At 45.5% G+C, this 57671-nt stretch carries 53 protein-coding genes (2 of these 53 cut by a window edge); 21 read left to right on the forward strand and 32 right to left on the reverse strand.

Translation table 11 applies throughout. From position 1 onward, the window contains the following. Positions 1-1786: the 5' portion of a fatty acid oxidation complex subunit alpha FadB gene (fadB, locus tag Nant_RS08070; protein WP_054341134.1), read on the reverse strand. Its footprint begins 371 nt before the window's first position; the window shows 1786 of its 2157 coding nt (coding positions 1-1786); the start codon lies at positions 1784-1786; its stop codon lies beyond the left edge, outside the window. Positions 1787-2217: 431 nt separating this feature from the next. Here fadB and Nant_RS08075 point away from each other — a divergent pair, with 431 nt between their 5' ends. Next, positions 2218-2805, forward strand: coding sequence for a DUF502 domain-containing protein (locus Nant_RS08075; RefSeq protein ID WP_054341135.1), 588 nt, complete (start codon positions 2218-2220; stop codon positions 2803-2805). A gap of 97 nt (positions 2806-2902) precedes the next feature. Here the strand turns inward: Nant_RS08075 and Nant_RS08080 are convergent, their stop codons facing one another. The 8 genes from Nant_RS08080 to Nant_RS08115 form a co-directional block, all read right to left on the reverse strand. Next, the gene (locus tag Nant_RS08080; protein WP_054341136.1) at positions 2903-3832 is read right to left on the reverse strand and encodes an electron transfer flavoprotein subunit alpha/FixB family protein; all 930 of its coding nucleotides are present in this window, start codon (positions 3830-3832) and stop codon (positions 2903-2905) included. Next, positions 3829-4581, reverse strand: a complete 753-nt coding sequence (locus Nant_RS08085; RefSeq protein ID WP_054341137.1) for an electron transfer flavoprotein subunit beta/FixA family protein — start codon at positions 4579-4581, stop codon at positions 3829-3831. The genes Nant_RS08080 and Nant_RS08085 overlap by 4 nt, the downstream gene beginning before the upstream one ends. Before the next feature lie 295 nt (positions 4582-4876). Next, on the reverse strand, positions 4877-5641 hold the full coding sequence (locus tag Nant_RS08090; protein ID WP_054341138.1) for an enoyl-CoA hydratase: 765 nt from the start codon (positions 5639-5641) through the stop codon (positions 4877-4879). Between the two features lie 2 nt (positions 5642-5643). Then, complete coding sequence (locus Nant_RS08095) at positions 5644-6681, reverse strand: NAD(P)H-dependent flavin oxidoreductase (RefSeq protein WP_054341139.1); 1038 nt, start codon at positions 6679-6681, stop codon at positions 5644-5646. 4 nt (positions 6682-6685) lie between these two features. Beyond that, positions 6686-7312: a DUF2889 domain-containing protein gene (locus Nant_RS08100; RefSeq protein WP_076496077.1), complete on the reverse strand. Its 627-nt coding sequence runs from the start codon at positions 7310-7312 to the stop codon at positions 6686-6688. A 24-nt stretch (positions 7313-7336) separates the two neighbouring features. Next, positions 7337-8986: an AMP-binding protein gene (locus Nant_RS08105; protein ID WP_054341140.1), complete on the reverse strand. Its 1650-nt coding sequence runs from the start codon at positions 8984-8986 to the stop codon at positions 7337-7339. A 192-nt stretch (positions 8987-9178) separates the two neighbouring features. Next, complete coding sequence (locus tag Nant_RS08110) at positions 9179-9496, reverse strand: SCP2 sterol-binding domain-containing protein (protein ID WP_054341240.1); 318 nt, start codon at positions 9494-9496, stop codon at positions 9179-9181. Positions 9497-9676: 180 nt separating this feature from the next. Further along, the gene (locus Nant_RS08115) at positions 9677-11470 is read right to left on the reverse strand and encodes an acyl-CoA dehydrogenase C-terminal domain-containing protein (protein ID WP_054341141.1); all 1794 of its coding nucleotides are present in this window, start codon (positions 11468-11470) and stop codon (positions 9677-9679) included. 327 nt (positions 11471-11797) lie between these two features. Here Nant_RS08115 and Nant_RS08120 point away from each other — a divergent pair, with 327 nt between their 5' ends. After that, on the forward strand, positions 11798-13081 hold the full coding sequence (locus Nant_RS08120) for a glycosyltransferase (protein WP_054341142.1): 1284 nt from the start codon (positions 11798-11800) through the stop codon (positions 13079-13081). Positions 13082-13110: 29 nt separating this feature from the next. Here the strand turns inward: Nant_RS08120 and Nant_RS08125 are convergent, their stop codons facing one another. After that, a complete protein-coding gene (locus Nant_RS08125; protein ID WP_076496076.1) occupies positions 13111-13602 on the reverse strand; it encodes a hypothetical protein in 492 nt (163 codons plus the stop codon). A 138-nt stretch (positions 13603-13740) separates the two neighbouring features. Between Nant_RS08125 and Nant_RS08130 the strand changes: the two genes are divergently transcribed. Further along, positions 13741-15048, forward strand: coding sequence for a mechanosensitive ion channel family protein (locus Nant_RS08130; protein ID WP_054341143.1), 1308 nt, complete (start codon positions 13741-13743; stop codon positions 15046-15048). 27 nt (positions 15049-15075) lie between these two features. Here Nant_RS08130 and Nant_RS08135 read toward each other — a convergent pair whose 3' ends face one another. From Nant_RS08135 to Nant_RS08145, 3 genes are all read right to left on the reverse strand, one after another. Beyond that, complete coding sequence (locus tag Nant_RS08135) at positions 15076-16233, reverse strand: response regulator (RefSeq protein ID WP_054341144.1); 1158 nt, start codon at positions 16231-16233, stop codon at positions 15076-15078. Between the two features lie 189 nt (positions 16234-16422). Next, complete coding sequence (locus tag Nant_RS08140) at positions 16423-17205, reverse strand: M90 family metallopeptidase (RefSeq protein ID WP_054341145.1); 783 nt, start codon at positions 17203-17205, stop codon at positions 16423-16425. Positions 17206-17318: 113 nt separating this feature from the next. Continuing rightward, complete coding sequence (locus Nant_RS08145) at positions 17319-18407, reverse strand: endonuclease/exonuclease/phosphatase family protein (protein WP_054341146.1); 1089 nt, start codon at positions 18405-18407, stop codon at positions 17319-17321. 274 nt (positions 18408-18681) lie between these two features. On the opposite strand from Nant_RS08145, the gene Nant_RS08150 reads away from it, so the two are divergent. Beyond that, complete coding sequence (locus Nant_RS08150; protein ID WP_054341147.1) at positions 18682-21174, forward strand: fatty acid cis/trans isomerase; 2493 nt, start codon at positions 18682-18684, stop codon at positions 21172-21174. Between the two features lie 65 nt (positions 21175-21239). Here Nant_RS08150 and Nant_RS08155 read toward each other — a convergent pair whose 3' ends face one another. The 3 genes from Nant_RS08155 to Nant_RS08165 all read right to left on the reverse strand — a co-directional run bounded on the left by Nant_RS08155 (position 21240) and on the right by Nant_RS08165 (position 23867). After that, positions 21240-21932: an ABC transporter ATP-binding protein gene (locus Nant_RS08155; protein ID WP_054341148.1), complete on the reverse strand. Its 693-nt coding sequence runs from the start codon at positions 21930-21932 to the stop codon at positions 21240-21242. 77 nt (positions 21933-22009) lie between these two features. Continuing rightward, positions 22010-22843, reverse strand: a complete 834-nt coding sequence (locus Nant_RS08160) for an ABC transporter permease (RefSeq protein WP_238377096.1) — start codon at positions 22841-22843, stop codon at positions 22010-22012. Beyond that, positions 22818-23867, reverse strand: a complete 1050-nt coding sequence (locus tag Nant_RS08165) for an ABC transporter substrate-binding protein (RefSeq protein ID WP_082400147.1) — start codon at positions 23865-23867, stop codon at positions 22818-22820. The genes Nant_RS08160 and Nant_RS08165 overlap by 26 nt, the downstream gene beginning before the upstream one ends. Positions 23868-24381: 514 nt before the next feature. Here Nant_RS08165 and Nant_RS08170 point away from each other — a divergent pair. Beyond that, entirely contained in the window at positions 24382-25026 is a 645-nt protein-coding gene (locus Nant_RS08170; protein ID WP_054341150.1) for a GntR family transcriptional regulator, read from the forward strand. Positions 25027-25177: 151 nt separating this feature from the next. On the opposite strand, the gene Nant_RS08175 is transcribed toward Nant_RS08170, so the two are convergent. The 3 genes from Nant_RS08175 to dctP form a co-directional block, all read right to left on the reverse strand. Continuing rightward, on the reverse strand, positions 25178-26497 hold the full coding sequence (locus Nant_RS08175) for a TRAP transporter large permease (RefSeq protein ID WP_054341151.1): 1320 nt from the start codon (positions 26495-26497) through the stop codon (positions 25178-25180). After that, positions 26494-27018: a TRAP transporter small permease gene (locus tag Nant_RS08180; protein ID WP_054341152.1), complete on the reverse strand. Its 525-nt coding sequence runs from the start codon at positions 27016-27018 to the stop codon at positions 26494-26496. The genes Nant_RS08175 and Nant_RS08180 overlap by 4 nt, the downstream gene beginning before the upstream one ends. 70 nt (positions 27019-27088) lie before the next feature. Then, entirely contained in the window at positions 27089-28084 is a 996-nt protein-coding gene (dctP, locus tag Nant_RS08185) for a TRAP transporter substrate-binding protein DctP (protein ID WP_054341153.1), read from the reverse strand. A gap of 183 nt (positions 28085-28267) precedes the next feature. Here dctP and Nant_RS08190 point away from each other — a divergent pair, with 183 nt between their 5' ends. The 4 genes from Nant_RS08190 to Nant_RS08205 are packed head-to-tail and all read left to right on the forward strand — an operon-like array spanning position 28268 to position 32333. After that, positions 28268-28924, forward strand: a complete 657-nt coding sequence (locus Nant_RS08190; protein WP_054341154.1) for a GntR family transcriptional regulator — start codon at positions 28268-28270, stop codon at positions 28922-28924. Positions 28925-28984: 60 nt separating this feature from the next. After that, complete coding sequence (locus tag Nant_RS08195) at positions 28985-30502, forward strand: malonate--CoA ligase (RefSeq protein ID WP_054341155.1); 1518 nt, start codon at positions 28985-28987, stop codon at positions 30500-30502. Further along, the gene (locus Nant_RS08200; RefSeq protein WP_143773577.1) at positions 30483-30956 is read left to right on the forward strand and encodes a YiiD C-terminal domain-containing protein; all 474 of its coding nucleotides are present in this window, start codon (positions 30483-30485) and stop codon (positions 30954-30956) included. The genes Nant_RS08195 and Nant_RS08200 overlap by 20 nt, the downstream gene beginning before the upstream one ends. Positions 30957-31016: 60 nt before the next feature. Further along, positions 31017-32333 carry a malonyl-CoA decarboxylase gene (locus tag Nant_RS08205; protein ID WP_054341157.1) on the forward strand — a complete coding sequence of 439 codons (1317 nt, stop codon included), beginning with the start codon at positions 31017-31019 and terminating at the stop codon, positions 32331-32333. Between the two features lie 297 nt (positions 32334-32630). Here the strand turns inward: Nant_RS08205 and Nant_RS08210 are convergent, their stop codons facing one another. From Nant_RS08210 to Nant_RS08255, 10 genes are all read right to left on the reverse strand, one after another. After that, positions 32631-32894, reverse strand: a complete 264-nt coding sequence (locus Nant_RS08210) for a Txe/YoeB family addiction module toxin (protein ID WP_054341158.1) — start codon at positions 32892-32894, stop codon at positions 32631-32633. Continuing rightward, on the reverse strand, positions 32887-33141 hold the full coding sequence (locus tag Nant_RS08215) for a type II toxin-antitoxin system Phd/YefM family antitoxin (RefSeq protein WP_054341159.1): 255 nt from the start codon (positions 33139-33141) through the stop codon (positions 32887-32889). The genes Nant_RS08210 and Nant_RS08215 overlap by 8 nt, the downstream gene beginning before the upstream one ends. A gap of 146 nt (positions 33142-33287) precedes the next feature. After that, on the reverse strand, positions 33288-33746 hold the full coding sequence (locus Nant_RS08220; RefSeq protein WP_054341160.1) for a DUF2846 domain-containing protein: 459 nt from the start codon (positions 33744-33746) through the stop codon (positions 33288-33290). A gap of 291 nt (positions 33747-34037) precedes the next feature. Then, entirely contained in the window at positions 34038-35528 is a 1491-nt protein-coding gene (gene tnpC, locus Nant_RS08225) for an IS66 family transposase (RefSeq protein ID WP_054341161.1), read from the reverse strand. Between the two features lie 23 nt (positions 35529-35551). Beyond that, on the reverse strand, positions 35552-35908 hold the full coding sequence (tnpB, locus tag Nant_RS08230; RefSeq protein WP_054341162.1) for an IS66 family insertion sequence element accessory protein TnpB: 357 nt from the start codon (positions 35906-35908) through the stop codon (positions 35552-35554). Beyond that, positions 35905-36213 (reverse strand): IS66 family insertion sequence element accessory protein TnpA, encoded by a 309-nt coding sequence (gene tnpA / locus Nant_RS08235; protein WP_054341163.1) that lies wholly within the window; start codon positions 36211-36213, stop codon positions 35905-35907. Before tnpA ends, tnpB begins: the two co-directional genes overlap by 4 nt. 794 nt (positions 36214-37007) lie before the next feature. After that, on the reverse strand, positions 37008-37691 hold the full coding sequence (locus tag Nant_RS08240; protein WP_054341164.1) for a hypothetical protein: 684 nt from the start codon (positions 37689-37691) through the stop codon (positions 37008-37010). 488 nt (positions 37692-38179) lie between these two features. Further along, a complete protein-coding gene (locus Nant_RS08245) occupies positions 38180-39022 on the reverse strand; it encodes a universal stress protein (protein WP_054341165.1) in 843 nt (280 codons plus the stop codon). Further along, a complete protein-coding gene (locus Nant_RS08250) occupies positions 39012-41414 on the reverse strand; it encodes an efflux RND transporter permease subunit (RefSeq protein ID WP_082400149.1) in 2403 nt (800 codons plus the stop codon). The genes Nant_RS08245 and Nant_RS08250 overlap by 11 nt, the downstream gene beginning before the upstream one ends. Further along, positions 41407-42534 carry a WD40/YVTN/BNR-like repeat-containing protein gene (locus tag Nant_RS08255; protein ID WP_054341166.1) on the reverse strand — a complete coding sequence of 376 codons (1128 nt, stop codon included), beginning with the start codon at positions 42532-42534 and terminating at the stop codon, positions 41407-41409. The genes Nant_RS08250 and Nant_RS08255 overlap by 8 nt, the downstream gene beginning before the upstream one ends. A gap of 314 nt (positions 42535-42848) precedes the next feature. Here Nant_RS08255 and Nant_RS08260 point away from each other — a divergent pair, with 314 nt between their 5' ends. From Nant_RS08260 to Nant_RS08295, 8 genes are all read left to right on the forward strand, one after another. Continuing rightward, positions 42849-43961 (forward strand): branched-chain amino acid ABC transporter substrate-binding protein, encoded by a 1113-nt coding sequence (locus tag Nant_RS08260; protein WP_054341167.1) that lies wholly within the window; start codon positions 42849-42851, stop codon positions 43959-43961. 111 nt (positions 43962-44072) lie between these two features. Next, positions 44073-44999: a high-affinity branched-chain amino acid ABC transporter permease LivH gene (gene livH, locus Nant_RS08265; RefSeq protein ID WP_054341168.1), complete on the forward strand. Its 927-nt coding sequence runs from the start codon at positions 44073-44075 to the stop codon at positions 44997-44999. Further along, positions 44999-46246, forward strand: a complete 1248-nt coding sequence (locus Nant_RS08270) for a high-affinity branched-chain amino acid ABC transporter permease LivM (RefSeq protein ID WP_054341169.1) — start codon at positions 44999-45001, stop codon at positions 46244-46246. Before livH ends, Nant_RS08270 begins: the two co-directional genes overlap by 1 nt. Beyond that, positions 46246-47013 (forward strand): high-affinity branched-chain amino acid ABC transporter ATP-binding protein LivG, encoded by a 768-nt coding sequence (gene livG / locus Nant_RS08275; RefSeq protein WP_054341170.1) that lies wholly within the window; start codon positions 46246-46248, stop codon positions 47011-47013. The genes Nant_RS08270 and livG overlap by 1 nt, the downstream gene beginning before the upstream one ends. A 1-nt stretch (position 47014) precedes the next feature. After that, positions 47015-47716, forward strand: a complete 702-nt coding sequence (locus tag Nant_RS08280; RefSeq protein WP_054341171.1) for an ABC transporter ATP-binding protein — start codon at positions 47015-47017, stop codon at positions 47714-47716. A 142-nt stretch (positions 47717-47858) separates the two neighbouring features. Further along, on the forward strand, positions 47859-48785 hold the full coding sequence (locus Nant_RS08285) for a hypothetical protein (RefSeq protein WP_054341172.1): 927 nt from the start codon (positions 47859-47861) through the stop codon (positions 48783-48785). 13 nt (positions 48786-48798) lie between these two features. Then, positions 48799-49965, forward strand: a complete 1167-nt coding sequence (locus Nant_RS08290; protein WP_179078943.1) for a PilT/PilU family type 4a pilus ATPase — start codon at positions 48799-48801, stop codon at positions 49963-49965. A 72-nt stretch (positions 49966-50037) separates the two neighbouring features. Further along, positions 50038-50442 (forward strand): SMI1/KNR4 family protein, encoded by a 405-nt coding sequence (locus Nant_RS08295; protein WP_054341174.1) that lies wholly within the window; start codon positions 50038-50040, stop codon positions 50440-50442. Between the two features lie 206 nt (positions 50443-50648). Here Nant_RS08295 and Nant_RS08300 read toward each other — a convergent pair whose 3' ends face one another. Both Nant_RS08300 and Nant_RS08305 read right to left on the reverse strand, forming a co-directional pair. Beyond that, on the reverse strand, positions 50649-51605 hold the full coding sequence (locus Nant_RS08300) for a sensor domain-containing diguanylate cyclase (RefSeq protein ID WP_054341175.1): 957 nt from the start codon (positions 51603-51605) through the stop codon (positions 50649-50651). Positions 51606-51758: 153 nt separating this feature from the next. Then, entirely contained in the window at positions 51759-52661 is a 903-nt protein-coding gene (locus Nant_RS08305; RefSeq protein WP_054341176.1) for a hypothetical protein, read from the reverse strand. A gap of 162 nt (positions 52662-52823) precedes the next feature. Here Nant_RS08305 and Nant_RS08310 point away from each other — a divergent pair, with 162 nt between their 5' ends. The 3 genes from Nant_RS08310 (at position 52824) to Nant_RS08320 (ending at position 56665) form a co-directional block, all read left to right on the forward strand. Further along, positions 52824-54251, forward strand: coding sequence for a sigma-54 interaction domain-containing protein (locus tag Nant_RS08310; RefSeq protein WP_238377097.1), 1428 nt, complete (start codon positions 52824-52826; stop codon positions 54249-54251). A 151-nt stretch (positions 54252-54402) separates the two neighbouring features. After that, complete coding sequence (locus tag Nant_RS08315; RefSeq protein ID WP_054341177.1) at positions 54403-56034, forward strand: acyl CoA:acetate/3-ketoacid CoA transferase; 1632 nt, start codon at positions 54403-54405, stop codon at positions 56032-56034. A gap of 136 nt (positions 56035-56170) precedes the next feature. After that, positions 56171-56665 (forward strand): SixA phosphatase family protein, encoded by a 495-nt coding sequence (locus Nant_RS08320; RefSeq protein WP_054341178.1) that lies wholly within the window; start codon positions 56171-56173, stop codon positions 56663-56665. A gap of 57 nt (positions 56666-56722) precedes the next feature. Here the strand turns inward: Nant_RS08320 and Nant_RS08325 are convergent, their stop codons facing one another. Continuing rightward, complete coding sequence (locus tag Nant_RS08325) at positions 56723-56920, reverse strand: hypothetical protein (protein WP_054341179.1); 198 nt, start codon at positions 56918-56920, stop codon at positions 56723-56725. 271 nt (positions 56921-57191) lie between these two features. On the opposite strand from Nant_RS08325, the gene Nant_RS08330 reads away from it, so the two are divergent. Continuing rightward, positions 57192-57671 carry the 5' portion of an AEC family transporter gene (locus tag Nant_RS08330; RefSeq protein WP_054341180.1) on the forward strand. The gene runs 477 nt beyond the window's last position, so only the first 480 of its 957 coding nucleotides appear in the window; it begins with the start codon at positions 57192-57194; the stop codon falls past the right edge of the window.

Raw genomic sequence — 57671 nt, forward strand, 5'->3', positions numbered from 1 at the left:
GATCCATTTCGTATTGATAGAAACCTTTATTGTTCTTCTGTCCAAAACGTTCCAGCGCAAACATACGATCAATTGCGTTCTCGCCATCATGCTGCATACGATCCGGGAAGCCTTCTGCCATCACCGCATCAGCATGGTATGCCGTATCAATACCCACCACATCCAGCAAGTAAGCAGGACCCATAGGCCAGCCGAAACCTTCCATCACTTTATCGATCTGGCGGAAATCAGCACCATCCGTCAATAAAGCAGAGAAACCGCCAAAATAAGGAAACAGAATACGGTTAATCAGGAAGCCAGGGCAGTCATTAACAACAATCGGTGTTTTACCCATCGCTTTAGCATAAGACACTGTGCGGGCAATGGCCGCTTCGCTGCTTTTTTCACCGCGAATAACTTCGACTAATGGCATTAACGCAACGGGGTTGAAAAAGTGCATACCGCAGAAGTTTTCCGGGCGTTTTAGCGATTTGGCAAGTTCAGTAATCGAGATAGTCGAGGTGTTCGATGTAAGAATCGCATCGTCAGGCATGTGCGCTTCTACTTCTGCCAGCACTGCTTTTTTAACATTAATATTTTCGACAACCGCCTCAACTACCAAGTCCACACGGTTGAAATCACCGTAGCTCAAGGTAGGTGTAATACGGTTAATTGTCTTCGCCATTTTAGCTGCATCTAAGCGACCACGCTGTAACTGCTTACCCAGCAACTTATTCGCTTCATCAAGTCCCAGTTGTAACGCACCTACATTGATATCTTTCATGAAAATGGGCGTACCTTTCACTGCTGACTGATAAGCAACACCGCCACCCATAATACCAGCACCCAGAACCGCTGCCTGTGTTACCGGCGAGCCCTGAGCTTCATATTTTTTACTGACTTTTTTAACATACTGATCTTTCAGAAACAGACCTACTAACGCGCGGGCTACCTCGTTTTTTGCCAGCTTAACGAAATTTTTCGCTTCAACTTCCATCGCCTGTTCGCGATTCATGTTGCACGATTTCTGGATTGTTTTGAGGACCTGCATAGGCGCAGGATAATGCGGCCCGGCTTTTGCTCCGATCAGACCCTTAGCCGTTTCAAAAGCCATCATCTGTTCAATAGCATTCAACTTAACCGGTGTTTTTTTCTCGTCACGGCGCGCCTGATAATCAAACTTACCGGCAATACACTGTTTTACTAAATCAATCGCGGCACTGCGCACCTGAGCCGTAGCAACCACGGCATCCACTGCACCATCTTTAAGCGCATCAGCAGGGCGTTTTTCCGCACCGGCACAGATCCACTCGTTTGCATTATCTATACCGATCAGGCGAGGTAAACGTACCGTACCACCCCAGCCAGGATAGATGCCCAGTTTCACTTCAGGCAAACCCACTTTCGCGGTATCGCCCATCACACGGTAATCAGTCGCCAGTGACAGTTCAAAACCACCTCCCAGCGCAATACCATTGATCGCAGTAACTGTTGGAAATGGCAGATCTTCAATCTCGCTGAACAAGCCTTGCAGACGAGTTAAATTCGCCACAATGGTCTCTTCATCATGATCGAACATCTGACTAAATTCGGTAATATCAGCCCCAACAATAAAACTATCTTTGGCACTGCTAAAAATAACGCCGGTAACGCCGACGGTTGCCTGTAATTTACTAACTGCTTCACGCAGTTCTTGCATAGCTAGTTGGCTGAGTGTGTTGACGGCCTCATTTTTGAGATCGAACACTACCTCATAGATACCCTCTTCAACTGCCAGCACGCGGATTGCTTGACCTTCCATTAACATCGGATGACTCCATACGCCAGGTTATACACTGTTATTTTGTGACTTATGTCGCTAAGTTCTATCAGTCTATCCTGAAGCGGTATTGATACAATGACAGTTTCAATCAGCATCGCTAACGATACACTTCATTAAGCAATATACCCCCGTCACACGGGCAGCACCATGACTCTGATAAGTAACAATTTGATTCAACTCTGTCTGCATCTGTCTACTATTGAGCGTATAAGGCCGCCGTCGCACTGAAAACGCTTCTTGTTAAGAGTTACCCCCAAAGCCTGTGGATAACTAATCTGATAAGCATGGGGTAAGCACCACAGAGCCTGCTATACCGCACTGCAGCGAAATACGTACAAAGATCAACCAATGCAGATAACATACACACCTAAGCGTATTACAATATACGGGTGCACACCTACTGGGAAACATGACAGATGAACCGGATTTTTACATTTATTTGGCAGGGCCTTATTGCTGTTCTGCCGCTAGGACTGACTGTTTATTTTATCTATTGGCTTTTTTCATTTATGGAGGCACTCGCCAAACCATTGTTGCTTTCGCTTATTTCCCTGCGTTTTTATTTCCCGGGTCTGGGTATTCTTGCCAGTATCCTCGCCTTAGTATTAGTCGGCATACTGGTGAATCTGTACGGTATTCGCTACCTGGTAAAATTAGTCGATCATCTGCTCGAAAGAATCCCGGTGGTAAAATCGGTTTACAGCACGATTCAAGACATAGTGACGGTCTTTAATATCACGGATAAAAAGGATGACTTACGCAGTGCCGTATTAATCGACATGGGTAACGATATCAATCTGATAGGGTTCGTGACAGGAGCCGCCGCAGGACGGCAACTATTCAAAGAAGGCAATAAAGTGGGTGTCTATTTACCCATGAGTTATCAGATAGGCGGATTTACCGTCTATGTGGAACAGGATCGCTTAACTCCACTAGATGTCAGCGTTGAAGCAGCCATGAGGATGGCAATTACCGCCGGCGTAAAAGCCAAGAAAAAATCATAATCGCGGCCCCTTACACTCACACGAAAAAGGGCTGCATAGAGCAGCCCTTTTATTATCACTGAATAGCGTCATCAAACACGCTAGCGAAACAAAATCTTTACAGCGCCGCTTCCAATTCAGGAACCACGTCGAACAGATCAGCAACCAGACCATAATCAGCCACCTGGAAAATCGGTGCTTCTTCGTCTTTGTTAATCGCAACAATGATTTTAGAATCTTTCATACCGGCCAGATGCTGAATCGCACCAGAAATACCAACAGCAATATACAGATCAGGCGCAACCACTTTACCGGTCTGGCCTACCTGCATATCATTCGCTACAAAACCTGCATCGACTGCTGCCCGCGATGCGCCCACAGCCGCACCCAGCTTATCAGCCAACGTATAAAGCAGCCCGAAGTTCTCACCGTTACCCATACCACGGCCACCCGATACAACGATCGAGGCGGCAGTCAGCTCAGGACGGTCAGACTTCACCAGTTCAGCGCTTACGAAGCGTGAGTTATCTGATGCAATTACTTCTGCGATAGCATCAATGCTTGCATTGCCACCCTCAGCTGCCACAGGATCGAACGCCGTACCACGCACAGTCGCTACTTTGAAAGCATCAGCAGACTTCACCGTCGCAATCGCATTACCTGCATAAATAAGACGTTGGAAAGTATCTGCACTGATAACAGCAGAGATATCTGACAACTGGTTAACATCTAATAAGGCAGCAACACGTGGCAGAATATTTTTACCATCCGACGTTGATGAGGCAAAAATGTGTGTATAACCTTCAGCGATAGAGACCATCAGCTTGCTGGTGTTTTCTGCCAGATGATGTTCGTAAACTGCATTGTCAGCCACACGTACACTGCGCACACCGGCGACTTTGGCCGCTTGTTCAGCGACTGCCTGACAACCGCTACCGACCACTAGAATATCGATATCACCACCGACTTGTGCAGCAGCAGCAACAGTATTTAATGTGGCCGGTTTTAATACCTGATTATCATGTTCTGCGAGAACTAAAATACTCATGACAGTACCTTCGCTTCATTCTTCAGTTTATCGACCAGCTCAGCAACAGAGCTCACTTTAATACCGGCCTTACGATCTGCAGGTGGTTCAACGCTAACCAATGTAATGTTGTTACTCAAAACGACACCCAGCTCTTCTGGCGTTTTTACATCCAGCGGCTTTCTCTTGGCTTTCATAATATTGGGTAAAGAAGCGTAACGCGGCTCATTTAAGCGCAGATCCGCGGTAATAATCGCTGGAAGATCCACTTCAATCGTTTGTAAACCGCCATCGATTTCACGCTTAACACTAACCTTATCAGCGGCAACTACCACTTCTGAAGCAAACGTCGCCTGTGGACGATCCAACAATGCAGCAAGCATTTGGCCGGTCTGATTGTTATCAGAATCGATCGCCTGCTTACCCAGGATAACCAGACCTGGCTGTTCTTCTGCAACCACTTTCGCCAGCAGTTTTGCAACGCTCAGAGAATCCGGTGTGCCTTCCGTTTCGATATGAATCCCACGGTCTGCACCTAACGCTAACGCCGTACGAATCTGTTCCTGACACTGTTTAGCGCCAATCGAAATAACGATGATTTCACTCGCAACACCTTTCTCTTTCAGGCGGACGGCTTCTTCTACTGCAATTTCACAGAACGGGTTCATGGCCATTTTTACATTAGCCAAATCCACATTCGTTTTATCCGCTTTAACACGTACTTTGACGTTGTAGTCAATAACGCGTTTTACAGCGACAAGTATCTTCATACAAGCCTCGCTTTTGTTGTTCTTTTGATGGTCTGAACGTCAGACCTTACGTATGGGTCAATAATAGCTTTTAACCGCCAAGCTACAATAACAAGAAACATCTGTTTTATTAACGATTAAATCCATTCTCGCAAAACACCCCGTAAATACAAGAGGGTAGATAACGTAGATTATCAGCAGGCACTAATTTTACCTTAACGTAAACGTCAATAAAACCTGTGTATTGCTTCTTAGCGATGACTTTAGTTGCAGAAAAGCCAGATAAATTCTGTGAAGCTTCGCAAACAACCCGTCGTTAGTTAAACACCGGCGGGCGCTTTTCCAAAAATGCAGTGAAGGCTTCCTTCGCCTCTGCCGAACTTAAACGCTCTTTAAACTGTGCAACCTCATCCAGCAACACCGTTTGTAATAGCGCCTGCTGATGACTCTTCATCATTTTTTTACTCAGCTTTACAGCCTGCGGTGGCATGCTGGAAAGTTGCTGGGCGGCTTTTTTTGCATCCCCCAGAGGATCGTCCGATGCACTATTAACTAAACCTAGTTCTGCTGCACGCACGCCATCAATTCGATTACCCATGACTAATAATTCAAACGCCAAACGATGCCCTAACTGTTGCGGCAGAAGCAAGCTGGTGCCACCTTCCGGCACTAAACCCAAGCGGGCAAAAGGTAGTTGAAAGCGGGCATCATGCTTACAAAAAACCAGATCACAATGCAGCAGCATCGACGTACCAATACCCACGGCGTCCCCCGCTACCACAGCAATCACAGGTTTACTAAACGTCGATATTGTCTGTAGAAACTTCAATGGTAACGCGGCTTTATCAGGCTGAGACGCGGCGGCCATAAAATCCTGAATATCATTACCTGAGGTAAAGCAATCGGCATGGCCAGAGAGCAATACAACACGGATAGTGTCATCCTGTTCTGCCAGGGTCAGACCATCAATCAGTGCCTGATACATATCCAGCGTTAATGCATTTTTCTTTTCAGGGCGATTAATCGTGAGCAGCAAGATTGCTCCATCCTGCTGCTGAAGCACATGTTTTGTCTGGTTCATGTTTAAAATCCACCTTGTATTTTCAATGCGTATTCGCGGCTCAGTTGAGCGTATTCAATAGTGGCACTCACATACTCTTCGTGGAGCGTTGCCACCAGCGCAGCAACGCTCGGCACATCATGAACAGATCCAACACCCTGCCCTGCCGACCAGATGCTTTTCCAGGCGGAGGCGCCGTCTTTTGGTGCCGTGAGTTCTTCACCCAAATTCAATTCTTTGCTGCCTGATTTTTGAGAATCAGCCACCTCTTCGGTTATCGCTTTACCGGTATTAGGATCAAGCCCGGCCACCGCTAAGCTCTTCTTCAAAAAGTTAGCAGGAATACCTGAGATCTCCGGCGTATAGGTAATATCTGATGCACTGCTATCCACAATCATTTGCTGATAGTCTGCAACCGCTTTACTCTCCTGCGTATTAATAAAGCGCGTGCCCATATAGGCTAAATCAGCCCCTAGCATCTGCGCTGTAGCTATATCCCGTCCGGTTGATAAACACCCCGACAAGATAACGGTTCCATGGTAGAACTGGCGAATTTCACTAACTAACGCAAAGGGGCTAAGAATACCGGCATGCCCACCCGCACCCGCACACACGGCAATCAGACCATCAACGCCCGCTTCTGCTGCTTTTTGCGCATGGCGAACCGTGGCCACATCATGAAAGACCAGTCCACCGTAGCCATGTACTGTTTCGACGACATCAGGCACCGCGCCTAATGAGGTAATAATCAGAGGCACCTGATGACGCTTACAAATTTCCAGATCTGCCTGCAAACGCGGATTGGTTTTATGTACAATCAAGTTCACGCCAAACGGCGCGGCTTGCTTCCCTGTGTCTGCTTCAAACGTTTGCAGTGCCTGTTTTATCTGCACCAGCCATGCTTCGAATGCTTCACTGCTACGCTGATTCAATGCAGGAAAAGTACCAACAATACCCGCCTTGCAGGCCTCGATAACCAAATCAGGACCGGATACCAGAAACATGGGAGCAGAAATCAAGGGCAAGGTTAAACGTCCTTGTAGTAAAGCAGGCAGACTCATAGGGTTACTCCTGAAAAGATAGGGGGGATGAAGGCTCAGACTTAGAGAGTTCAAGACAAGAAGAATCAAGGTTAGGCGATTCGTGATTAGATGACTCTTTATACAACTCAGGCAGATAGCGCTTAATAACATCGCTATCCTGCGCCCAGGTACGGCACGTATTCAACATCACTTTAGCACCAGCATCCATTACGTCCTCGTCCATACTAGGCCATAAACTCTGAATGGCAGTCGTCGCCAATACGGGTAGCAACTCATGCAGATGCGTGCAGCCCTGCGCTCCACCGACTAATTCTTTGGCTTTACGTTGCCAGCCGGGCCCTATTCGCGTGCCTTCCAACCGCTTAAATACATGTACCGCACCGGGGCACATGTTAAATGGAGACTCCTCAATGGCCGCTTCAACATGATGAATTAAGAACGTATTATCCAGTGTAAAACGCAGCTTCATATCATGATAAACCTCCCCGGCCGCCACGTAACCACCGCGTTCAAGATTATCTACGCTATCCGCTTTGACGTCGGTCATCTGCGCTTCTATATCCCACAAACCATCTTCACGCTCATAGCCGTTACAAATAACCGTACGGCGGTGTGCATGTTTACGCCGCACAGGTTTAGACAATGACATTACTGATTCTCCATTCAGATGATGCTACTCACCATCGTTTTTAAGCATACGACGTAATACTTTACCCACATTGGACTTAGGTAGATCATCAACGAAGATGACCGATTTAGGAATTTTGTAATTGGTCAGGTTTTCTTTGCACCACTTGATCACTGTCTTTTCTGTTAATAAAGGATCTTTACGTACCACAAACAACTTGGGTACTTCACCGCTTCGTTCATCTTTCACGCCGATGGCTGCACACTCAATCACATCGGGATGGGACGTCACCACATCCTCAATTTCATTCGGGTATACATTAAAACCCGAGACAATAATCAAGTCTTTAGCGCGATCGACAATACGTAAACGCCCATCTTCGTCGCGAACCGCTATATCCCCGGTGATCAGATAGCCATCGTCGGTAAAGCTGGCTTTAGTCTCACGTTCACGCTGCCAGTAGCCCTGCATAACCTGCGGGCCTTTTACGCATAGTTCACCTACCACGCCAGCAGGCGCTGCCGCCCCGTAAGTATCAATTATACGCACATCAGTTGCCTTTAATGGCCAGCCAATGGTGCCAATACAGACATTTCCCGGTGGATTAATCGCGACGGCCGGCGACGTTTCTGTTAATCCATAACCTTCCATAATCTCGCAACCAGTGACTGTTTTCCACTGATCAGCCGCCGCATTCGTAAGCGCCATACCGCCGGAAATCGTCACTTTTAACTGACCGAAATCCAACGTTTTAAAGTCATCGTTATTGCACAAGGCGACGAACAAAGTGTTGAGCCCCATAAAGCTAGTCATATTCCAACGCTTCATCTCTTTAACAAAACCCGGGATGTCGCGAGGATTAGCGATCAGTACACTGTGTCCGCCGGTTTCCATAACAACCTGAGACAGGGTAAAAGCATAAATATGATAAAGCGGCAGCGGTGATATGGCGGTATCAGCCCAATGACTATCGCCCCGGCTAATCAACTCACGACCCTGCAGCATATTTGATACAAGATTACCGTGGGTCAAAATCGCACCCTTGGAGACACCCGTTGTTCCTCCGGTGTACTGCAGCACAGCTACATCTTTTGTTTGCACAGGAACAGGCGTCGGCTTTCTACCTACACGGCTGAGTAACGCCGCCCGTAAAGCAATCTCCATGGGCAAGTTATAATCGGGTTCCATTTTTTTAATATATTTAATGGCAGTATTCAGCAGCGTCCGCTTAATAAAACCATGCAGATCTCCTACCTGAGTGACGAAGATATGCTTAATCTGGGTTTTATCGATAATTTTTTCAGCGTTGTGCGCCATACTGGCGTGAATCACCAGCGCTTTCGCACCTGAGTCATTAAACTGATGTTCGAGTTCACGCGGTGTATAAAGTGGATTGGTATTCACTACCACGAGTCCGGCACGTAAAGCACCAAACAGTACAATCGGGTATTGAATTAAATTGGGTAACTGAATGGCGAGCCTGTCACCGGGCTGCAAGTCTGTTTCTTCTTGAATATACACCGCAAACGCATCGGACAAACGATCCAACTCGCCATACGTTAGTGTTCGGCCAAAACTGGTAAAGGCAGGCCGCTCGGCATAACGCTGGCAGACACTGGCGACCACATCAAGTATTGTTTTGTAGCCTTCTGGATTCAACTCTTCCGGGATCCATGTCCCACGTGCATCACTCATAAACTGCCACCTGTATTTTATTGTTATGGGTAGGCGGAGTAGCGTCCGATCACCACTGTATTTTCACAAATAGAGCTTATTTGTTGTAAGCCTTAGTCTTTAAAAAAGACCAGCACAGCTATGTAACTAATGTATATAACTCACCTATACATAGCCGGCTCGTCTATCTATATAGCACGACAGTAGGAAATCTTAGGCAACAGGGAAAAGCGCTGTCAGACGTGTCGCCAGCATAATGTCGCCATCGGCACGAATACGTCCGGTCATAAATGCCTGCATACCATCGGTTTCACCGGATACCACTTCCTTTAATGTTTCGCTATCCATCGACAAGGTAACTGAAGGCTCATCATGCTCGCCCTGACCTACTTCACAGCTGCCTTCTGTTACGGTCACATGGTACGGCTCACCATCATCAATCTGATACTGAAACACAACATCCAGACCCGCTGCCGCTGCACTGTTAAAACGCGTTTTCATCTCTTCAAAAATTTTACTCAGATCTGACATAGTATTTCCCTCTGCTGGATAACGCTTATTTGATTCAAGCGACGCGTGATGGTTTCTTTTCAGGCTACTTGTTGCCTGATAACGCTTAGCTTTATACTTTAAAAACTGTTGAGCAAGCCAACGGCCTGCCCGGTACTTTAAAATTGACTCTGCTAGCATCCGCACAATAACAACGCTCTCTTAAAAGATGAAATTTTCCGGATCCAGTTCCATTAAGTTAGCGGCACCTGATTGCATAATTTCTGCATGCGCACGCGTCCGTGGCAATAGACGTGCAAAGTAAAATCGTGCGGTGCTCAGTTTAGCTTTGTAGAAGGCTTCTTCCGCACTTCCCTCATCAAGAGCAATCTGTGCCTGCTGCGCCATACGCGCCCAAAAGTAAGCCAGCGTGACATAACCAGAGTACATCAGATAATCGACCGCCGCCGCACCGACTTCTTCACGATCCTGCATCGCTTTCATGCCGAGTGTCATAGTCAACTCGCCCCACTCTTTATTAAGTCCAATCAATGGCTTAACAAAAGGCTTCATGGCATCATTATCTGCGTTTTCTTTGCAAAACTTATGCACTATTTTTGTAAAGCCTTTTAATGACTCACCTTGTGACATCAAGACTTTACGACCTAACAAATCTAACGCCTGAATCTGAGTAGTGCCTTCATAGAGGGTTGAGATACGCGCATCACGTACATTTTGCTCCATACCCCATTCCGCGATAAATCCGTGACCACCATAAACCTGTACACCGTGATTCGCTGATTCCAAACCAGTCTCAGTTAAAAATGCTTTAGCAATCGGTGTTAAAAATGCCAGCAATGCATCCGCTTCTGTTTTCTCTTCAGCACTGGCGAGTTTTACTTTGTCGGCCAGCTGCGCACAGAAATAAATCAGTGCACGTCCACCTTCTGAAAATGCTTTCTGCGTGAGCAACATGTTACGTACGGCCGGATGAACAATAATCGGGTCGGCCGGGCCTTCAGCGTTTTTAGCGCCAGTTAACGAACGCATCTGCAGACGATCTTTTGCATAAGGCAATGAATTCTGGAAAGCCCATTCAGCATGCGCTAAACCCTGTAATGCCGTGCCCAAACGTGCGGTGTTCATAAAGGTAAACATGCAGTTCAAACCTTTATTTGGCGGGCCTATCAAATAACCGCTGGCAGCATCAAAATTCATGACGCAGGTAGCATTACCGTGGATACCCATTTTATGTTCAATGGAGCCACACGCCACGCCATTACGCGCGCCAACACCCTCACCTTCAGGCATAAACTTAGGCACGATAAACAATGAAATACCTTTCGTACCGGCAGGTGCATCCGGCAGACGTGCCAGGACGATATGAATGATGTTATCTGCCATATCATGCTCACCGGCAGAGATGAAAATTTTGGTGCCGGAAATTTTATAGCTACCATCGGTCTGCGGTTCAGCTTTCGTGCGCAACAAACCCAGATCCGTACCACAATGAGATTCGGTCAGGCACATAGTACCGGTCCATTCACCACTCACCAGTTTAGTCAGGTACGTTTCTTTCTGTTCATCTGTACCGTGCTCACTGAGTGTGTTCATAGCGCCATGACTCAACCCCGGATACATACTCCAGGACCAGTTGGCAGTACCCACCATTTCGCTGATGATAGTGCCGATTGACTCAGGTAAGCCCTGTCCTCCATGCGCGGGGTCATGAGACAGTGAGGGCCATCCGCCATCAACGTATTGCTGGTATGCTTCTTTAAAACCAGTCGGTGTTTTGACCTCGCCCTCATTAAACAGGCACCCTTCCTGATCACCTATCTGATTCAGTGGTGCCAGTACACGCTCTGCAAACTTAGCGCCTTCTTCGATAATTGCACTGATCATATCAGGCGTTGCATCTTCGCAACCCGGTAGGCTGGCGTAGTGTTTTTCAGACTCTAGCACTTCATTCATTACGAACTGTATTTCACGTAAAGGCGCTTTGTATTCTGGCATGGTCAATTCCTTAGTTCTTATCTTTATACGCCCGAAAAACACAATACTGCGGGCAAGCATCGGTTGCAGATTTTCAATAAGAATGGACGAAAACCTTCCCTGCACCAATAACAAAAGATGCCAATATCACTAACAAATAATGCCATTATGTTAAAAACAAGCATTAACGCTAGTATTGTGCACCGCAGTAATATGACAAAATAATTCACTCATCTCTTTAAATCTGACTGACAGTCATTAATTTAGTTTAAAGTAGGCTCACTTCAGCTTCACAATACATTTTTAATAATAAAGCCCCGGCTCAACTATTTTGTTAAACGATACCCTATGAAAAAATTACTGATTATCGGTTATGTCTGGCCCGAACCCCACTCTTCGGCGGCGGGATACCACATGCTCTCTTTCATCAAACTATTTCTCGCTCAGCACTGGCATGTCACTTTTGCCAGCCCTGCCGCTTTAAGCGAACATCGGGCAGATCTTTGCGCGTTGGGCGTAGATGAAGTAGAAATTGAGCTAAACTCATCAAGTTTCGATAACTGGATCAGTCAATTACAGCCAGATATCGTTTTATTTGATCGCTTTATGATGGAGGAGCAGTTTGGCTGGCGGGTTGAGCAATGCTGCCCGAATGCAGTACGCCTGCTAGACACAGAAGATTTACATAGCCTGCGAGAAGCACGACATCAGCTGATCAAGCAGCAATTGCGTGACGAACAATTAAACATCGCAGCACTATCATCGTTACCGACGCTTTACCACCGCATGGCCGATACGGACCTGGCTCAGCGAGAAATTGCATCTATCTATCGATGTGATCTGACGTTGATGATTTCCGATCTTGAAATACAGCTATTAACTGAGCATTTTAACGTCCCTGTTAGTCAGCTGACTCACTGCCCCTTTATGCTGCCAGACGAAGAGACCGCGACACCCTCATTTGAAGACCGCCAACACTTTATCAGCATCGGCAATTTTCGCCATGCGCCTAACTGGGATGCGGTACTCTGGTTAAAGCAACAGCTTTGGCCGCTAATAAAGCAGCAATTACCGAAGGCAGAGCTGCATATTTACGGCGCTTACCCGCCACCCAAGGCCACGGCATTGCACAATGCTAAAGAAGGATTTTTAGTCAAAGGCTGGGTGGATGATGCTCATCAGGTTCTGCAGAATTCACGACTATTACTGGCTCCCCTGCGCTTTGGTGCCGGGATAAAAGGCAAGCTTGTTGATGCCATGAGAAATGGCACGCCGTCAGTCACAACATCCATTGGCATCGAGGGAATGACAGCTAATCAACAGGACTGGGGAGGTGCATGGTCTGACAATCCACAAGGCTTCGCCGATGCTGCCACTGTGTTATATGAAAACAAATCCGTCTGGCAAACTGCACAAGTAACGGGCCATCAACTGTTACAAAAGCGGTTTAATCAGCACGATATTCAAGCGTCTCTTCTGGAGAAAATACTGCCCTTACTCAGCCAATCGCAACGAGACGCGCATCGCAGGGCAAACTTCACTGGCCAGATGCTGCGCCACCATCATCATAAAAGTACAAAATATATGGCACAGTGGATAGAAGCCAAAAACAAACACATCACCAGTATTTGAAATATCAGGGAGAAGAAGTAAAGATTTGCCTATTCTGCCCTGGCATCACTACCATGCTCAGATAACTGTGCGCCGAACCAGCGATGAATGGCTGTAAGCAAACGAGGATCCGATGTATCGAAATTGATCTCGGCCCCTATCGCTAACGCCGTATACGATACCTTTATATTCGAGGATCCGGCCCCAAGCTCTTTAAGCCCTGGCATATCTGCACCATGTAACATAGCAGGATCAGAGTAATCACCCCGCTGAAAACGCTCTACCTCATGTTTAAGGTGTTGCTGAATCATGGCTACCTGATCAGTGGCACCCTCCTGTTTAGCAATCACCCGCTGCACGCCTCCCCTCTCTGTCATCTTGAAAATGTGCAGTGTGCTTTCCATATCAAACGGCATGACATAATGCGACATATGATGCACGCGCTCCTGCGGAGTTTCTGCATATACGGTAAAACTATTCCCTAGCAAAAGAAAAACGAACACTTTCATAAAGCAACATGTGCCGCGTATGTACTGAGTCATATCATCTCCTGATGTCATCATTTAACGGTGAATATATCATTTTAATTTTCGATCATCTGCGCAAATCAATCCAGTTGCTTTCTGGCCGGTTTATACCAATAATCGACATATGACTACTGTAATACAGAGAAATAACGTATGTCTCCTAAATATCTTCAAGACCTAATTACAGACTATAGTCAGCAAATAATTGGCGTTCTGACCAAGCCTGAAACTTATATCCAGCTGGGTATTATTTTAACTGTTTACGCCGCAGCGTATTTTATAGCTAACAGGTTCCGCCGATATTTTTCTGTTTTAGGTGAAACACCTGATCCAATAAACGCCCTGCCACACCGAGTTCTCTTATTCAAGTTTGGGAATACACTCTTCCCTTTATTGGCTATTTTACTACTCCGAATGTCGGTTGATTTAGGCCAAACAGCGTTAAAAGAAGGTTGGCTATTAGAAACAGCGCTAACGGTGGCGCTCTTGTTATTGTTTAATTCGGTTATAACCGATTTTATTAAGAATAAAACGGCAGGGCGTTTTCTCAAAATCATAGGGTTACCGATATTATTTCTGCATCTGACCGGTCTTCTGGATCATGTTATTCTTGTACTTGAATCAATCTCGATTACATTAGGGAATATTAACGTTACCGCCTTTGGTGTTTTACGCGTGGCCTTATTTGGCACCCTACTCTTTTGGATGGGACGGGCATCTAACAACACAGGAAAAGAGATCATCCGCCGTCAGGCAAATTTAGATTTTCGTACCAAAGAGCTAGCAGCAAAGATCTTTGAAGTGGCCGTCTATGTCATTGTGTTCCTGCTTTTATTACAAGTAATGGACATTAACCTAACAGCCTTAGCCGTTTTTGGCGGCGCTCTGGGTGTAGGTTTAGGCTTCGGGTTACAGTCCATAGCCTCCAATTTTATTTCAGGTGTCATCATTCTGCTTGACCGCTCGCTATCACTGGGCGACTACGTCGAAATGGAAGACGGAAAAAGCGGCATCGTACGTGAACTCAACTTACGCTCAACCACATTAGAAACCTTTGATGGCAAAGACATCATGGTACCTAATGAGAAGTTTATTGCGTCTACGTTTACCAACTGGACACATAAGAATAAAAAGCAACGCTACCGTGTTGATTTTTCGGTTGCCTACCACACTGATATCCGTAATTTGGTGGAGATCATTAAGGAAACAGTTTCCATTCATCCTCAAGTAATCAGCGGTAATCACATTCCGATAGAAGAGCGTCCTGACTGTGAAATAGCCAGCTTTGGGGACTCAGGCGTCAACATGTTTGTAGAATTTTGGATGGAAGGTATTGATGATGGCCAAAACCGAGTCGGTGGTGACCTTTTATTAGCGATCTTTGAAGCCATGCGAGACAACGGCTTCGAAATCCCATTCCCACAACGCGAAGTGCGTATTCTTCAGGACGGGGGAGATTGAGAAAAAAGCTCTGTTTTTAACGGAGTTTTAATGCTGTCCGGCATCGGCTATCGCTTTAATATTATATTTGATTTTATAGATCAACATATCGCGATCAAGGGGTTTACGCATGATCTCATTCACCCCCATTTTCATAGATTCTTGCGCATTATCTTTATCACCTGCTTTCGCCAGTACTATAATACGAGTATGGCTCATGTCAGGGTCATTTTTAATACTACTGATAACAAACAACGGGCTCATATCCGGTAGTGTCAGATCTATCAGAACAATATCTGGCTTCCATGTTTGCATCATTTTTATGGCATGCATTGCACTACCGGATGTCTGAGCGTGATAACCCGCTGACTCTAAATTTAATTTAATATCATCTCGACTGGTTATGTCATCTTCCAGAATCAGAATATTACTATTATTGTCTATAGACGAGGTTTCAGGGTGCTGCAGGCGCTCTTTTTTCAGCACCGCAATATCGGCAATATCTTTTACAACGTCGTGAGCCGACGCATTTGAAGTACTTTGATGCTCTGACACTTGTTTGATTAGGTGTTTTTCAGTGTGAGTATCAATCAAACTGCCTATTTCTTGCTTATGGTTATCGGTGAGCGTGCGATTTTGTACGATCTGATTCTTCATCTGTTTCATTGAGGAAGACACAATACCCAGAAGCTTTTCAAAGCTTTCTTTGTTCAGGTCATCCAATGAGTCCTGGCAATTAGCTACCTGATCAAAGTAGTTGCTCAAATCATTGATGGAAAGATTGCTCATCGGATTAGGTGCTTGATTATCGCGGACTTGGCGAATAAAACGTAGACGGATCAGAATATGGAAAGGGTCATAGAGCGGGCGAATAACAAAATAGTCGTCAAAAACATCTTTATTACAAATTTTAAAAGCTTCACGCAATTCATCACGACTACATAATACTATCTTGCGGTAGATGATTTTTTCAATATGTTTTTTCGTACTAAGAAGGTGCAAATAAAACACCTCGTTCTCTTGTAACGAATTCAAACCCATTAACAGGACATCAATATTTTTCTCAAGAATCATCTTGAGGGCATCTTCTTCTGTTTTCACAATGAAGAAAAACGGGAATTGACGCTTAATCATATTGCTTACAGACTTGATTTCTTCAGCATTATCAGTCACTAGCAAAACTGAAAAGCGGTGCGGACTCCCCATCAGTTACCTCAGCCTCTCAGAGCATTCTGTTGGCTGGAAAAAATATTCTTCCATAAGTTAATCACCTCTTATTCATGACCATACCGAGGTTAAAATTTTTACTTTAACTCACTGAAACCCGGATACAATATAACAGCTTAGTTGAGATAATTTTAAATGCTATCAGGCAAAGCATAATAATCAAGAAAATTAGACACTGCGCGGTTTATCGGGCTGCTGACGATAAAACTGGCACAGCAATCGATAGACCTCTGGCATCCTTTCTTTCATACTTTCTGGCGCCTCGAAAAAAGTCTCACTGCACACCGCAAAGAACTCTGCCGGACTGGTCAGTGCATAGTCATCGAGCGGCAACGGCCGGTGATGTTTCCAGTCTTTCTGCAACTGCTGCCACGTCACCGTAAAAATATCGTGCCATTCGCCCGCTCGCATATCCGGGTGCATCGGCGGCGCACCGTTGGCACCATCACGCAACATATCAAGCTTGTGCGCCAACTCGTGAATCACCACATTACTGGCCTTACCGTGACGCATATGCGCGCCGGTTGCGCAAACCGATTGCCACGATAAAATCACCGGCCCCCGAAGCCACGCTTCACCACTCAAACCAGGACCTTTTGAATGAACGACACCATCATCACTGTGATAGGGGCGGCTGGGAACAAAATCACCTTCGTAGATAATCAAGGTAGACCAGTGATCATACCAGTCCAAGCCAAGATGGAGGACGGGAACGCAGGCCATGGTGGCGAGTTTCAGGCACATTGCATCTGTAAATTTAAATTCACCGCCGGAAGTGAAATTTTTACGCACGAGAAAACGAAAAGCCATAGCGCGAAGTGCGTCGCGTTCAGCCCCCTGATAGCGATTCATTACTGGCCAGTCGGCAATAGCAGATTCCCATTGTGCAGCGCTAAGGCCCATTTTTTTAACGTGCCGGCTTTCCAACCAGTCACTAAGCTGCTTAAACATTTTTAGTCCAGAGCACATTTAACATCACAAGAAACACCTCTGATACTTAACACGTAATACGGAGGCGGAGCTACCGAAACAGAGCGAAGCGGCGTGTAAAAAGCATTGGAGGTTTATGATGTCTCGCCTGGCGTTGGTACATCATTTTTACTCACCTTCTGTTTTTCAGATATCTCGTTTGCCCACTCATATTCATGAGCACTCGCCTCTATACCTTTTTGGTTAGCCGCTTGATACGGTGTAAACGAGAGCCTGGTCAGTAGAGGAAAGTGATCCGACCCAATCGAAGATAAACGTTGAATATCCTGTAACGTAAAATGCTGACTGTGGAACAAATGATCTAAAGGCCAACGCACAAGCGAATAATCTACGTGGAAGGTATTAAAGACTCCCCGCCCCACACGCGGGTCTAGCAAGCCACTGATTTTACGAAATAATCGAGTAGTCGCAGACCATGCGACATCATTAAGGTCGCCGGTTACTATCACAGGCTGGTCACTTTCGGCCACACTTCGGGCCACTATCACTAGCTCCGCGTCCCGTTCTGCTGATTCAGCGTTTTCTGTTGGACTTGGCGGGGCTGGATGCAGAAAATGCGCTCGCACTTTATCGCCTGTTCGCAACGCTACTGTTGCATGAATCGATGGAACACCTTTTTCAACAAAATAGCAGATCTCCTGCTCGCCTAAAGGTAATCGTGAAAAAACATGCATACCATAAAGGTTGTCGAGGGGGCATTTTATGCTGTATGGCATGTCATCTTCTAACACCTTGAGTTTATCTTCCCACCATTGATCGGATTCAAGTGTGACTAAAATATCCGGTTGATGCTTTTTAACTAACTCAATTAATGCATCAGCATTACGGTTGGGTGTAAGTACATTAGATGTGAGAATGCTGAGTTGTTTATCAGCATGATTATCACTGGAAGCTTCAACCTCCCTGGGCCATAAAAAAGTATAAGGTAATATCCACCACACCTGCCAAAGTAAACATAAAAACGTAGCGAAGATCAGCGCCCGAGAGATAACCATTTGAGTATCAAGAAAAAGAAAATGAGCTATCAACAAAACGGCTGAAAAGATGGCGAACTGCAAACGGGGAAAATCCATCCCCCTGATAATCCAATGCGAATGTCGCGATAAAGGCAGCAAGGTAACCAATAGCGTCAACAGTGTGAAAAATTCGAGTATTGGTAACATACCGGACCTGATGTTGTAGGGTTAATATTACATTATTAACCCAATTCACGGAGGCTGATCTTATCGCCTAACGTCGAAACCAGCGTACATAGGACTCAAGTATAAATTATGACGTCACATGATATAAGGCGTCTGCGAATTCTAATCATCATGACCTGGCTATTATATCCTTATCCCATTCTGTTTCAGCTGAATAATAAAAGTGTTCTTATTCGCTCATAAGTGCATCGATTTGTTACTCTAGGCTTTTGATTACCTTGATATAAAATAACGTATGAACAAAGCAAAAAAAAGCGGAGCTATCGTAAGCGTTTTTATTGTCATCGGCATGGCATTTTTACTTCTGGGTAATCAGCAGCCACCAGAAGAGTTGATAGAAAACCACGTCACCGCAACAGAGCAGTCCTACAGTTTTTCAAAAAGCATCAAGCCCATCATGGATAACAAATGTCTGGCGTGCCATGCCTGTTACGATGCACCTTGCCAGCTCAAGCTGGAATCCTCACAAGGACTAGCGCGCGGCGCATCAAAAAAGCCCGTTTATGATGGAGAAAGATTTCAGGACACTCCGCCAACACGGCTCTATGTTGATGCACAAACGCCACAAGAATGGCGTAACAAGGGATTTTATTCGGTGCTCTCTGCCTACACCCAGAGCAAGCATGAAACGAGCCCTCCGCTCATGCTGCAAATGCTAACGCTGGCGAAGAACAATCCACTGCCGATCAATAAAAAGGTGCCTGAAGAGATCCAGCTCGGGTTTGATCGAGTCAATTATTGTCCCGCACCCACTGAGTTTGCTGATTATGCCGAAGAATATCCCCATGGAGGCATGCCGCTGGCCGTTTCTGGCTTAGATCAAAATGAATATCAGATTTTATCCACCTGGCTGAAACAAGGTTCAAAAATCGATTCAGCACCTGTCACTATCAGCAAGCAAGAACAGTTACTGATGAAGCAATGGGAAACGTGGCTAAATCAACCGGACAAAAAATCAACACTGCTATCACGTTACCTGTACGAGCATTTATTTCTCGGGCATCTTTATTTAAGCGACGCCAATGTAAACAGCCATGAGTTAAACCAAAGCGATTTACACCACCGTGGTGTAAATCGCACTGATATAAATAGCACTGATATAAATAACACGCGCGCTAAAGCAACGCAGTTTTACCAGCTCATACGTTCCTACACGCCAACCGGTGAACCCCCGGTTATAGTGGCCACGGTACGCCCCAATGATGACCCTAAGAAGCCATTTTTCTATCGCCTGATACCCATTATCGATACCATCGTGCATAAAACACACATCACCTATCGCTTTGATTCAGACAGGCTCAGCCACTACCAACAATTATTTTATACATCAGACTGGAGTGTTGAAAACCTCCCCGGCTACGGCTACAAAGACAGATCCAATCCATTCCTCACATTTGCAGCGATTCCAGCAAAACAGCGTTATCAATTTTTACTGGATGATGCCGAGTTTTTCGTCAGAAACTTTATTCGAGGTCCGGTATGCCGAGGACAAATTGCAACGAATGTGATTCGCGACCAATTCTGGATAATGTTTGAAGATCCTAACGTTGAACACTACACCAACAACGCTAACTATCAGTTATCGGTCAATCAACATTTAGGATTACCCGGCGAAGAAACATCACTACTGAATTTTGGTAGCCAGTGGCTGCGTTATAACGAAGACCGCAATCAATACCTGGACCTGCGCCAGAAAGCCTACCAACAACAGTTCCCAAAAGGCCCGGAACTGAACCATATATGGGACGGCGACAAGACGAACAACAATGCATTTTTAACAGTATTTCGGCATCATAACAGCGCCTCAGTAACCGAAGGATGGCAAGGCGAGATTCCATTAACAGCATGGCTTATGGGCTACCCCTTACTGGAACGTACCTATTATGAGCTTGTCGCTAACTTCGATGTGTTTGGTAGTATTTCCCATCAAACACAAACACGTTTATATTTTGATTTGATCAGAAATGGTGCAGAAACTAATTTTTTACGCTTTATACCAGCCGCTTCCCGACAGGCTCTCTACGACAGTTGGTACCAATCAAGCGCCATCATAAAAACTGAAATCGCTTACCATGAGCTGGATGTAAAAACACCCAGCAATATTCCGTATTCTCGCAACCAGCCAAAACATGAACTACTGGAAACCTTACTTGATAAATACCCCGCGCTCAACGGTGGTGACGATCCCATCAACCGTTGCAATGACGGGTGTGCTACACAGATTGAAGACTCACTTCATGCGCAAGTAGCACACGCCATGAGCAAAATTGCGGCCATACCCGCTTCACAATTAGCAGGAATAAAATGGTTACCCGAAGTGAGTTTTGTCAGAATTAATCTGGATCAAAACCCGACTCACACAAAGGCTAATGAAAACTTCCTCGTCTACACCCTCATACGCAATCGTCGCCATAGCAGTGTCGCCTACTTACTCGGTGAATCATTACGCTATCAAGAAGAACTCGACAGTTTGACCATTATGCCCGCCCCTATAGGAAGTTACCCTAATCTGATCTTGCAAATGAACTTAGCAGAGCTAGATGATTTTGTGACGTCATTCAGTGCTATAGATTCCGCAAAATCCTTCGAACAATTTATTCAACGCTGGAGCTTAGGTCGCATGAATCCACAATTCTGGAATGTGTTTCATAGTTTCAAAGATTATCTACAAGCCACCAGGCCACTAGAAGCCGGTATATATGACATGAACCGTTATGGAAATTGGTAACAAACTGCGGGGATTTCTAAGCTTAATAGGCGGGGAAGAAATACATAAGGGTAAGTTTTTTACCCTTAACTCGATTCAAACTCCCGGTAGGCACCTTTTAATGTTCGCACCATGACAGCCGCACCCTCTTCATTTCCGGTCAGTTCACCGGGCCGATGTTCACTCAGTACTCGGGTAGGTCTATCACCCAGCATCAGGATACGATCGGCAAAAAACACGGCTTCCTGAAGGTCATGGGTCACCAGTACGATTGAGGTTTGTGGTCGTCGTTGCCGGACACTTTTAATCAATGCATGTAACTCCTCTGCCGTATGCGGATCCAGAGAAACAAAGGGCTCATCCATCAGTATCAGATCCGGCTCTACGATCAGACTGCGGGCCAGTGCAACCCGACGGGCCATCCCCAACGACAACGTTTTGGGGTAAAGATCCATCCATGCTTCCAGCCCAAGTTCTGCCAACAGCGGTTTGATTTTAAAATAATCTTTGGGATCAAGGACCAGTTCCAGATTCTGGCGCACCGTGCGCCAGGGCAACAGGCACGGCTCCTGAAACATATAACTGATACATAACTCTTGCGTGATCAGCGACCCTTCATAGTCACGATCCAGACCCGCAATGATGTTCAGCAACGTGGTTTTTCCGCAGCCGGAGGGTCCTAGCAGACACAGCAACTCACCCCTTTCCAGCTGCAACTGGAAACGTTCAAACAGCACATGAGAAGCAAAATATTTACTCTGGATCTGCAGGTCGATCATCTCTCTCCCCTGTTGTTTTCAAGAATGTTTTTCAAGCATGCTTTTAAGAGTGCTTTTTAACACTGTTTTTCAAGCGGTTAGCGCCAGCGACTCTGGTACTTTTCCCAGGGCTGCAGCAGCAGCCACTCAATCGCCTGCACGATCAGAATAAAGGCCAGGCTGTAGGCCAGTATCATCGTCACATCGAACATCTGAAACGCCAGATGCAGTTGAAAACCAACCCCTTCGCTACGCCCCAACAGCTCCACCACCAGCACGATTTTCCAGATCAACGCCACACCGGAACGGGTAGACACCAACAGGTACGGCGCCAACTGTGGCAGGATGACCTCTTTCATCTGGCGGAACCGGCTGATGCGATACACCTGAGTCAACGCCCGGTATCGGGTATCGAGGCTCCAGGTACCCTGACGAAGGGTCACCACCACATTCGGCACCTTGTTCATCACCACTGCGGCAATCGCAGCAAACTCTGTCATCCCCATCCAGATGTAGAACAGAATGATCACCACCAGCGCGGGAATATTCAGAAAAAATACCAGTATCGGATCCAACCATCGGTTTAAACCGGCATTAAGCCCCATCCACACACCGAGCACAGAACCCAGCAACATCGACACAGAAAACGCGATCGCTACCCGCAACAGCGTCGCCTGTAAGTGATACGCCAACTCCCCCGATTGCCATTCCTGCCACATAACCTGCGCAACCCTGAGCGGCGACGGTAACAATTGTGAGTCAACCACCGCTCCTCCCGTCGGCGAGAAGGGTAGCTGCCAGCAGAGTAACTGCCATAAACACAGCAGTATTGTCATCGACAACAACTGTGTACGGATTGAACTCCAGATCGGCATTAGCGGTACTCTTCTCTTCTCATTACAAAAATCAGTGTTGGCGCCAGAACGTGTCATTGTCCAGTTGTCGACTATCACCCACCAACTTGTCGCCGCCCAATTCCGCCAGCAATCTAAACATCTGTTGGGCGTCCACCCACTGTTGCTGCTGGAGAGGCTCCGGAATGCCCGCCAGGAATTCTTTTTTCAGCTGCTGAAAAACCGCCTCATCTGAGGCCTGCATCATAGGGCGTAAGGTGCTCCAGGCATCATCATGCTGCAACAGGTAGGATTTAGTCTGGGCTGAGGCCCGTTGTAGCGAAGCCACCAAGGCGGGGTTCTCTTCAGCCCAGCGTTGATGAAAAACATAGCCCAGCATTGGCAGATCAGAATTCATACCCAATGCTTTACTGACCGCCTTTAAGTCCGTCAGCACCGGATAGCCCTGACCCTCTAAGCGAGCGGCAAAATGCCAGAAAGTCACAACCGCATCCAACCGCCCCCTCTCCAGAGAGGCATTAAGCAACGGTGGCGCACCATACTGCTGTTCGGTTGCCGCCTTCAGATCGATCCCCTGCTTCAATCCCAGCGCCCGTAGTAACAGCCAGCCTTTGCTCAGCGGCCCGCCGGCGATACCGATGCGTTTTCCCTGCAGGTCTTGCAGAGATTTAATATGGCTGCCTTTGGCCAGCACTACTTTGCCGATTGACAAGGAGTAAGGAATAAACTGTAGTTTGTCGCCCATGTCCCGTTGACGACTGACCCACATCCAGTCAGCCACAATCACATCTGCTGATCCACTTTTCAGCGCCGTTCGGGTTGCCGTCATACCCGCCAACGGCATCACCTGCAGCTGAAACTGATTGTTGCGATCGAAGGACTGCGCTTGCATTGTCTGCAGCTCCCAGTTGAGGGTGCCAAACTTCAGTGCTGCCACGGTGACGCTATTGTGTTTATCCGGGCCCCCCTGATCCATAGCAGACGAGGACTTAGCGGCCAGCGTTAATTCGCTAAACAACACCATCGCGATCACTACGGCAAAGGCTGCCGGGATTTTCGACAATGTCCCACGCCTCAACAAGGGAATTCCTGGATTTTGCATGCGTTACCTCGGGTCGTAATGATTTTTTTCAGGCCCTTAAATACTACCTTCACCTATCATAAAACCGGAGGTAACCTCAAAACATACTACTTGTGACCCCTTTCATAAGACCAAAGGTAGAGTCCTTGATTTTGCGTGTTAACTGATATACGACATCAAAAAAGACATTACAAACCTAGGGAAATGGATAAGATCACTGGTCTTTGAGGGTAATACCCGGGCTATCTATGAAGAGCTGAGAGACAAAGATAAAAAACTTCACAAAGCGTTTTTGCATCTGGTGTTTGCCAATATAAGTAGTCAGTCCGTGATTCACCCGTCCATGAAAGTAAACGGCTCTCGATTTAGCCTCAGATTCTGTAGACAAGCTAAAATCAGGCCAGTTATTGCAGGGTTTTAAGTATTTCGCGTTTTAAGTGACTTTGAAGTCACTAATTCAGGACTATATGATTAAAATCCAAAAGCTGTGTAATAATACAGAAGGTAAGTCTAATAAATATTTGTGGTAATAAATATGAGTCATGGTAGGCATGCGGAGCTACGAAAAGAGCTTGAAAATCAAATTTTCACAGGAAAGCTAAAGCCTGGAGATCGTCTTGATGAGACCAAATTGTCTGAGATTTTTGGCGTGTCACGTACACCTGTTCGTGAAGCGTTATTACAGCTAAAGGCCGCTGGATTAATCGAGATGCGTGCAAGAAAAGGGGCTGTTGTGGCCTCCATTGAACTTAAAGATCTTCTTGAAATGTTTGAAGTCATGGCGGAACTGGAAGGAATGTGCGCAAGGCTAGCAGCGCGTCGGGCATCAGTTGAAGATATTGAAGATATACGTAATGCTCATAATGCTTGCCAAACAGCCGCAGAGAATAAAGATTATGATCAGTATTACGCATTAAATGTAGATTTTCATGAAGCTATCTATAAGGCTGCAAGAAATCGCTATTTAGCAAGTGAAACCATAGCATTGCGCAACAGGCTCTCTCCCTATAGAAGAACACAGTTAAGGAATTCAAATAGGGTCATGGAATCATTTACTGAACATAGCCAAATATTCAAGGCTATTGAAGATAGGGATGTAAATATGGCAGAAAAACTGCTTAAAGATCATGTTAATGTTCAAGGTGCTAGCTTTAGTGATTTTGTCGCTAGCCTTCCTTAAATATTAAGGCATCCATATTAACGTATCACGATGTCCGACAACCCAAATCTTGTCAGTTACAACCCCTGAATAATCAATAACTACTATTCTAAAAATAGTTACGGAAAGTGGAACATGAGAAAATTTATGCCCCACTCTCCTTAATTAATGATCAGTGTATTTCTGGCCCCATCACAAGATTAGGTAACCAAAGTACAATTTCAGGGAATATTGTCAGTATGACGATCGCTAGAACCATACAAAGCATAAAGGGTAGCGCCCCTTTGAGAATGGTGGGCAAGCTGACATCTTTACATATGCCATTAATAACGTACAGATTGAGCCCTACGGGAGGTGTAATCAACCCGATTTCCATATTAATAGTCAATATAACGGCAAACCAATATGGATCGAATCCAGCGCTGAGAATGATCGGCAGCAGGATTGGAGCGGTCATTAAAATAACAGCAACAGGAGGCAGAAAAAATCCGCAGAAGAGCAAAAAAAGATTAATTATTCCAAGCAATACCCAGGGATTAACGTCCAGCATGGCAATCCATTGAGCTACGGATTGTGTTATATAGAGGCTTGATAAAGTAAAGCTGAACAGTTCTGATGCCGCAATGATCATCAGAATCATCACACTTTCTTTCATGCTACTGGACAGCATTTCCCATAGACGTTTAGCGTCACGTATCTTATAGATTACGACCGCCAACATAACGCACATCATAGCGCCGACACCAGCAGCTTCGGAGGGTGTCGCTATACCTCCATAGAGTACGTACAACACGCCAATGATAACCAGCATAAAAGGAATGACACGGGGTAAGACATTCAGCTTTTCTGCCATCGAATAGCTACGATTCGACCCATTAATTTGGTATCCATTTTTCTTGGCAGTATACAACGCCCACGTCATGAAGAGCGCGGTGAGCATAAAGCCAGGTACTACACCTGCCAGAAAAAGGCGTCCAATAGAGGTTTCCGTCGCGATGCCGTAAACAATCATAGTAATAGAGGGAGGGATAAGAATGCCTAACGTACCACCGGCAGCTATTGCTCCTGTAGCCAAGCTTGCCGGGTATCCACGCGAGCGCATTTCAGGAATGCCCATTTTTCCTATTGCCGCACACGTCGCTGGAGACGAGCCGCTAAGAGCTGAGAAAATCGAGCAAGCACCCAGATTTGCTATAATCAAGCCACCCGGGACTCGATGAAGCCATCTATCTAGCGCTTCATATAAATCTTTTGCAGCAGGAGAACTAGCTATTGCTGATCCCATTAATATAAACATGGGTATTGATACTAATGTAAAGTGGCTGATGCTGGAAAACATAGTCTCTGCAACAACACCTAAAGATTCCGGACCCTCAAAAATAAACAGAAAGCTTACGGCGACCAGCGCCAGAGAGAATGCTACAGGAACACCGGCAGCGAGAATAATAACGGTAGCGGCGCACAATAACGCACCAATTATAAGTGGGCTCAAGAGTGACCTCCGGGTTCGGTACCAAATGGAACGGTTTGATCATTAATGGCACAAATAGCATCAGCAAAGTACTCAAGGGCAAGCAATGTCATACCAATGGCAAGAGATGAGTATGGAATCCACAATGGAAGTGCCCAGAGTGACGCTGTTGTCCATTGGCCTTCCCAGGCTTCATACCATAGCTCCCAGCCTGTATACGCAAAAATCGCAGAAAAAATAAATGCACACGAGATGGTAATATATCCAAGTAACCTCTTATATTTCGGCGCGGCATACATGGTTAGCAAATCAACATTGACGTGTCCCTTCATTTGGGCAACATATGGAGCACCGAGAAAAACCGAGGAAGCTAAACCATAGGTCACGAAATCAGTTTGCCATACAACACTTTCACCCATGAAATATCGAACGAAGACCATTTGGCAAACAACAATAACGGAACCGGCGACTAAAGCTACGGAAATGAATCCGCATATTTTAGATAGCATCCGAATGAATCCAACGAATGAATTAATAATCATAAAAACGGCCTGTTTTTTAAAACGTGGCGACCCCTTTCGGGCCACCGTTATGAAAGTAAGCAATAGAGGTTTATTCCACCGATAAAGCCAGATCAATTAATTCTTTGCCGCCAGGCACCTGCTCTGCAAACACCTTATAACTAGTGTTTTGAGCAATTGCTTTCCATTTATCTGCTTGTTCTGTCGTCATAGTTACCACTTCAACTCCAGACTTTGTAAAAGCATCGACCATCTTCTGATCAAGACCTTTCGCTTCTTCAAAGAAATATTTCTCCGCTTTATCTCCTGCTGCTGTTAGGGCCGCCTGTTGCTCTGCATTCAATTTATTCCAGGTTATTTTTGAAATAAGAAGAGGCTCGTACATGAACCAAAGAGCGTTTTCACCTGGAGCAGTTAAGCATTTAACTTGTTCGTCAAGACGATAGGAGACAAAACTAGCGGAACTTGTATTAGCCGCATCGATAACTCCGGTTTGCATAGCTGTGTAAATTTCTGAGCTTGGCATTGAAGCGATAGACGCTCCCGCTCCTGCTAGCATTCTTTCAAAAGCTTTACCCGCCGCTCGAAATGTTTGTCCTTCAGCATCTTCAGGTTCCAGGATACATTTTTTAGCAGAAGCGAACCCCCCGGCCATCCATGTATCAGCCAGAACAATGGCACCCGCATCATTGATCTCTTCCTTAATCGCTTCCATAAATGGTGAATCGCTTAGTCGAGCGGCGTGGGCATGATTTTTCACTAAGCCAGGCATCAGAGTAGCGTCGAATTGAGGATGCTTACCTGCTGCATAGGCAAGAGGAACCAACGTCATATCAAGCAAGCCTTTAGTGAGAGGTACCCATTGATCTTTGGCTTTGAATAGAGAACCGCCTGGGTAAATTCTCATAGTCAAATCAACGTCAGCTTTAGTAATTTCATTAGAAACAATTTTCATCATTTCATCACGCACATCACCTTTACCACCAGGAAACTGATGAGAAGCTTTCAACATTTCAGCTTGTACAGTGCTTGCCATAAGGCTCACGCCAACAAGACTGCAAGCGAGGACGATAGGTTTAAGATTCATCGGTTACTCCATTTATTTTTATGAGTTTTGAGTATAGATCAGAGCATCTCCATGTATTAATGAAGATGCTCTTGTACCTAAAATATAATTATTTTTGCATTTTAGTCAAGCTTTGTTGTATACATAAGTAACAGTTAAAAATACAAACAACATGTCAGAATGAAAAAAAGGAAGCTATAAAGAATGAAAATAGTACCTAAATCGATACAACCAATGGTGCTGAGGGCTCTGGAGCAAGACATTCTGACAGGAATTTTAAAGCCAAGTGAGAAACTGGATGAGTCGATCTTAGCTAAGCGTTTTGGCGTTTCAAGAACGCCGATCCGTGAAGCGTTACTTCAACTCAAGGCAAGTGGGTTAGTAGATATACAGCCCAGGCGTGGGGCTTCAGTGATGAAAATAGAACTGAAGACCCTCTTCGAAATGTTTGAAACCATGGCCTTTTATGAGGCTACGTGTGCCAAATTAGCAGCAAGGAGAGCTTTTCCTGCTGATATCGAACGGATCAGAGATGCTCATGAAAGTAGTCTCGAAGCAGCACAAAAGGGTGATATTGAGCTTTATTTCCTTTTGAATATTGATTTCCATGAAGCCATATATAGCGCCAGTCGAAATAAATTTCTCGAACAAACAGCCTCTAAGCTTAATAAACGGTTAAGCCCATATCGTCACGCGCAGCTTCACTGCTTTAATCGAGTAGCAGAATCGCATGCTGAACATCTGGGCATTCTGGTTGCTATCGAACAGCAAGATGGAGATGTAGCCTCTCTGAGAGCGAATCAACACATATCGGTTCAGGGAGGAAACTTTGCAGATTTCATTGCCAGACTTCATTCGTAGTCAGTCGATAAAAAATTAATGAAAAACAGGTCTAAATGACACAATAGGAGAATAAAAAGAATGAATGACCAGAATATCTACAAGCTTTTTCAATCTAAGTTCCCTGCAGATACTGATGCAGTATTTCTGGAACATGAACATGGGGCGCTCCTTTATAGCCAGATTGAAGAACGAACGGGGCATTTGGTATGGCTTCTTGCCCAGTTGGGTGTTGGTAAAGGTGATCGAGTCATTATGCAGGTGGATAAGTCACCTGAAGCTGTTTTACTTTACCTTGCCTGTTTACGTTTTGGGGCGATTTTTATACCTTTAAATACTGCTTATACAGCCCAAGAAGTGTCTTATTTCATGGACGATGCAAAACCACACCTGATGGTATGCCGGCCACAGGAAGCGGAGAGCGTAAATGCTGAAGCGCTTAAGCTAGGTGTTCCACATGTGATGACATTGGATGGCATCGGTGGCGGCACTCTTATGGAGGCTTTAAAAGAAGCCACCTATAGTGATTTCATTGAAGAGTGTAATGGCGAGGATCTGGCTTGTATTTTATATACCTCGGGCACTACCGGTCGCTCTAAAGGAGCGATGCTATCACATGACAATCTTTCATCTAATGCTAAGGTACTGCATGAATATTGGCAGTGGGAGAAAGGTGATGTACTACTACATGCGCTACCTATTTTCCATGTACACGGCCTTTTCGTCGCACTGCACTGTGCACTTTTAAATGGCTCTAAAATCATTTTCCTTAGTAAATTCACACAAGAAGCGATTAAGGAAAATATTCCCAATGCTACTGTAATGATGGGTGTTCCTACTTTCTATGTGCGTCTACTGGATGACCCTGATTTTAACCGGGATCTATGCAAAAACATGCGTTTGTTTGTTGCAGGCTCAGCACCGCTTTTATCTGAAACGTTCGACGCATTTGAACGGGTGAGTGGTCACAAAATTCTTGAACGCTATGGTATGACCGAGGCGGGGATGATCACTTCGAATCCATACGATGGAGAAAGAATACCTGGCACTGTTGGTTATCCATTGCCTGGCGTGACTGCCAGAGTGGCTGATGAGGCCGGTAAAGAAGTTGCACGTGGAGAAGTCGGAGTATTAGAAATTCAAGGCCCTAATATATTTCAGGGGTATTGGTGCATGCCAGAGAAAACGGCTGAAGAATTTCGTGATGATGGTTTTTTCATTACAGGCGATATGGCGATTATGGACGAAGATAATCGAATCAGTATCGTTGGCAGAGCAAAAGACCTCGTTATTTCAGGTGGGTATAACGTTTATCCAAAAGAAGTTGAGAGTGTCATAGATGAGTTGGAGGGGGTTAAAGAGTCTGCTGTGATTGGTGTTGCTCATCCTGATTTTGGTGAAGGTGTTACTGCCGTAATCGTGAGAGACGGCACAGCAGAGGTCACTGATAAGAGTGTTATACAATACCTGAAAGGCAAAATCGCACGATTCAAGCAACCTCAGAAGATTTTCTTTGTAGATGAATTGCCACGAAATGCGATGGGTAAGGTTCAGAAAAAGCAACTGAGGGAGGCTTATAGTGATATCTACACTCACTGAGATGCAAGATGCGGCTGAGCTGGAATATGTCTTGCAGCAGACAATTCCAGCGTCTAAAACACTGGAATTAACGGTGGTCTCTTTGGCTTCTGGGCGGATTCGTCTCGAAGCGCCTGTGGCTCCCTCAAACGTAAACATCCACGGAACAGCCTTTGCTGGAAGTATCTACTCCATCTCTTCCCTTGCTGCCTGGGGGTTAATTTTTTACTCCTTGCAGGAAGCGATGATCATAGCTGATTTAGTCATATCTGAAGCAACCATCCGCTATAGGCATCCTATTGTAGATAGGATTATTGCAGAGGCTTCGATTACTGAAGATAAGCATGACAGATTCATAGCTGACTTAGAAAAAAACGGTAAAGCTAGATTGGTTGTAGAGGTCAAGATTTCTGATGAAGCAGGACATCAAGCGACCAACACACTTACGCTATTTGCCTCCAACAAAACACAGTAGCGTAGGCTACTAAAACACCCTTATCGAATATCTATTACTAATAGATGCCATCGGGAGATAATGATGCGTTTGAATGAGCTGTTGAACTCGGTTGCAGAAGCAGGCAGAGAGATATTATCTAAGAGAGATAAATCGCTGCCGGAAAAGACGTTAGAAACTCACTGTGCAAATCTTTTATCAAACAAAGGTGAAGCGCTGGGGAGTGCATTTGCTATGGCTGTAGTCATAGCCTACCGAAAATCAAACGAAGAGGAAAAATTAAAATTTTTCTATCACCTATTAGAGAGCTATTCACCCAACCCTGAATTAGTGATTCAAAGAGCAAATGAATATAAAGCCAGTAACGATTATAAAGCTTACGCGGCATTAAACGACGCAGTTGAATCACCTCGGCAAATGTTATTCCGGCGCATCAATATGGCACCTAATGGTACCGAAACGCTTGTGGAACTTCGTTGTGACTTATTAAGGTTTATAAAAAACAACCCTGAGCTGAAGACCATTGATTATGATTTAAGCCATTTGCTGAAATCATGGTTTAACAGGGGGTTTCTTACTCTTGAAGAAATCCGGTGGGATTCCCCGGCAGTCATTCTCGAAAAACTGATTAAATATGAAGCCGTGCATTATATGTCGGGCTGGGAAGACTTGAAAAAGAGATTAGGTAAAAACCGACGCTGCTATGCTTTTTTTCACCCATCACTTCCAGGCGAACCCCTCATATTTGTTGAAGTGGCTCTAGTCAAAGGGCTGGCGGATTCTATTCCGCCTCTGATTGATCCTACATTGGATGCATCAATTAGCGAGAATAAGACAGATACGGCCATTTTTTATTCAATCAGTAACTGCCAAGCAGGCCTTGCCGGCATATCGTTTGGCAATTTTCTTATCAAGCAAGTGGTGATGGAGCTTAAGAGAGAGCTGCCTCATTTAACACAATTTTCCACATTATCCCCTATACCGGGTTTTTTAAAGTGGCTATCCCGCGAGCAGGAAAATGGCGATAGTGAATTTATTAAAGAGACTGATAGAGATGTTCTGAGTCTTTTAGGCAATGAACATTGGTATCAGGACCAAGAAATATCTGAAGCCGTTAAGCCTGTCCTTATGGGCCTGTGTAAAAAATATTTGTTCCATGCTAAAAGAGGCAAACTCCCTTGTGACCCTGTCGCTAGATTCCATTTAGGAAACGGTGCAAGAATTGAGCGACTTAACTGGATGGGCGACAAGTCAGCAAATGGACTAGATCAATCGGCAGGCATGTTGGTCAATTATTTCTATGAAATTTCAGAAGTAGAAAAAAATCACGAAGCGTTTATTAATGACGGGGTTATTGCTACTTCAAAAGATTTTAAGCGGAAGCTCAGTTCCATATAGCTCCAACCTATTGACGGGCACCCTGATCTAATCTGCACCAGATAGTGTCCGTCTTTTTTATAGATTGTTCTTCTGTTCCCTGCGCAAAGTCTAGCGCAACAGCTTGCTTTTAAAGTGCTTTCACTCTTTCTTTCAATTCCAATTATAGGCCGTGCAACTGCGAGTCTCAGAAGTCACGGCCCATTTTTTGGAATATAGCACTGAGTAAGATAAGCGGATAAATACGTGTTGATATTAATTGAAAAATTGTGCTCTGGCCTCTGTTTTCCTGACCCCTATTTTCTTCAAGTGCCAAATTTAGTAGTGATAGCGGCATGAAATTACCGTAATTGCATTTTCATCAACGGTATAAACCAAGCGATTTGTATCATCGATACGCCGGGACCAAAAACCAGCTAAGTTTTCTTTTAAAGGCTCAGGCTTACCAATGCCTTCAAAAGGAGATCGCTTAACATCGTTGATAAGTTTGTTGATACGTTTAAGCGTTTTTTTATCCTGTGTTTGCCAATACAGATAATCACTCCATGATTCACCCGTCCAGGAAAGTAAACGGCTACTCATCCATTAAATCTCTTTGAGTGACGTTCCCTGCTTTGAATTGCGCAATTGAACGGTTCAAATGCGCTGCGTTTGCCGGTGAACGAAGCAAATGCACGGTTTCCATTAGGCTATTGTAATAATCTAACGACATCACAACGGCATCTTCGGCATCTCTGCGCGTGATGACTGTGGTATCCGCATCATTAACCACACCGTCTAACACCGCTTTTAAGCCATTTCTAGCTTCTGTAAAAGATACGATTTTCATAGAACCTCCACATGTACAACTAATAGCACAAGTGTAATCTAAAAAATTAACCTGCACATTAAGTGGGACATATATATTTATCAGCAACTAAAGCTTAGGGTATGAGGCGAATGAAGCAAAATAGAACGCATGCCCCATTTATTAATCTATTTACTGCATGTCCCTTTTTTCGCCATTTTTAATTTTGCAACGGCTGCCTTTCCTTTTTCTTCGTCAACCAGCTCTACATTGGCTCCGCCAACAAAAGCACCTAACTTAATGTATTGACTCACGAAGTAATTTTTACCATTTTCGGTTTTTAAGAGAAGGTCGTTTGGTGAGAATTCCGATTCTGTAGATATTTTATGTTCTGCGTCACCCGTAATTTCTTCGTAGAAAAAAATGTTAGGCGCCGTTTTCCCTATACATTTTCCATCAACCCAGACATCTTTTTTTAGTGCTCCACCAAATGAGCCAGCTCGATAAATATATAATCCAGCATGTCCAACAGAAGGAGAATTAAACCGTTTTGCCATCTCAGTTTGCTCCAGAGACTCCATTGGAACAGATGAACATCCTGATAAGAGTGACACCGTTACAGCAGCGAAGAGTACTACTTTTTTCATTATCTTTTCTTTGATTTATCGATGAGCTTCGATTGATATTTTGGAGACCCTAGCCAGCTTACAGGCTGCAGTTGAGCCCGAATTCAACTCCCAAATTAAGATCAGAGTAACGTAAGCGCAGTACGAAGCACACCCTCCTTACTTCCAAAGGCCGTTTACTTGTAAATCATCATAAGGTGTCTATATTGAATATAGGCTCAGGGTGAGCCTATGGCATGGAAGGCATTCTCAGGAAGAGAACTCGCAATGGAAGGTTGGCGTTACCACGGAGGTGACTGTCTTCTTGCTACTTTACACATCCACCCACGGCAGCAATGCATCAATATCTTCTAGTGCTTGTGCTTGCGGCAGCAAGGTGAAGATCTTTTTCAGATAGGCGTACGGTTCCAGGCCATTCACTTTCGCCGTTTCTATTAGGCTATACACATTTGCACTGGCACGCGCACCCGCCTGGCTTGTCGAGAACAACCAGTTTTTCCTGCCGATGACAAAGGGGCGTATCGCATTTTCAGCACGATTATTGTCAATCGGCCAACGACCGTCATCCAGATAAGCAACCAGTCTTGACCATTGATTGTGCAGATAGTTAACGGCTTTGCCGAGCGTTGATTTGGGGGGTGTCTGTTGTCGTGCTTTCTCCAGCCATTGCCGGAGTTTTTCAATGATCGGTTTTGATTCTGTTTGTCGAAGATGGTATCGCTCATCAATCGACTTATCTTTGCAGGATTTTTCCACGCCGTAGAGTTTTTGAATAAAACTCAGTGCCATATCGGCTTTGCCCGACTTGCCTTTGGGTTGTTGGCGTTGTGCATCGATAAACTTACGACGCGCATGCGTCCAGCAGCCAAGACGCGTAAGCTCATTGCTAACGCACACCGCGTTATAGCCTTCATATCCGTCCGTCATCAACGCACCCTTAAAATCGACTAATAATTCTTTGGGCGTGTCGCCGCTACGGCCTGTGCTGTAATGATAAAGCACCACTGGCAGGCTCGCCTGTGTGGCGATTAGCCACATATAGCTTTTACTCTGCGCTTTTTTTCCTGGCTCATTCAACACCTGCACCGGCGTTTCATCCATGTGTAATACAGACTGTTCAATAGCGATCTCTTGAAGGCGATTAATCAGCGGCTGAACTAACGCGCCCATCTTGATCATCCAGTTGGCCAGCGTGGTGCGGTCCAGCTCTATACCAATGCGCTTGAAGATAGCGACTTGCCGATACAATGGCAGCGCATCAACGTACTTGCTGACGCTGATATAGGCTAATAACCCCGGGGCGGCAATGGATTTTTCAATCGGTTGGGCAGGTTTGCTGGCCGTGATCAGGTACTGTTCACAGCAGGGACAGGCATATTTTTTACGCAGGTGACGCAGCACTTTGATTTTAGCCGGTTCGATATCCAGTTGCTTGTGACTTTCTTCGCCGATGCAGGTGAGTGCAGATCCATCGTGTGGACAGAATTTATCGGTTTCATCCAGGTCGTGGATAATATCTTCGCAGGGAAGATCATCAGGAATCGAGACGCGCTTCTGTTTTTTGCGAGTGTGAGCCGGGACACTTATCTCAGTCTCGTCACCACTTTCTGGTATATCGACCAGCGCTTCCGCTTCATTAAATAACTGACCCTGATCGTCTGTGGATTTTTCGCTGGAGGCGCCAAATCGTTGTTGATTCTGTACGCGAATGACTTCCTCAAGCAGTTTGATACGTTGATCTTTTTGATCAATCACCTGCTTGAGTTGGCGAACTTCCTGGACGAGATTATCGGGTAATAACATGCCTTTATTTTACAGGATAATGACTAAAAATCCGAGCCATACTTCAAGATAACATGCGGTTTTAACTGACGAATATCAACACCCCGCAACAGCCAGTGAAACTGTTCTTCGGTGAGTAAAATGGTCGCTTTATCCTCTTTGCACGGCCACTTGAAACGCTCTTCTTCGAGGCGTTTATACCATAAACAAAAACCGCTGCTGTCCCAGTAAAGCACTTTCAGCTTGTCCCGGCGTTTGTTACAAAAGACAAACAACGCCGGGTCATAGAGGGATAATGCCATGTCCTGCTCAACGATCAGACTGAGGCCGTTAATCGACTTACGAAAATCAACGGCCTCGCGGTGCAAATAGACGGCACCGATATCAACGAACATCTTCATGCCAGCGCCGTCATCAGTTCGGCTACCCAGCCAGGTGATGTGCTGATGGGAAGAATAAGTTCGCTGCTGCCATGCTGTAAACGCAATGCGTGGTGAGACGGGGTATGATGTTGAGTCACCTGCGCATGTAAAAAAGCAGGTGCGCCATCGTCTACTGACATGGCTTTATGTCGTTGCGCCTTATGATAATAAAACTGACTCACATCAATCTGCTGTTGGCGACAAAACTCCGCACCCGACAGTTCGCTTATCGCTTGCTGATCCAGCAAGTCTTGCCATTGTTGTTTATTGCGTGCCTGTGTCATGGGCTACTCCTTATATAAAAAGAGCAGTCATTTTACGGGGTGGTGACTTCGTGGGTTAGGGTGTGGTTGCTTCGGCGCTTACAAAACGTTGCCAAAAATTATCTATCTTTACACTTTCAATTTTATACATTTTTAGTCTTACTCTTATCTAGAATTATCCGTTAACACCTCGATAATCGGCAGTACGAAGTGAGGTACAGCCCTGTAGGCTGTTAATTGAAAAACTGAATTATGGTTACGTCCGCTATTTTCCTCCACTGAAAATAAACATTTGTGTTTTGATGATATAGCCTAGTACGGGATCTTACCTACCAGTCCCTTATCTTTCTGATAATGCACATTTTCTTATCAGGATGCCAGAGAAACTAAATTCAGTTATGACATGTGTCGAAGAAGTGTCGAAAACATAGCTTTCTATAGTGGTTTAACAGCCCCAACGAAAAACCACAAAGTCTTAAAATCATAGCGTTATGGTGTGTACTAGTGCAACAAAAGGCATAGTATCTGGGTTCGAAATCCGCCACCCAAAACACAAATGATAAAGGTCTTTTTTTATGTTTGGCGTTCAAGTTTTTTAACAGAAAATATTAGAGTCAGAGTAACTATTCCACATCAGTAACAATAATTTTATTCTGATCCCATTTATTTCCTGTTAGGAACAATTGTGATCTTACCCCGATTTTCGGGAACCTCAACGCCGCAATAAGCGGTGAGTAATAGTTGGCTAAAATGAAGCTAAGCAGAACGAGCCAACTATTACGAATTCGACTTTATTGCCTTGTTAAGCCTTCAAGTTAAATAGCTGAAAGTATGGCAGATCTTTTTTCTATATATTCTTCTTTACTAATCATCTTGTTTTTATAAAGGCTATCTATTTTATTTAGTCTTTCAGTAGTTCTATCTTTATGAGAATTTTCAAGCGCATTAATAAATCCTTCATCCGACAGTGTTTTATCAATCGTTTTGTTCATTGCCGTCTCAGCAAGATTCCTCAGAGTGTCAACACTACCAAATATTCCAGCGCCCACTCCTGCCTCCACTTCATCTGTTTTATAAACTTTTGAAAAATATACATTTGAAGTTGAACTATCAATAAGCGAGACATTCACGTAAGCATGGGCTTCTCTATTGAAGTAATAGCTACAATCAAACTTTGTTATTATTACCTTTATTTTATAAGGGGACTTCGTTGAGCTTGATAAAAGGTTGCTTTTATCAAGAGCATCTCGAAACATTTTTTCAACTACAATGTCCGTAGATTCCTCAGTTCTCAAAGTTTTTATACGATTTCCATACCCGCCTCGTATTGCCCCCAGCCAATTGCTATCAGTTCCCCTTTCATCTGAAACAATTACACTGTTGATCAAGGGCTCAGATTCATTTGTTGAGAACCCATTCCCTTCATAAGCCACACTTGTCATGTGAGTTGAACAACCACTTATGATAAAAATAATGAAAATAATACTTATGTATTTCATATTTACTCCGATAGAATTTGAGGTTTAATAGCTAATGATAAAGACCGTGGCCTTATAACGCTTTGGCCCCATTAACAAGGAGACAAGCAATAAGATTCGCGGCACATAGTTTTATAAATCAATAACTTGAAGGAAAAATGAGAGTGGTGTTGATGACAAAAGAAGCCTCCATGCTCTTACTGTTATTCATTCCTTTCGTACGAGCATAAACCTCTTGCCTTAAAGATCAATGAGTTATCTCTAATAATGTAGAGCCCCCTTCAGCTTACAACCCAGGAATCCCGATAGGCCCCGGCAGGTCAGGAATAATTGAACAAGCAGCTAAAGCCAGTGTTAACAGGGTAAGTGTGATCATTTTCAAACGCATACAAGCTCCTTAGTGCTCCTGCGCTTATTAGGAGGTTAGGAGCTTGTCGCTATTTTAAGCATTCTCTCGTGGGCTACAAGCACAGGTGTGGATAATGTCAGTGACGCCTGTTTTGTTGTGCTCAGATATCCTGCAGTAGCGCATCGATATTCGCGGATAAACCCGCACGCAGTACTAATACATCGCAGCTGAGCCGATCCAGAATGCGCTCTGCAGTATTACCCAGTAAAGCGCCTTTTATGCCATCGCGGCCATGTGTGCCGATGACCATCAGCGCGGCGTGTTGCTCTTCGGCTACCTTGGGTATCCAGTATTCCGGCGGGCCTTCGCCAATATGGTAAGTAGCTGGCTCTATCTGCATACCCTTCAACAACGCGTGAGCCGCGGTGGAGGCTTTATCGGCGGACAAACTGGACGACTGGTTTTCAGGTTCAGCGCCCAGCATGGGAGGCGAGTACGAAACGATTACATCTAGTGTGGCTTTGGCTTCCTGGCTGATCACAGCCGCCATCATCAATACGCTCAGGTTGAGCTGCAAACAGCTTTTCTTGCGTGAGAGTGGATCAACGGCCGCCATGATTTGTCCGCCCTCCCATAAACTGTCACGTTTGACTAGCAATACGGGGCATGGCGTCTGGCGTAATAACTGCCAATCCAGCGGGGCGAGTATGCCTTTATGCGTGGTATCGCAACTTTTGATCAGCAGTGCAAAATGGTCTTTTTGCCAACGTGCCAGTACATCTTGCAGGAAGTTTTTTTCCTCATGATAGTGCTGTTTAATCTGCATGCCATCTACACTCAATGCGGCGATCAAACGCATGAGGGGGTGATCCGGCAAAGGAGAAAACAACCACAGTACTTCTAGCTTGCTGCCCATTCGATCCGCGATTAACACACCACGTTTAAAGGCTATTTCTGCGGCGGCGCTGGCATCCAGCGCGATCAACACCGTTTTAGTAAACATGTGCGTTCTCCTCAGTCTGGGCCGCTTTATGGTTATGTAGCAAGCACGCCAGTGCGGGTAGCAATATGAGCGCACCCAGCATGTTCCACAAGAACATAAAGGTGAGCAAGATACCCATATCTGCCTGGAATTTAATCGGTGAGAACACCCACAACACCACACCTATAGCCAAGGTTAAGCCTGTAAAGGCAACCGATGACCCGGTAGTTTTAAGCGTTGCTAAATAAGCTTCTGGCAGTGTTTTCCCTTGTACCAAATAGGTACTCAAGCGCGAGTAGATATAGATACCATAATCCACACCGATCCCGACGCCCAAGGCGATAACCGGCAAGGTAGCGACTTTCACGCCAATCCCTAGATAGGCCATCAATGCCTGACACAATACAGAGGTAAGCGCTAATGGCGCGATAATGCAGATAACGGTTTTAACCGAGCGGAAGGTCAGCAAACAGAGAATACTCACCACGCCATACACCCAGGCCAACATTTCGTATTGGGCGGTGCCGATTACATCATTGGTGGCGGCTTCAAAGCCGCTGTTACCGGCGGCCATTTCAAATTTAAGCGCATCACTATTATGCTCTGCTGCAAAATCAGCAATCGCGGCAGATATTCGGTCCAATGTTTCAGCTTTGTGGTCATCCAGAAAAATAATGACCGGCAGCAGCGAGCAGCTACCGTTCATAAATCCAGAAGGGACATACGCCAGCGAGGCGTTAATCACATATTGGTTGCGGCTGACACTGCGCCATTTCAGGTTACCTTCATTTAAACCCGCGGTGACACGCTTAGACACATCCACCAATGAAACACTGCTCTGAATACCCGGCACATCGGTTAAATATTCCTGAAAACTATCGACAGTCGACAGTGTGTTGTAGCTGGTGCATTGGTTTGGCGCTGTGGTTGCCATCACCACAAAAATATCGCTGGAGGTGGAGTAATGATCGGTGACAAAGGCATTATCCAGATTGTAGCGCGAGTCTGCCCGCAGCTCCGGTGCACCTTTGTCCAGATCACCAATTTTGAGATTCTGGCTACCATATAAGCCTACGCCTAAAGCGACTAACGCAAAGGATACCGCGATGATCGCACCACGCGGTTTCGCGAATACGGTCAGCATTTGCCAAGGCGAGCTTTCTTTATTCTGGCTGGCCTGCATTTTGGCGATGGCTTTTTTACCCACGCCTACATACGACATCAGCAGTGGCAGTAATAAAAGGTTAGTCATGACGATAACCGCAACGCCGACGGAGGCTGCCACGGCCAGATCCTGAATCACCTGTATATCAATCACCATTAGGGTGACAAAACCTAAGCCGTCCGATAGCAACGCGGTTAGGCCAGGAATATAGATGGCACGAAAAGCCCGACGGGCCGCCAGCCAGGGATCGGCACCTTCTGATTGTTCCAGACGAATCGTATTAACCACCTGCACGCCATGGCTAACCCCGATCGCAAACACCAGAAAAGGCACCAGCATTGAGTACGGGTCCAACCCATAGCCGAATATCTTCAACAAGCCCATCTGCCAGACTACCGCGACTAACGAGCAGCCTATGGGGATCAGTGTTCCGGTTACGCTGCCAGAATAGAGATAGAGCAGTACCAGCGTGATAGCAATCGCCATCGCAAAGAAGAGTGCCACCGATTTTGCACCATCGATCAGGTCACCGACAATTTTGGCAAAGCCGGTAATACGAATACGCACATCGGCATTTTCATACTTTTCGCGGATTAACGTCTCAACTTTGCTGGACAGTACCTGATAGTTAAGTTTTTCACCGGTTGCCGGATCTTTATCGAACAGTGGCATCTGGATAATCGCCGATTTAAAATCGTTCGCCACCAGAATACCCACCTGCCCTGAACGCAGCACATTGGTGCGTAGCTGCTCCAGACTGGCGGCACTGCCGTCGTATTCCGGAGAGATAACAGGTCCGCCTTCAAAGCCTTCTTCGGTGACTTCTGTCCAGCGTACGTTCGGCGTCCAGATAGACTTAAGCGCCGAGCGATCGACACCCGGAATAAAAAAGGCTTCATCGGTCACTTGTTTCAGAGTGTTCTGAAAGGTTGTGGTAAAAATATCGCCTTCTTTGGCTTCCACCACTACACGCAGGCTGTTACCTAAGCCCGACAGGTCATTGCGATATTTTAAATAGTTTTCGACATAGGGATGGCTGCTGGGAATCATCTTAACGAAGCTGGCGTCGGGGCGAATTTGCACCGCCTGAAAGCCTAACCCGAGCGTGAGCAAAATAAAGATAAACAACACCGGCACACGCTTGTAAAACAGTACGCGTTCAATAATTTGCTCAGATAGCTTGATAGGCCCCAGTAGCGCTGATGCCAGCCCTGACGGCTTACCTGATGTATACGGTGACTTACTCATGATCTGCTCCCAACGCTGTATCAGATATACGCTTAATACCTTTTTCACCGACTAACACCCAGCCGTCGTTGACGCGGGTAACGGCGCTCCACGCACGCCGATCTTGCGGCTCGAACGCTGTCAGTTTATCCAGTGTCTTGCCCGTAAGAACCAACCCTCCCTGTCCCACCAGCATCACCTCATTGTTATTGCTGGCAGCGCTGACCAGAGACGCCGTGCTATCCACTGCAATCTGCTGCCACGAATCGCCGCTATCCTCACTGGCGAAAAGATGCCCTCTCAGACCCAAAGCCAGGACTTGAGATAGTGCCTGTCCTTGCCCGGCATAGCTTAATAAGCCAAAAAACGAGCCTTCATAAGGAGACTCAAGCGCAATCCAGCTATCACCCATATCATCTGACTTAAATAAAACGCCCGCTTCTCCGGCAATGATCAAAGATTGCTTTTCAACTAGCAGCGCATTGAGGTGAAAACGACCAGGGTTCGGTAAGCGGTGCGATAAAACAGACCAATGGACGCCAGCGTCCTCGGTTTTAAGTAACACACCATAAGAACCCAGCAGAAACCCCAACTGATTATTAACAAATAACACATCCAGTAATGGTTGAGTTGGCCCCTCTTCCACCGCCACCATGGCATCCTCTAAAAAGAGTTCTAGTTCATCCATTGGCAGGTCTTGTGCTTGCGGGTCGCCACCGGCATCTACCAGCGTTTGATAGGTATCTAGCTGTAGTTGGTTTAATTGACGGCCATTCAGCTGCGTCAGCCAGGTATCGCCGGCATCCTCTGTATGAATCACCACACCATCATGCCCTACCGCCCAGCCATGCTGTGCATCGGAAAAATAAACCGACGTGAGTAACACACTAACGGGAGCCTGTACCTGCTTCCAGCTAACGCCCTGATCATCAGAAAGAAGAATCCGCCCCTGATCACCCACGGCAACCAAACGATCACCGGCGTGCGCAATATCCAAGAGCAAACCTTCGGCGGCACGACCGGATAAATGACTAGGCGTTTCGATGCGGTCCATGGCGGCAAACGCAAGCGGCGTGACTGCCATCACAATAAAACCAACACACCAGCGGGCACGCTGGCTAAACTTAGTAACACTGAGCATATTGCCCCCACTTTTTATCATTATTTGGGGAATGGACGGGAACATCATATCATTCTGTTAGATATTTTTTTGTTTCTCGCCAAACGGAGCTTCTTATCGTAAGCAGGATCGTTTGTTAACGCCATTGGCTCAATAACAGAAGCTCCCAATATCAGTAACATTATCGATCAAGGAGATTTTCAGAAATTTTGTTTCCTATAGTAAACATTGATTTTTTTTTGATTTTATAGTCTATTTAACCAGTCTAACAAAATAACTATAGGGTCCAGGTCTCGACACACATCGAGCCGCAGGACAGAGAGGCTATATTTCCCATGAAGAAATTTACACGTACGCTTTTGTCTGTGGGTACTGCAATTTGCTTATACGGCGCTGCAGCAAATGCTGACACCCTTAAAATTGCCTTAGCAGGCCCTTCTACGGGTCCGGTTGCGCAGTATGGCGATATGCAAAAAATTGGTGTTTTTGCGGCGATAGAGCAAATAAACAAAGCAGGCGGCATCAATGGTATGCAGCTTGAAGGTGTGGTTTATGATGATGCCTGCGATCCTAAGCAAGCGGTCGCTGTTGCTAACAAAATCGTTAACGATGGTATTCATCACGTGGTAGGTCACCTGTGTTCATCTTCAACGGAACCTGCTTCTGATATTTACGAAGAAGAAGGTATATTAATGATCACTGCCGCTTCCACCTCTCCGAGCATTACGGAAAAAGGTCACCAGATGATCTTCCGTACTATCGGTCTGGATAGCATGCAGGGGCCTTTCGCCGGGCAGTACATTATTAACAACGTTAAGCCAAAAAACATGGCGATTATCCATGATAAACAGCAGTATGGTGAAGGCTTGGCAACCGCGGTTAAAAATGAAGTAGAAGCTAACGGTATTACACCCGTGATGTTTGAAGGTGTCACTTCTGGCGATAAAGATTTCTCTGCGCTGATCGCTAAACTGAAAATGAATAACGTCGATTTCGTTTACTACGGCGGCTACCACCCAGAGTTGGGTTTGATTCTGCGTCAGGCGAAAGCCAAAGGTTTAGATGCTAAATTCATGGGCCCTGAAGGTGTGGGTAACCCAGACATCTCTAAAATTGCCGGCGAAGCTTCTGAAGGTTTGTTAGTGACTCTGCCACAGAGCTTTGAGAAAAATCCTGCCAACCAGGCAATTGTTCAGGCAATTATTGATAAAGGTGAAGATCCAAGCGGCCCGTTCGTATTCCCTGCTTATTCTGCGATTCAAGTCATGACCGCAGCAATGACAGCAACAGGCTCAACGGATACAGAAAAATTAGCTGAATATATTCATGCTAATACCTTTAAAACGACCACAGGTGAACTGGCCTATGATGAAAAAGGCGACCTGAAACAATTCTCGTTTGTGGTTTACGACTGGCATGCAGACGGTACTAAAACACCGGCGCAGTAATGCTAATAACAATAATAGAATTTAGTCGGTATTTAATACTGAGCTGATTCAAATAAACACCCTTATTCCGTGATCCGGGATCAAGGGTGTTTCATTATACGGTTCCCGCATATGTCAGACACATTTCTCTATCTGGTTCAGCAGCTTATTAACGGGCTGACTATCGGGTCGACCTATGCCCTGATCGCTATTGGCTACACTATGGTCTACGGCATCATCGGCATGATTAATTTCGCTCACGGCGAGATTTATATGATCGGCTCTTATATTACCTTTATCGTAATTGCCGGCTTACTGGGGATGGGCATGGTAAGCCTGCCGCTTATCCTTTTTATAGCCCTCGTCATTGCCGTGCTTATCGCTAGCACCTATGGCTGGACCGTTGAGCGGGTGGCTTATCGCCCGTTACGTGGCACCAACCGTTTGATACCACTGATCTCCGCCATCGGTATGTCGATCTTCCTGCAAAACTATGTCGTCTTGTCGCAAGGTTCACGCGATATTGCGCTGCCTCCTCAGATCACCGGCGGCTGGACATTTGGCGATCCCAACTTGTTTGAAGTGTCATTTTCCTACATGCAATTATTCATCTGGGTTGCCACCTTCGTTTCAATGCTCGTCTTAACGCTGTTTATCTCGCGTTCGCGGATGGGACGTGCCTGTCGTGCCTGCTCAGAAGATATCGGCATGACCAACTTACTCGGTGTTGATACCAACCGCGTTATAGCGATGACCTTCATTATTGGTGCAGCGTTGGCCGCCATTGCCGGTTTACTCCTGAGCCTGTATTACGGCGTGGTGAATCCCTTTATTGGCTTCATTGCGGGCCTTAAAGCCTTTACGGCAGCCGTACTCGGCGGTATCGGCTCAATACCCGGGGCGATGTTAGGCGGTCTTATTCTCGGTGTCACAGAAGCACTGACAGCCGCATACTTTCCTTCTGAATACAAAGATGTTGTTTCATTCGGCTTGTTAATACTGATCCTACTGTTCCGTCCTAGCGGCCTGCTGGGCAAACCGGAAGTGGAGAAAGTCTGATGGGTAAGCTCTACAACGCAATTTTTTCTGCCGGTATTACCTTTGTACTAGCGTGTCTGATGATTGGCGTAAAACTGGACACTGATGGCGCCACCCTCGGCGTTACCGGTGCAACGCCCGAACAATGGGCATGGATCTTCGGCGGCATTGCTCTGGTCTTCTTCTCGCAGCTATTTTCAGATCAGATTGATGCGGCTTTTCGTAAAATACCTAAACCACAGGTCAGTCACTTAATACCCGTGGGCGATAAAATGACACAACTTAAACCCTGGCTCATGGCCGGTGTCTTTGTGTGCATGGTTATCTGGCCCTTTATGGTCTCGCGTGGCTCGGTTGATTTGGCCACGCTGGCACTGATCTACATTATGCTAGGGTTAGGCCTGAACATTGTAGTCGGGCTGGCGGGTCTGCTTGATCTCGGCTATGTAGCCTTTTACGCGGTGGGTGCTTATACCTATGCGTTGCTTTCGCAATATTTCGGCTTATCTTTTTGGGTCTGTCTGCCAATTTCTGCGGGTATGGCCGCCCTGTTTGGCTTTATTCTGGGCTTCCCTGTATTGCGTTTACGCGGTGATTATCTTGCCATTGTGACCTTAGGCTTCGGTGAAATCATCCGTATCCTGCTTAACAACTGGACCGCTGTAACCGGAGGCCCTAACGGTATTTCAGGCATTGCCAAGCCGACGTTGTTCGGCATGGAGTTTTCACGAAAATCAAAAGAAGGCAGCACCCTCTTTCATGAGTTTTTTGGCATAGACTACTCCAGTTCACATAAAGTTATTTTTCTCTATTTAATTGCGGTTGTACTGGTCGCCTTTGTTATCTACGTGATTAATCGCCTGATGCGTATGCCGATTGGACGTGCCTGGGAAGCCTTACGTGAAGATGAAATCGCCTGTCGTTCACTGGGCTTAAACCGCACTGCTATCAAGCTCTCGGCCTTTACCATCGGTGCCTCTACCGCGGGTTTCGCAGGGTCGTTCTTTGCCGCAAGGCAAGGCTTTATCAGCCCAGAATCCTTTACCTTTATAGAGTCGGCCATCATTCTGGCGATTGTTGTGCTGGGCGGAATGGGTTCACAGATCGGGATTATTCTGGCGGCCATTATTATGACCATTTTGCCTGAGCTGGCGCGCGAGTTCTCCGAATACCGCATGCTGTTGTTCGGATTAACCATGGTTCTGATGATGCGCTGGCGGCCACAAGGTTTAGTGCCCATGAAACGCCCTGTTCTGGAGTTAAAATAGTGAGTCAGTTATTACTCGATGTTAATGGGCTAACCATGCAGTTTGGCGGACTGAAAGCGGTCAACAACGTTAGTTTATACGTAAAAAACCGTCAAATCGTCTCGATTATTGGCCCTAATGGGGCGGGTAAAACAACTGTATTTAATTGCTTGTCCGGATTTTATATCCCCACCGCCGGCAGCGTCATGTTCAAGGGCAATGATATTGCGGGCCTGAAAGATTTTGAAATCTCCCGTCAGGGTCTGGTTCGTACGTTCCAACATGTGCGGCTGTTCTCCAATATGACTGTGATTGAAAATATGCTGGTTGCACAGCATCGCCATTTAAATACCAGCCTGCTTTCAGGTTTATTTAAAACGCCGTCGTATCGACGACTCGAGCAGGAAGCGATGGAGCGTGCCGTATATTGGCTGAAAGAGGTGGACCTACTGGACTCAGCTAACCGTGAATCCGGCAACCTGTCTTACGGCCAACAACGCCGTTTAGAAATTGCCCGTTGCATGGTGACGCAACCTGAACTGCTAATGCTCGACGAACCTGCCGCCGGTCTGAATCCGAATGAAACCAAGGAACTGGATGAACTGATCATCAAGCTACGCGATGAACATGAAATATCCATACTCCTGATAGAGCATGATATGGGGTTGGTAATGGGTATCTCTGATCATATTTATGTGATCGCCCAAGGAACGCCTCTGGCCGACGGTAATGCCGACGAGATCAAGAATAATCCTGATGTCATCAAAGCATACCTTGGAGAATCATAAAATGCTGAAACTGGAAAATGTAAACACCCACTACGGCAAAATTCAGGCATTACACGACATCTCTATCGATGTTAAAGCAGGTGAAATCGTGACCCTGATCGGGGCAAACGGTGCAGGCAAAACCACACTGATGATGACCATTTGTGGCGACCCGCGTGCATCCTCCGGCACAATACTCTTCGACAATGAAGATATTTCCTCTGTCCCTACCGCACAAATCATGCGTAAAGGATTAGCAGTAGTACCGGAAGGACGACGCGTATTCTCGCGTCTCACCGTGCAGGAAAATCTGCATATGGGCGCTTACTTTCGCAGTAACGCAGAGTACGAAGAAAGCCTGGCTGAAGTATTGGAACTGTTTCCGCGTTTAGAAGAGCGTATTAGCCAACGTGCCGGCACGATGTCGGGTGGTGAGCAGCAAATGCTGGCCATTGGCCGCGCCATGATGAGTCGACCACGGATGATTCTGCTGGACGAACCTTCCTTAGGTTTGGCCCCCATTATTATTCAGCAAATTTTCTCCATTATTGAAAAGCTGCGTGATGATGGCGTGACCATTTTTTTAGTCGAGCAGAACGCCAATCAGGCACTACGCATCGCTGACCGTGGTTATGTGATGGAAAACGGCCGTGTTGTGCTCAGCGATACCGGTGAAGCATTGCTGACCAACCCCGAAGTGCGCAAAGCTTACTTGGGTGGCTAAACAACCTGTCGGCATGAATTTAAAGGCCACTCGTTATTTATATAACGCGTGGCTTTTTTTCCCTGCTGATTTTTTCTGCACACTTATGATCCTTGTCTATACTAATAATTATAAATTTTGCAAGTTAACGCAGGAATACTGTATGTCCCAATTTAGATTAGTCACCCGTAGCGATTTCGATGGTTTGGTGTGCGCAGTTCTACTCAAACATCTAGACCTTATTGACGATATTAAGTTTGTTCATCCAAAAGATATGCAAGACGGCAGCATAGATATTACTTCCAGTGATATCACTACCAACCTGCCTTATGTCGCTAGCGCGCATTTAGTCTTTGATCATCATCTGTCAGAAACGATTCGTAATCCGGGTACTAAAACCAACTATATTATCGACCCGGATGCACCTTCAGCGGCACGCGTTGTGTGGCGGCACTATGGCGGGCATACCGCATTCCCATCCGCTTGGGATGAAATGATGGATGCCGTCGATAAAGCTGATTCCGCACAATATAATCAAAAAGAAGTCCTGAATCCTAAAAGATGGGAATTGCTCAACTTTTTGATGGATGCGCGTACCGGGCTAGGTCGTTTTCGCGAGTTCCGTATCTCAAATTACAACTTAATGATGGACCTGATCGATTACTGCAAAAATCACTCAATTGATGAGATATTTGAACTTATCGACGTAAAAGAGCGCGTCGAACTTTATTTTGATCAGGAAACAAAATTTAAAGATCAAATCCAGCGCTGCGCTACCGTTCACGGCAATCTGGTGTTACTGGATCTGCGTAATGAAGAAGTGATCTTCGCGGGTAATCGATTTGTTATCTATGCCCTCTTCCCACAATGCAATATTTCAATTCATGTCCTGTGGGGATTGAAACAACAAAATACTGTATTTGCTACCGGAAAATCTATTTTCGACCGTTACTCCCAGACCAACGTAGGAGAGCTGATGCTTAAATACAATGGCGGTGGTCATCAGGCCGCAGGGACTTGTCAGATAGACAACGATAAAGCGGAACAGACATTACAGGAGCTGATTACTCAGATTAATACCGATGGCTGATCAGGAAAAGAAAATGGATTTTTACGATTATTTAAAGATTCTGGCCGCCAAAGATGGCTCGGATCTGTACCTCTCCACGGGTGCGCCCCCCTGTGGGAAATTTCAGGGTGTTCTGAAACCGTTGAGCAAAACGCCTTACCAATATGGTGAAATCGAAAAGATTGCAATGGAGGTGATGGATGAAGAGCAGCGCACCACCTTCAAACAAGATCTTGAGATGAATTTAGCCATATCAATAGCAAAATCAGGGCGCTTCCGTTTGAATATTTTCAAACAGCGTAATGATGTGGCGATTGTAGCGCGGAATATCAAAATGGATATTCCGCGCATGGAAGATCTGGGACTACCCGATATCCTGAAAGATGTGATTATGGAAAAACGTGGATTGGTGTTATTTGTCGGTGGCACCGGTTCCGGCAAATCGACCTCACTGGCGGCATTAATTGATCACCGCAACAGCAATAGTGGCGGTCATATCATTACCATTGAAGACCCCATAGAATTTGTTCACCATCACAAAAAATCAATTGTGAATCAACGTGAAGTGGGTGTCGATACCCGTAGTTTCCATAGTGCGCTGGTCAACACTCTCCGCCAGGCCCCAGATGTTATCCTGATCGGTGAAGTCAGGGATAAAGAAACCATGGAGCACTGCCTGGCCTTTGCTGAGACAGGGCATCTGGCAATCTCGACATTGCATGCTAACAACGCTAACCAGGCTTTGGATCGTATCATTAACTTTTTCCCTGAAGAAAGACGTCATCAATTGCTGACCGATCTCTCGTTGAATGTTCGCGCTATCGTATCGCAACGCCTGGTACGTACCCTTGATGGCAAACGTGCGGCTGCTATTGAAATTTTACTGGCCACCTCCACCACCAAAGAACTGATTATGAAAGGCGACATTGATGGTATCAAAGAAATCATGACCAAATCAGAGTCATTAGGGATGCAATCCTTTGATTCTGCGCTGTATAAGCTGGCTATGGCAGGAACGATCAGTGAAGAAGAGGCTATCAAAAATGCGGATTCTGCTAATAATTTGCGCTTAAAGTTTAAATTACGAGATGATGGAAAAAGCAATGACGGCGGCTTGAACTTCAGTCTGGAAGAAGAAAAAGAAAAAGAGAAAGCACCAGAAGATGAGGAGGATGAGCACAAAGGACAAACAGTTTTCTAACAGATGCTGTAAACTTCAAGGAACATTATTGCTGCTAAATTGGCCTTTGGCCTCAGGACACCGAACCACGCTATGAATGAGATCATCGACGAACTTCGCGAAATGAACCAAGATCGTTTCAGTTCTGTTCGCCTCCCTGATGAGGACGAACTGGTAGAATTGGAAGAAGAAATTCTGATCTCCATTCCCGCCGATCTTAAAGAATTTTTACTGGACGCCAGTGATGTGGTGGTTGGCACATTATCACCCGTTACAGCCACCGAACCACATGCTCATACACATTTACCAGAATTAACCGCAACAGCATGGTCTTTGGGCATGCCGCGAGAGCTTATACCTATTTGCGAAGCCAATGACGGCTATTATTTTATAGAACAAGATGGCGCTATCGGATTCTGGTCAGCTGAAGACGATATATCAGAAGATCAATGGGATTCCCTCTGGGATTGGATCACGAACGTGTGGATGGTCAGTTAAAAGCTGAAAGCTGATATTTCAGAAGGCATTAATAGGGATTCCCTCTGGGATTGGATCACGAACGTGTGGATGGTCAGTTAAAAGCTGAAAGCTGATATTTCAGAAGGCATTAATAGGGATTCCCTCTGGGATTGGATCACGAACGTGTGGATGGTCAGCTAGAGGCTGTATTTAACTCAACAGGCAGCAAGCGTTAAATAAAAGAGTCAGAACTGGCTCTTTTTTTCATACATTAACGCATCAGCTTGTTTCATCAGGGTTTCAACCGAATCCTTCTTTTTATAGTCAAATTCAACCACACCTTCACAGAATAATAGATCATAACCACGATGAGCCGCTTTATTAAACTTATCTACCGCTAACCGAAATCTGTCGATAGACTCATTTGCCTGTTTTAAGCTCGTATTGGTTAATAACACCGCAAACTCATCTCCTCCGATTCTGGCAAAAATATCGGAATCCCGAAATGTATCACCCATTATTTTAGCAAAAGAGAGTAATGCCGAATCCCCTTCTGCATGTCCCCATTTGTCATTGATTAATTTGAAGTCATTCATATCAAGAAAGATCAGTGATGCAGATATTTTTGTCCGGGAACACATTTTCAGAGTTTGCTGAGACAACATAATAAAACCACGACGGTTAGATATTTTTGTCAGTTCATCCAGAGTAGCCAATTGCACAGCAGCGAGCTCTCTTTCTGCCAACGCAGCAAGATCCCTTAACGCTTCCATATCTTCCTTGTTAAAGATTCTCGATTTTGTATCGATAATGCACAAGGTGCCTAATGTACTTCCATCCAAATGCCTCAATGGGCAACCCGCATAAAAACGAATATAAGGCGCCTGCAACACCAAAGGGTTGTCCGCAAAACGTTCATCCTCAGCAGCATCTTCGACGATAAAGACCTCATCACTGAGTATGGCGTGCCCACAAAAAGAAATTTCCCGTGATGTCTCTCTAACATCAAGCCCCACAGATGACTTAAACCACTGCCGCTGCTCATCGATAAGACTGACAAGTGCAATAGGCACATCAAACATGTGTTTAGCCAGGCGTGTTAACCGATCGAAGCGCTCTTCAGCCGGAGTATCAAGAATATCCAGTGAACGTAGCGTCTTGAGTCGAGCCTCTTCATTTTCAGTAGTATCAGGTTTTTTCATTCTGCTTATATTACCGTCAATTCAACATTGTTTTATCTATCTAATTCATCGATTATTAACTATCAACAAAACTCACTTATAAATACCAGACTGTAATGATTATAGTTCAGATAATCGCTTTGGAATGAAAAATTAAAAAATACTGAGTCTTCTTTAATAGACTTCAATTCCGTGCTTGTGTAGCAAACGCGGCATTATGCTATCCAGACTCAGAACATCAGACTCGTCTAATTTGCTGAAATTAAAATTGTATTTCTCATACATGTTGAGCTTTTCCTGCATTCTTTCCTCATTTTCAGCCGTATTTCCAGAACCCCAATATTCAATATAGGCATTGCCAACAGGGAGGTAAAAGGTACTGTAATGATCCTCATCTATCGGTAATGCCCGCTCGTAAGCGTGGGCGATTCCAGCCATATAAAGCCAATTATCAATCAGCATTTCTGCTTTTGAACGCACATAATGTCCATCTGCCGTACGAAAATTAGCAGGGTGTTTTTGTCTGAAAATTAATGTATTTTGATCAGCAACATCATTCAGCCCGAGCGCCTGCCCCAAGTCTCCTTTGAACGCTTTAACCGAACGCTCAAAGGCACGGTTATGCATAAAACCAGCAGGCCATAACACATAAGGAATACCCGTTTTATAATTCTCTTTTTGCACACCACCTAACGCTTCCCCCTGTGGTGTGAGCGTCCAGCCTTTACGATGACGACTCATCCATCCCAATTCAGACAAGAGCATATTCACCTGACGCGCGGTTAGTGCCACGAGCTCAGCAATATTGCTCGCACTCAAAAGTGTGCTCTGGTTATAGGCGACCACCACTGAATCGACACCCTCTATTTTCATCTGTGCAGGCCACACAATATACATGCCGAATTTGTCACTATGCTTTACTTCCCCACCCTGTTCCCGGCCACTCTGTGTTAGCTCCCACATATTGTCTAAACGTACAATCCATCCAGAATTTTCCAGTTGCATAAACAACTCTTTACTGGACATACTGCGCAGTTTAGAGAGCGCTGTAGTTGAAATTTTATCGAGGTTATCCATTCGGTCGCTCCTGAAAAACTGATGAAGATTACCGTCTTCATCATCAACTGCTAGTATGTCACTGTACATATGAGCACAAAGCTATAGATTCTCAACTTACAGCGTCTGAGCCATACAATAACTATAAAACGCAAACGATAAAGTTTAGCAAGGAATGCAAAATTGATAAATTCGCCAGGACAGCATATCTGTCTGGATGATCTACTCAGCAGGCAAACCAGTGATCAGCACCCCTTTGAGCTGCTATCCAGCCTCTGTGAGGGTGCTATCGCCGTCGATGCGGATTGCCGTATTATTTGGATGAGCCCCAAATATCGTCAACTCATCAATATACCTGAAGATAAAGAGCTGATAGGCACACCGATTGAGGAGCTTCTGCCTACTACGCAATTGCCAAGGGTATTAAAAAGCGGCAAACCAACCTTTGTCGATTTAATGCAGATTAATAGGCGTTGGTGCGTGGTCACACGTATGCCTTTAAAAGATCATGATGGCACAGTGATGGGGGCTATTGGCTTTATTTTTTATACAGAACTGGAAAGCCTGGGGCCGTTATTTGATAAATTCGCCAGGCTTAAGCGCCAACTGGAACAACAAAAACTAATTCGTCCCTCACGTTATGCACTGGATGATCTGATCGGTCAGTCTAGCGTTGTTCAACAACTGAAAAGACAAGCACGCCGCGCCGCATTATTGGACACAACGGTATTATTACTCGGTGAAACGGGTACTGGAAAAGAGCTGCTGGCGCAGGGTATTCATCATGCATCGCCACGTAATGGCGGCCCTTTTGTGGGTATTAACATGGCAGCCTTACCCGAATCCCTGGTGGAAGCTGAGCTATTCGGCGCCGCGCCTGGTGCCTATACCGGCATCGAAAAAGGTGGCCGCAAAGGTAAAGTCCAGTTAGCAAATGGTGGCACCTTGTTTCTTGATGAAATTGCCGAAATGCCCTTAGCGATGCAAGCCAAGTTATTGAGAGTACTACAAGAGCGTGAAGTCGAGGCTCTAGGCTCAAACAGCCTGGAACAAGTTGATGTACGCGTTATTGCGGCCACCTCAAAAAACCTGAAACAGCTCGTGGATGAGGGCGAATTCCGAGCCGACCTTTATTACCGCCTGAATGTTCTACCTATTCGCTTAGCACCACTACGAGACAGGAAAGAAGATATTCCTCTGCTCTGCCAACACATGCTGGAGAGCATCCAGAAGCAGGCCCAAATTCCGGCATTAGAACTCACCGATTCAGCACGACAGTGGTTATATCAATACAGTTGGCCCGGCAATGTTCGTGAACTTCACAACCGCCTGGAAAGAGGTTGTGTTATGGCAGAAGGCAGCGCCATTGAACCAGAAGACTTAGGCGCATTTGACGACCTGCCAACATCCGAGACCTGTATTACGTCTTTTTCTCCTCAACTTCGAGCACCTTCTTTATCGTTGTCGGAGATCCGCTTACGCACAGATAAAATAGCACTTGAGCAGGCTCTGGAAAAAACAGGGGGTAATAAAAGCAAAACAGCCAAGCTATTAGGCATTTCCCGCGCTACCTTATATGAGCGACTAAAAAAGTGTCAGGCAAATAAATAACATGTTTGTTATTTATACATAAGTGTATTAATTCCAAGACATTTAAAATTTACAATATAACATAAACCTTTGATTTAAATAATATTTAAGATGTTGGCTCGACTTTTGCTTAATAGACTACTATAAAAATAATGATAAGGAAGGTACTCGCATGCCAAGTCGTCTTATATCAGCTGAAGAAGCCGCGCTATTGATCAACGATTGCACCACCATTGCCACCGCCGGGTTTATTGGCATTGGCTTTGCTGAGACGCTCGCCAAAGCAATAGAAAAGCGTTTCCTTGAAACCGGCCACCCTGCTCAACTGAGCCTGGTATATGCTGCAGGCCAAGGCGACGCTCACACTAAGGGCCTGAACCGTTTTGGGCACGAAGGCATGCTGAAACGCGTAGTAGGTGGCCATTGGGGACTCGCTCCCCGTTTGGGAAAGCTCGCATTAGAAAACAAAATTGAGGCGTACAATCTTCCTCAAGGTGTTATTTGTCACTTGTTCCGGGATATTGCAGCGGGCAAGCCGGGCACCATTACTCATGTTGGCCTGCATACTTTCGTGGATCCTATTCAGGACGGCGGTAAAATAAATAGTCACACTCAGGAAGATTTAGTAGAGCGACTGACACTGGCAGGTAAGCCTTATCTCTTTTACAAAGCATTTCCTATTAACGTAGCACTGCTACGCGGTACAACTGCAGATAAGCACGGCAATATTTCGATGGAGAAAGAAGCGCTTCCCTTAGATTCATTAGCTATAGCACAAGCCGTTAAAAATAGCGGCGGCATAGTCCTTGTTCAGGTAGAGCGAATCACTGAGCAACACCAGCTCACACCAGATCGCGTCAGGATCCCTGGTATTCTTGTCGATCATATAGTGTTATCAGAGCCTGCTGACCATCCACAAACTTTTGCAGAACATTACAACCCCGCCTATTGTGGCGAAATCCGTACACTCCCCTCCCTGCAAGCAATCCCTCTGAGTGTCCGAAAGATCATTGGCCGTCGTGCGTTAATGGAGCTACGTAAGAACTCTATCGTTAATTTGGGCATTGGCATGCCAGAAATCATCTCGCAGGTTGCCGCTGAAGAAAACCGACTTAGCGAATTCACTTTAACCGTGGAAGCTGGTGGTATTGGTGGCGAACCCGCCAGCGGTCTGAGTTTTGGGGCTATCGCTAACGCGGATGCCATTATTGATCAACCTGCCCAGTTTGATTTTTATGATGGGGGCGGGCTGGATCAGGCTTTTCTTGGCTTAGCTGAAACCTGCCCCGAAGGACATATCAATGTCAGCCGCTTTGGTAACCGTCTGGCTGGCTGTGGTGGCTTTATCAATATCACTCAAAACACGCAGGATCTTTACTTTTTAGGAACATTTACGTCTGGTGTACAGCAGCTGGAGATCCATAACAACCAACTCTCCATTATCAAAAACGGCCCAATCAAAAAGTTCTTAGGCGCAGTCGAGCAGATCACGTTTAACGGTCAGTACGCATTAGAAAAACAACAAAACGTCATGTTTATTACCGAAAGAGCCGTCTTTAAGCTCACCGCAGAAGGACTGAAATTACTGGAAATAGCGCCAGGAATTGATCTGCAAAAAGATATTCTTGATCAGATGGAGTTTATGCCCGTTATTGATGACGATTACACTCTGATGGATCCGCGGCTGTTTAATGAAGGACCTATGAACTTACAGCATGCAGGCAGTATGCCCATGCGCCATATGCGTTCTATCTGGAAACGCGTGCTGGACAACACCTCAAAGGATGATGAATTCGCAGCCTGATGCCATTAGCTATGTTTAAATGATCTATGTTTAAACTGCTACGTATAAATGGTCTAGGTACAAATGGCCTGTGTTTAAAATCATGTTATCTTAGGATAGACAGCGACTTTAAGTATGATCAAGCAGGGACTCAGCGATGCGCACATTAACACTGATCAGACATGCTAAATCCAGCTGGAAATTTCCTGAATGTGATGATTTCAAGCGGCCTTTGAACAAACGTGGAAAGCGTGATCTACCCGTGATGGTCGAACGTTTGCGCAATGCCGGACTAGAACCAGACCGGTGTCTTTCCAGTGGAGCAATTCGCGCGTTATTAACCGCTAAAGCCACCAGTAAACATCTAAAGAACCGTCCTCCCATTAAGGTAATTCCAGAACTCTATGAGTCTTATATGGAAACTTTATTGGATGTGTTACAACGCCACTCAGACAAAGACCGCCATATCATGATGTTTGGTCACAATCCCGGTTTGCAGCAACTTGGCGAGTATCTGACAGGAAAAAAGATTGAAAATTTACCAACCTGTGGTGTGATGCATATACACCTGAGCATCAAGTGTTGGTCCGAACTCTCCGAGTTTTGCGGCACACTGAACTGGCTGGATTACCCTAAGCTACATATTAAATAAACCATGTATTAAATAAGCTACATACAACGGCTATCTGCAAGGTAACGCCTAAACCGATTAACTATGTGCTAATCGGCTAGGAAAAATTGGCATTTCAATCGAAAGAATAGCCACCATTACTCTGGAAATCGATTTGAATACTGCTTTGAATATCCCTATTGTGTATTCACCACGTAGCTCTTTAGCAATGGCGACGTAATAGGCCGTATCAATATTGCCGTACATATCAAGTTTAGTATCTGTTGAATCGTGCATATTATTCACCTTTCGGATTATATCTGAAGTTAATATGCTTACTTTAATGCTGAAAAAGACATTCAACAAACGATCATTTTTATCGTTAGTGATGAAAAAAACTAATCATTAATATAATCAGTCCAATAAACCAGCCCGACAAACAAGCCGGACCCTACTCACTGCCCACTAACGCCCCATTCTTTAGCCTGTTTTCGACAATTCATCGTTGCTAGCGCTGCTGTCGCAACACACGTATCATCTACTTTCTATTCCTATTCCTGGAGCCGACGTGTCACTTTACCTCGATACATTAGCGTTCACGGCTAATATTGTTGCACCCATTTTTTTCATCGTATTTATCGGTGTTTTACTTAAGCGTATCCGCCTGATTGATGATGCTTTTGTGAGTACAGGCTCCCGGCTGGTGTTTGTTATTACGCTGCCAATACTGGTGTTCATGAGTATTGCCAAAACCGATTTCCAAGCAGTTTTTAATCCAACACAACTTAGCTATGTTGCAGCGGGCACGCTCATTACGTTTGCAGGCATCTGGGTACTGGCAAAACGCTGGATTCATACACCTGAAGATCTCGGCGTATTTATTCAAGGAGCTTTTCGCAGCAATTTTGGCATTATTGGCTTAGCCGTTAGCTTTAACCTGTTTGGCCAAGCGGGCTTAGCACAGGCGGCGCTATTACTCGCGCTGGTGATTCCACTTTATAATGTGCTGTCTATTTTGGCGCTCACGCTTCCTATGAAAAATAGTAAT

The organism is Neptunomonas antarctica (assembly GCF_001305295.1).
Classification (GTDB): domain Bacteria; phylum Pseudomonadota; class Gammaproteobacteria; order Pseudomonadales; family Balneatricaceae; genus Neptunomonas; species Neptunomonas antarctica.

Excerpts from the sequence above, each read along its gene's own strand:
- Nant_RS08150 (WP_054341147.1), top strand. The coding sequence starts at position 18,682 with ATGAACAAAGCAAAAAAAAGCGGAGCTATCGTAAGCGTTTTTATTGTC.
- Nant_RS08245 (WP_054341165.1), bottom strand. The coding sequence starts at position 39,022 with ATGTTTACTAAAACGGTGTTGATCGCGCTGGATGCCAGCGCCGCCGCA.
- Nant_RS08135 (WP_054341144.1), bottom strand. The coding sequence starts at position 16,233 with ATGGGGAGTCCGCACCGCTTTTCAGTTTTGCTAGTGACTGATAATGCT.
- Nant_RS08240 (WP_054341164.1), bottom strand. The coding sequence starts at position 37,691 with ATGAAATACATAAGTATTATTTTCATTATTTTTATCATAAGTGGTTGT.
- Nant_RS08300 (WP_054341175.1), bottom strand. The coding sequence starts at position 51,605 with ATGAAAAAACCTGATACTACTGAAAATGAAGAGGCTCGACTCAAGACG.
- Nant_RS08160 (WP_238377096.1), bottom strand. The coding sequence starts at position 22,843 with ATGACACGTTCTGGCGCCAACACTGATTTTTGTAATGAGAAGAGAAGA.
- tnpA (WP_054341163.1), bottom strand. The coding sequence starts at position 36,213 with ATGACACAGGCACGCAATAAACAACAATGGCAAGACTTGCTGGATCAG.
- Nant_RS08110 (WP_054341240.1), bottom strand. The coding sequence starts at position 9,496 with ATGTCAGATCTGAGTAAAATTTTTGAAGAGATGAAAACGCGTTTTAAC.
- Nant_RS08165 (WP_082400147.1), bottom strand. The coding sequence starts at position 23,867 with ATGCAAAATCCAGGAATTCCCTTGTTGAGGCGTGGGACATTGTCGAAA.
- Nant_RS08270 (WP_054341169.1), top strand. The coding sequence starts at position 44,999 with ATGGGTAAGCTCTACAACGCAATTTTTTCTGCCGGTATTACCTTTGTA.
- Nant_RS08105 (WP_054341140.1), bottom strand. The coding sequence starts at position 8,986 with ATGAGTGATGCACGTGGGACATGGATCCCGGAAGAGTTGAATCCAGAA.
- tnpC (WP_054341161.1), bottom strand. The coding sequence starts at position 35,528 with ATGTTATTACCCGATAATCTCGTCCAGGAAGTTCGCCAACTCAAGCAG.
- Nant_RS08285 (WP_054341172.1), top strand. The coding sequence starts at position 47,859 with ATGTCCCAATTTAGATTAGTCACCCGTAGCGATTTCGATGGTTTGGTG.
- Nant_RS08090 (WP_054341138.1), bottom strand. The coding sequence starts at position 5,641 with ATGAACCAGACAAAACATGTGCTTCAGCAGCAGGATGGAGCAATCTTG.
- dctP (WP_054341153.1), bottom strand. The coding sequence starts at position 28,084 with ATGAATCTTAAACCTATCGTCCTCGCTTGCAGTCTTGTTGGCGTGAGC.
- tnpB (WP_054341162.1), bottom strand. The coding sequence starts at position 35,908 with ATGAAGATGTTCGTTGATATCGGTGCCGTCTATTTGCACCGCGAGGCC.
- Nant_RS08130 (WP_054341143.1), top strand. The coding sequence starts at position 13,741 with ATGTCTCCTAAATATCTTCAAGACCTAATTACAGACTATAGTCAGCAA.
- Nant_RS08210 (WP_054341158.1), bottom strand. The coding sequence starts at position 32,894 with ATGAGTAGCCGTTTACTTTCCTGGACGGGTGAATCATGGAGTGATTAT.
- Nant_RS08290 (WP_179078943.1), top strand. The coding sequence starts at position 48,799 with ATGGATTTTTACGATTATTTAAAGATTCTGGCCGCCAAAGATGGCTCG.
- Nant_RS08085 (WP_054341137.1), bottom strand. The coding sequence starts at position 4,581 with ATGAAGATACTTGTCGCTGTAAAACGCGTTATTGACTACAACGTCAAA.
- Nant_RS08280 (WP_054341171.1), top strand. The coding sequence starts at position 47,015 with ATGCTGAAACTGGAAAATGTAAACACCCACTACGGCAAAATTCAGGCA.
- Nant_RS08220 (WP_054341160.1), bottom strand. The coding sequence starts at position 33,746 with ATGAAAAAAGTAGTACTCTTCGCTGCTGTAACGGTGTCACTCTTATCA.
- Nant_RS08255 (WP_054341166.1), bottom strand. The coding sequence starts at position 42,534 with ATGCTCAGTGTTACTAAGTTTAGCCAGCGTGCCCGCTGGTGTGTTGGT.
- Nant_RS08075 (WP_054341135.1), top strand. The coding sequence starts at position 2,218 with ATGAACCGGATTTTTACATTTATTTGGCAGGGCCTTATTGCTGTTCTG.
- Nant_RS08120 (WP_054341142.1), top strand. The coding sequence starts at position 11,798 with ATGAAAAAATTACTGATTATCGGTTATGTCTGGCCCGAACCCCACTCT.
- Nant_RS08170 (WP_054341150.1), top strand. The coding sequence starts at position 24,382 with ATGAGTCATGGTAGGCATGCGGAGCTACGAAAAGAGCTTGAAAATCAA.
- Nant_RS08320 (WP_054341178.1), top strand. The coding sequence starts at position 56,171 with ATGCGCACATTAACACTGATCAGACATGCTAAATCCAGCTGGAAATTT.
- Nant_RS08125 (WP_076496076.1), bottom strand. The coding sequence starts at position 13,602 with ATGACTCAGTACATACGCGGCACATGTTGCTTTATGAAAGTGTTCGTT.
- Nant_RS08215 (WP_054341159.1), bottom strand. The coding sequence starts at position 33,141 with ATGAAAATCGTATCTTTTACAGAAGCTAGAAATGGCTTAAAAGCGGTG.
- Nant_RS08205 (WP_054341157.1), top strand. The coding sequence starts at position 31,017 with ATGATGCGTTTGAATGAGCTGTTGAACTCGGTTGCAGAAGCAGGCAGA.
- Nant_RS08115 (WP_054341141.1), bottom strand. The coding sequence starts at position 11,470 with ATGCCAGAATACAAAGCGCCTTTACGTGAAATACAGTTCGTAATGAAT.
- Nant_RS08315 (WP_054341177.1), top strand. The coding sequence starts at position 54,403 with ATGCCAAGTCGTCTTATATCAGCTGAAGAAGCCGCGCTATTGATCAAC.
- livH (WP_054341168.1), top strand. The coding sequence starts at position 44,073 with ATGTCAGACACATTTCTCTATCTGGTTCAGCAGCTTATTAACGGGCTG.
- Nant_RS08295 (WP_054341174.1), top strand. The coding sequence starts at position 50,038 with ATGAATGAGATCATCGACGAACTTCGCGAAATGAACCAAGATCGTTTC.
- Nant_RS08140 (WP_054341145.1), bottom strand. The coding sequence starts at position 17,205 with ATGTTTAAGCAGCTTAGTGACTGGTTGGAAAGCCGGCACGTTAAAAAA.
- Nant_RS08080 (WP_054341136.1), bottom strand. The coding sequence starts at position 3,832 with ATGAGTATTTTAGTTCTCGCAGAACATGATAATCAGGTATTAAAACCG.
- Nant_RS08195 (WP_054341155.1), top strand. The coding sequence starts at position 28,985 with ATGAATGACCAGAATATCTACAAGCTTTTTCAATCTAAGTTCCCTGCA.
- Nant_RS08260 (WP_054341167.1), top strand. The coding sequence starts at position 42,849 with ATGAAGAAATTTACACGTACGCTTTTGTCTGTGGGTACTGCAATTTGC.
- Nant_RS08095 (WP_054341139.1), bottom strand. The coding sequence starts at position 6,681 with ATGAGTCTGCCTGCTTTACTACAAGGACGTTTAACCTTGCCCTTGATT.
- Nant_RS08180 (WP_054341152.1), bottom strand. The coding sequence starts at position 27,018 with ATGATTATTAATTCATTCGTTGGATTCATTCGGATGCTATCTAAAATA.
- Nant_RS08100 (WP_076496077.1), bottom strand. The coding sequence starts at position 7,312 with ATGTCATTGTCTAAACCTGTGCGGCGTAAACATGCACACCGCCGTACG.
- Nant_RS08145 (WP_054341146.1), bottom strand. The coding sequence starts at position 18,407 with ATGTTACCAATACTCGAATTTTTCACACTGTTGACGCTATTGGTTACC.
- Nant_RS08155 (WP_054341148.1), bottom strand. The coding sequence starts at position 21,932 with ATGATCGACCTGCAGATCCAGAGTAAATATTTTGCTTCTCATGTGCTG.
- Nant_RS08250 (WP_082400149.1), bottom strand. The coding sequence starts at position 41,414 with ATGAGTAAGTCACCGTATACATCAGGTAAGCCGTCAGGGCTGGCATCA.
- Nant_RS08325 (WP_054341179.1), bottom strand. The coding sequence starts at position 56,920 with ATGCACGATTCAACAGATACTAAACTTGATATGTACGGCAATATTGAT.
- Nant_RS08190 (WP_054341154.1), top strand. The coding sequence starts at position 28,268 with ATGAAAATAGTACCTAAATCGATACAACCAATGGTGCTGAGGGCTCTG.
- Nant_RS08305 (WP_054341176.1), bottom strand. The coding sequence starts at position 52,661 with ATGGATAACCTCGATAAAATTTCAACTACAGCGCTCTCTAAACTGCGC.